Source organism: Vibrio crassostreae (genome assembly GCF_041439375.1).
GTDB lineage: Bacteria > Pseudomonadota > Gammaproteobacteria > Enterobacterales > Vibrionaceae > Vibrio > Vibrio crassostreae_D.
In genome coordinates, this window is sequence record NZ_JBGONY010000047.1 from 1 (window position 1) to 40,664 (window position 40,664).

Annotated in this window: 36 protein-coding genes and 3 pseudogenes; 21 read left to right on the forward strand and 18 right to left on the reverse strand. The window is 43.8% G+C overall.

The genetic code is table 11. The features are described from left to right. Nucleotides 1-437 precede the first annotated feature (437 nt). The 5 genes from ACED45_RS17495 to ACED45_RS17515 all read left to right on the forward strand — a co-directional run bounded on the left by ACED45_RS17495 (nt 438) and on the right by ACED45_RS17515 (nt 3,646). On the forward strand, nt 438-1,685 hold the full coding sequence (locus tag ACED45_RS17495) for a RidA family protein (RefSeq protein ID WP_371714596.1): 1,248 nt from the start codon (nt 438-440) through the stop codon (nt 1,683-1,685). 224 nt (nt 1,686-1,909) lie between these two features. After that, nucleotides 1,910-2,266, forward strand: a complete 357-nt coding sequence (locus ACED45_RS17500; protein ID WP_285953594.1) for a hypothetical protein — start codon at nt 1,910-1,912, stop codon at nt 2,264-2,266. A gap of 93 nt (nt 2,267-2,359) precedes the next feature. Beyond that, on the forward strand, nt 2,360-2,509 hold the full coding sequence (locus ACED45_RS17505) for a hypothetical protein (protein WP_371714597.1): 150 nt from the start codon (nt 2,360-2,362) through the stop codon (nt 2,507-2,509). A 119-nt stretch (nt 2,510-2,628) separates the two neighbouring features. After that, nucleotides 2,629-3,093: an acyltransferase gene (locus tag ACED45_RS17510; RefSeq protein ID WP_371714598.1), complete on the forward strand. Its 465-nt coding sequence runs from the start codon at nt 2,629-2,631 to the stop codon at nt 3,091-3,093. 76 nt (nt 3,094-3,169) lie between these two features. Beyond that, on the forward strand, nt 3,170-3,646 hold the full coding sequence (locus ACED45_RS17515) for a GNAT family N-acetyltransferase (RefSeq protein ID WP_371714599.1): 477 nt from the start codon (nt 3,170-3,172) through the stop codon (nt 3,644-3,646). Nucleotides 3,647-3,750: 104 nt separating this feature from the next. Here ACED45_RS17515 and ACED45_RS17520 read toward each other — a convergent pair whose 3' ends face one another. Further along, nucleotides 3,751-4,197, reverse strand: a complete 447-nt coding sequence (locus ACED45_RS17520; RefSeq protein ID WP_017064470.1) for a DUF417 family protein — start codon at nt 4,195-4,197, stop codon at nt 3,751-3,753. A 281-nt stretch (nt 4,198-4,478) separates the two neighbouring features. Here ACED45_RS17520 and ACED45_RS17525 point away from each other — a divergent pair, with 281 nt between their 5' ends. Continuing rightward, nucleotides 4,479-4,841 carry a RidA family protein gene (locus ACED45_RS17525; RefSeq protein ID WP_017062654.1) on the forward strand — a complete coding sequence of 121 codons (363 nt, stop codon included), beginning with the start codon at nt 4,479-4,481 and terminating at the stop codon, nt 4,839-4,841. A 128-nt stretch (nt 4,842-4,969) separates the two neighbouring features. On the opposite strand, the gene ACED45_RS17530 is transcribed toward ACED45_RS17525, so the two are convergent. Continuing rightward, a complete protein-coding gene (locus ACED45_RS17530) occupies nt 4,970-6,556 on the reverse strand; it encodes a BCCT family transporter (protein ID WP_017062653.1) in 1,587 nt (528 codons plus the stop codon). A 476-nt stretch (nt 6,557-7,032) separates the two neighbouring features. Here ACED45_RS17530 and ACED45_RS17535 point away from each other — a divergent pair, with 476 nt between their 5' ends. Continuing rightward, entirely contained in the window at nt 7,033-10,200 is a 3,168-nt protein-coding gene (locus tag ACED45_RS17535; protein WP_371714600.1) for a chitinase C-terminal domain-containing protein, read from the forward strand. Nucleotides 10,201-10,456: 256 nt separating this feature from the next. On the opposite strand, the gene ACED45_RS17540 is transcribed toward ACED45_RS17535, so the two are convergent. Next, a complete protein-coding gene (locus ACED45_RS17540) occupies nt 10,457-10,711 on the reverse strand; it encodes a YgjV family protein (RefSeq protein WP_010430226.1) in 255 nt (84 codons plus the stop codon). 268 nt (nt 10,712-10,979) lie between these two features. Between ACED45_RS17540 and ACED45_RS17545 the strand changes: the two genes are divergently transcribed. The 3 genes from ACED45_RS17545 (at nt 10,980) to ACED45_RS17555 (ending at nt 13,398) form a co-directional block, all read left to right on the forward strand. Then, complete coding sequence (locus ACED45_RS17545) at nt 10,980-11,567, forward strand: DUF4136 domain-containing protein (RefSeq protein ID WP_371714601.1); 588 nt, start codon at nt 10,980-10,982, stop codon at nt 11,565-11,567. A gap of 178 nt (nt 11,568-11,745) precedes the next feature. Continuing rightward, nucleotides 11,746-12,930, forward strand: a complete 1,185-nt coding sequence (locus ACED45_RS17550; RefSeq protein WP_371714602.1) for a serine hydrolase — start codon at nt 11,746-11,748, stop codon at nt 12,928-12,930. 174 nt (nt 12,931-13,104) lie between these two features. Beyond that, the gene (locus tag ACED45_RS17555; protein ID WP_371714603.1) at nt 13,105-13,398 is read left to right on the forward strand and encodes a YkgJ family cysteine cluster protein; all 294 of its coding nucleotides are present in this window, start codon (nt 13,105-13,107) and stop codon (nt 13,396-13,398) included. Between the two features lie 251 nt (nt 13,399-13,649). Here ACED45_RS17555 and ACED45_RS17560 read toward each other — a convergent pair whose 3' ends face one another. The 6 genes from ACED45_RS17560 to ACED45_RS17585 all read right to left on the reverse strand — a co-directional run bounded on the left by ACED45_RS17560 (nt 13,650) and on the right by ACED45_RS17585 (nt 19,232). Beyond that, on the reverse strand, nt 13,650-15,326 hold the full coding sequence (locus tag ACED45_RS17560; RefSeq protein WP_371714604.1) for a pseudouridine synthase: 1,677 nt from the start codon (nt 15,324-15,326) through the stop codon (nt 13,650-13,652). A 151-nt stretch (nt 15,327-15,477) separates the two neighbouring features. Then, on the reverse strand, nt 15,478-16,098 hold the full coding sequence (locus ACED45_RS17565; RefSeq protein WP_371714605.1) for a glutathione S-transferase family protein: 621 nt from the start codon (nt 16,096-16,098) through the stop codon (nt 15,478-15,480). Nucleotides 16,099-16,135: 37 nt separating this feature from the next. After that, nucleotides 16,136-17,167 carry an NADP-dependent oxidoreductase gene (locus ACED45_RS17570; protein WP_371714606.1) on the reverse strand — a complete coding sequence of 344 codons (1,032 nt, stop codon included), beginning with the start codon at nt 17,165-17,167 and terminating at the stop codon, nt 16,136-16,138. 140 nt (nt 17,168-17,307) lie between these two features. Continuing rightward, nucleotides 17,308-17,901, reverse strand: a complete 594-nt coding sequence (locus ACED45_RS17575) for a TetR/AcrR family transcriptional regulator (RefSeq protein WP_327784890.1) — start codon at nt 17,899-17,901, stop codon at nt 17,308-17,310. Nucleotides 17,902-18,056: 155 nt separating this feature from the next. Continuing rightward, entirely contained in the window at nt 18,057-18,530 is a 474-nt protein-coding gene (locus tag ACED45_RS17580; protein WP_371714607.1) for an FKBP-type peptidyl-prolyl cis-trans isomerase, read from the reverse strand. A gap of 75 nt (nt 18,531-18,605) precedes the next feature. Beyond that, nucleotides 18,606-19,232 carry a thioredoxin domain-containing protein gene (locus ACED45_RS17585; RefSeq protein ID WP_371714608.1) on the reverse strand — a complete coding sequence of 209 codons (627 nt, stop codon included), beginning with the start codon at nt 19,230-19,232 and terminating at the stop codon, nt 18,606-18,608. 270 nt (nt 19,233-19,502) lie between these two features. Here ACED45_RS17585 and ACED45_RS17590 point away from each other — a divergent pair, with 270 nt between their 5' ends. Continuing rightward, nucleotides 19,503-20,138 (forward strand): OmpA family protein, encoded by a 636-nt coding sequence (locus ACED45_RS17590; RefSeq protein ID WP_371714609.1) that lies wholly within the window; start codon nt 19,503-19,505, stop codon nt 20,136-20,138. Nucleotides 20,139-20,245: 107 nt separating this feature from the next. Here ACED45_RS17590 and ACED45_RS17595 read toward each other — a convergent pair whose 3' ends face one another. After that, the gene (locus ACED45_RS17595; RefSeq protein WP_371714610.1) at nt 20,246-20,605 is read right to left on the reverse strand and encodes a glutaredoxin family protein; all 360 of its coding nucleotides are present in this window, start codon (nt 20,603-20,605) and stop codon (nt 20,246-20,248) included. 89 nt (nt 20,606-20,694) lie between these two features. Beyond that, nucleotides 20,695-22,287, reverse strand: a complete 1,593-nt coding sequence (norR, locus tag ACED45_RS17600) for a nitric oxide reductase transcriptional regulator NorR (RefSeq protein WP_146490738.1) — start codon at nt 22,285-22,287, stop codon at nt 20,695-20,697. 370 nt (nt 22,288-22,657) lie between these two features. On the opposite strand from norR, the gene hmpA reads away from it, so the two are divergent. Next, on the forward strand, nt 22,658-23,854 hold the full coding sequence (gene hmpA / locus ACED45_RS17605) for an NO-inducible flavohemoprotein (protein ID WP_371714611.1): 1,197 nt from the start codon (nt 22,658-22,660) through the stop codon (nt 23,852-23,854). Nucleotides 23,855-23,990: 136 nt separating this feature from the next. On the opposite strand, the gene ACED45_RS17610 is transcribed toward hmpA, so the two are convergent. Together ACED45_RS17610 and clcA are read right to left on the reverse strand one after the other, a co-directional pair. Then, the gene (locus ACED45_RS17610) at nt 23,991-24,938 is read right to left on the reverse strand and encodes a TDT family transporter (RefSeq protein ID WP_371714612.1); all 948 of its coding nucleotides are present in this window, start codon (nt 24,936-24,938) and stop codon (nt 23,991-23,993) included. A gap of 366 nt (nt 24,939-25,304) precedes the next feature. Continuing rightward, nucleotides 25,305-26,711, reverse strand: a complete 1,407-nt coding sequence (gene clcA / locus ACED45_RS17615) for a H(+)/Cl(-) exchange transporter ClcA (RefSeq protein ID WP_371714613.1) — start codon at nt 26,709-26,711, stop codon at nt 25,305-25,307. 714 nt (nt 26,712-27,425) lie between these two features. On the opposite strand from clcA, the gene ACED45_RS17620 reads away from it, so the two are divergent. The 3 genes from ACED45_RS17620 (at nt 27,426) to ACED45_RS17630 (ending at nt 30,635) form a co-directional block, all read left to right on the forward strand. Continuing rightward, nucleotides 27,426-28,409, forward strand: coding sequence for a CobW family GTP-binding protein (locus ACED45_RS17620; RefSeq protein ID WP_285953580.1), 984 nt, complete (start codon nt 27,426-27,428; stop codon nt 28,407-28,409). A gap of 181 nt (nt 28,410-28,590) precedes the next feature. Then, on the forward strand, nt 28,591-29,877 hold the full coding sequence (locus tag ACED45_RS17625) for a DEAD/DEAH box helicase (RefSeq protein WP_371714614.1): 1,287 nt from the start codon (nt 28,591-28,593) through the stop codon (nt 29,875-29,877). A 137-nt stretch (nt 29,878-30,014) separates the two neighbouring features. Next, entirely contained in the window at nt 30,015-30,635 is a 621-nt protein-coding gene (locus ACED45_RS17630) for a LysE family translocator (RefSeq protein WP_146490734.1), read from the forward strand. 257 nt (nt 30,636-30,892) lie between these two features. On the opposite strand, the gene ACED45_RS17635 is transcribed toward ACED45_RS17630, so the two are convergent. Continuing rightward, a complete protein-coding gene (locus ACED45_RS17635) occupies nt 30,893-32,920 on the reverse strand; it encodes a PhoX family protein (RefSeq protein ID WP_371714616.1) in 2,028 nt (675 codons plus the stop codon). Between the two features lie 255 nt (nt 32,921-33,175). On the opposite strand from ACED45_RS17635, the gene ACED45_RS17640 reads away from it, so the two are divergent. The 3 genes and pseudogenes from ACED45_RS17640 to ACED45_RS17650 all read left to right on the forward strand — a co-directional run. Then, nucleotides 33,176-33,517, forward strand: a complete 342-nt coding sequence (locus ACED45_RS17640) for a YggL family protein (RefSeq protein ID WP_371707436.1) — start codon at nt 33,176-33,178, stop codon at nt 33,515-33,517. A gap of 387 nt (nt 33,518-33,904) precedes the next feature. Next, nucleotides 33,905-34,498 (forward strand): annotated as a pseudogene (locus tag ACED45_RS17645) (spondin domain-containing protein); the annotation flags it as partial. Between the two features lie 2 nt (nt 34,499-34,500). Then, nucleotides 34,501-35,685 (forward strand): annotated as a pseudogene (locus ACED45_RS17650) (sensor histidine kinase); the annotation flags it as partial. 65 nt (nt 35,686-35,750) lie between these two features. Here ACED45_RS17650 and ACED45_RS17655 read toward each other — a convergent pair. Then, the gene (locus ACED45_RS17655; RefSeq protein ID WP_008219313.1) at nt 35,751-36,215 is read right to left on the reverse strand and encodes a hypothetical protein; all 465 of its coding nucleotides are present in this window, start codon (nt 36,213-36,215) and stop codon (nt 35,751-35,753) included. A gap of 146 nt (nt 36,216-36,361) precedes the next feature. Next, a complete protein-coding gene (locus ACED45_RS17660) occupies nt 36,362-37,291 on the reverse strand; it encodes a DMT family transporter (protein WP_371714617.1) in 930 nt (309 codons plus the stop codon). A gap of 149 nt (nt 37,292-37,440) precedes the next feature. On the opposite strand from ACED45_RS17660, the gene ACED45_RS17665 reads away from it, so the two are divergent. Then, entirely contained in the window at nt 37,441-37,899 is a 459-nt protein-coding gene (locus ACED45_RS17665; protein ID WP_371714618.1) for an Lrp/AsnC family transcriptional regulator, read from the forward strand. Nucleotides 37,900-38,069: 170 nt separating this feature from the next. Here ACED45_RS17665 and ACED45_RS17670 read toward each other — a convergent pair whose 3' ends face one another. Further along, nucleotides 38,070-38,312, reverse strand: coding sequence for a hypothetical protein (locus ACED45_RS17670; RefSeq protein ID WP_146490726.1), 243 nt, complete (start codon nt 38,310-38,312; stop codon nt 38,070-38,072). Between the two features lie 268 nt (nt 38,313-38,580). Further along, on the reverse strand, nt 38,581-39,156 hold the full coding sequence (locus tag ACED45_RS17675; RefSeq protein WP_371714620.1) for a hypothetical protein: 576 nt from the start codon (nt 39,154-39,156) through the stop codon (nt 38,581-38,583). A gap of 96 nt (nt 39,157-39,252) precedes the next feature. Here ACED45_RS17675 and ACED45_RS17680 point away from each other — a divergent pair, with 96 nt between their 5' ends. Together ACED45_RS17680 and ACED45_RS17685 are read left to right on the forward strand one after the other, a co-directional pair. Continuing rightward, on the forward strand, nt 39,253-39,930 hold the full coding sequence (locus ACED45_RS17680) for a hypothetical protein (RefSeq protein WP_371714621.1): 678 nt from the start codon (nt 39,253-39,255) through the stop codon (nt 39,928-39,930). Between the two features lie 530 nt (nt 39,931-40,460). Further along, nucleotides 40,461-40,574, forward strand: a pseudogene (locus tag ACED45_RS17685) (acetoacetyl-CoA reductase); the annotation flags it as partial. Nucleotides 40,575-40,664 lie beyond the last annotated feature (90 nt).

Sequence of the window (40,664 nt, forward strand, 5' to 3'; positions counted from 1 at the left end):
AGATGATCTGATCGTAGCTTTAAGCATTAGTTCCCTGATTTAGGAAACAAAGCCTAGTTTATGCACAAATCTAAGAGTGTGTTCTTCACAATTCATCTAGTAAGTGATTTTTCAGGGCTTTAATGTGAACAACCTATCAAATGTTTTCTAAATTTTAAAAGTTATCTATATCTTTATCTGAGTGGGTATTCATGATTGTTGAATATATCAAAAGATAAAGGGGACTTATTACTCGGTTCACCATCTTATTTGCGGATAATTAGGCGTTTGATGACTAATTATTCTATAACTCACTGATTTATAGTCAGGTAATACTCTGATGGATATCACGTTTACCCTAAAACAATTCACTTAACATGGCGCTACTTTAATCATTCTTCCCAATACGATTGTTAAATATAAATACGTATATATTTATTATTAAAAGGATAATTCCGATGAGTAGCGATATCATTAAAATTTCAAGAAATACTGAAAGTGCACCAATAAACTCTGTATCTACACAAACGGTCGCTTTTTCTCATTATAATAATTTTTCAGCTCAATTACCTGTTGAACCTAAAACAGGTGAAGTCGTGATTGGCGATATTAAAGACCAAGCAGCACAATGCTTAAATAATATTAAAGCCATTGTTGAAAGCATCGACCATGTTATGGATGATGTCGTGAAGATTAATGTTTTCGTTAAGAATATTTCTGATATCGATGCTATTGATGAAGTCTACAAAAGCTTCTTCCACAACACTCTTCCTACGCGTACAGTCGTGGGCGTAACTGCGCTACCGCATAGTGACGCTTTAGTTCAAATGGATGCTCTGATTTCAAACGGTGAAGGCACTAAACCACAAGCACCTTGCGCGCTAGTTAAGGTATCAAGAAATACGGATAATGCGCCTCAAAGTACTGTATCGACTCAGACAGCGGCTTTCTCTCACTACAACAATCTTTCAGCTCAGTTACCGATAGATGTAACCACAGGTGAGTTGGTTGATGGTGGTATCGAGGCGCAAACAGCACAATGTCTATCAAACATTAAAGCTATTCTAGAAAGCATCGGTCATGTAATGAATGATGTGGTTAAAACGACTATCTACCTAAAAAATATCGCAGATGCGGAAGCGGTAAATGAAGTATGTGCTAAATTCTTCCCAAGCTATGTCCCTGCTCGTACAGTTGTTAACGCAACTGAATTACCAATGGGTGCTTTAATTCAAATCGATACGTCCGTTTCACATGGCGACGGTACACCGCCGCAATTACCAGAAGATACGCGCCTACTGGTTATTGAAGCTAATAATACTGTTGCTGCACCATTCATGCCTTATTCGCACACCGTTGCTTTCTCTCACTATAACCATATTTCAGGCCAACTACCTGTAGATCCGAAAATCAATGCAGTGATTGCTGGTGGTATAAAAGAGCAAACTGAACAGTGTCTTAAGAATATTAAGGCGATCATTGAAAGTGTTGACCATAGCATGGACGATACGGTGAAAATTAATATTCAACTTAAAGATATTTCAGATATTGATGCGGTGAACGAGGTCTACACTACGTTCTTTAATGCTGACTTACCGGCAAGAACGGTGGTGGGGGTTTCAGAGATTCCTATGAATGCACTGATTCAAATTGATGCTGTCGTTTCTAACTGCGAAGGCACACCTCCACAAGACGTTGTTGCTTAATTCACTGAACCCAATTCGATAATCTCGATCTAATGTCGGCTTTAGCTTCTGAACAAGGAGCTAGAGCCGATTCTCTGATTAACGAACCCATCTCAAGACGTAACTCCTTCGTTAAGCCTCACTACATAACTTACTCTAAACAAGCTTCTGCCCGACATATGGTGTTTATTGATGTGAAGTGTTTTAATATGAAAAACAGACGCTTAACGTAAGAAAACCAGTTTATGCAATTTCGAGTTATTTTAATGTTGTGCTTAGCTATGATGGGGTGTTCATCCAATCAAAAGTTAACTCCCGACCCAACAACCATCACGCTATTTTATGGTGATACATCCATCTCCGCGGGTGTTTTAGAAGATAAAACATTTAATTCTGTACTCGCGGATAGGGTTGAAAGTGTTACTTTTTCAGGCTTAATACGAAAGCAATACTCTGGCTACTTGGTCGATCTGCTCGTGATTCGAGAAACGAAAGAGCCACGCTCAACTCGACAATTAAACACTTCACTTCATATGGAAACTGGAGAATTAGTGGACGTGGGCGGCGTGAATAACGATGTTTTTAGGGTAATCCTCGAGTAACAAAACTAAAGTGTTCAATTAATCTGAATTTTTGCTTTACCTCAACCTTACTTCAAGTCTTAAGCTTCTCTACTCATTGAAAAGGAGCTTATTATGCAAAATAACTACGTAAAAGAACTTGCCGCCAAAACTTATCAAGAAGACCTTCAGATAGAGTACGTAAAATCTAAAGCTCGCCCATTTCATGCGCCTAGCTTTATAGGTGGGGTACTGCTGTCAGTCGTGTTGGTTGGACTGTTTTAGTTATCAGGCTCATGGAATCTTTGATCCACTACCAACTCTCTTTCTTACAATTTGCTTGTACTTAATTGCTTACGGCACAATTGCTTAGGTTGATATATGGTGTTGATGTTAGAGGAAGTATGGCAAGCCCAAGAGTATTAAAAGCACAGATTACTGATATTACCTGTGGTGAGAATGTCACTATCATCGAGCCAAGCAACGTTTATGGCTGTGAGCTTAAAGATGATGTATTCATTGGCCCCTTTGTTGAGATTCAAAAGAACTCGGTGATAGGCGCGAGAAGTAAGATTCAATCTCATACTTTTATTTGCGAGTATGTGACTATTGGCAGTGACTGCTTTGTTGGTCACGGAGTCATGTTTGCCAACGACTTATTCAAAGAGGGCAAACCAGATCCCAATCCTGAAAGCTGGGGTCGTACCTGGATAGCTGACAACGTCACGATTGGTTCTAACGCCACGGTTCTGTCTGTGAGCATTTGTGAAGGTGCAGTAATCGGCGCGGGCAGTGTGGTCACCAAAGACATCACTGAGAAAGGTATTTATACAGGCAACCCTGCTAAGAAGTTAAGAGACTTACCTTAGTTTCGAGAAGACAAAGTTACCGTTTATGATTCATAATATATGGCATCAATAGTGATTGTTAGAAAGAGAGTTGTTTATGAACATTGTGACAGTCTATAGCGGTAATCAACAGGTATACGCGAATTTGTATCAGGGGTATGCGGCCGAGTTTTCAAAGATCATTGGAGATAAACCAGACGAGTACGGTTTGTTTGAGATCTACCCGACGCTTGGTGATAGCGTTACGGGTTACTTACTCTACATTGATGGAGTTCCTGCCGCGTTAACCGCCATTGAAACCAAAGCGCCAAACGAGTTTGAGATTTGCGACTTCTATGTAGTGCCTTATTTTCGAAAAAATAAAGTAGGAAAACAGTTTATTTCTGAACTGTTTGAACATCTAAAGGGCAGTTGGGAAATCAAGCAAGTACTAGGTGCAGAGCATGCTGTTAAGTTCTGGAGAGAGGTTGTTAACGACTATACCTCAGGTAACTACGTCGAAGATCAATACCACGACGAAAAATGGGGATTGGTAACGAGACAATGCTTTAATCACGATGGTATTGCCAAGTAAAACCTTATACATCAGAAGCTGGCAGCGTCCTTCTAGCCAGCTTCGAGTCTTTTTATTTAAAGGTTTAAGGTTACTTCTAGGTTTGGCCACTTCTAGATTTACGGTTACTTCTGAGGTTTGTTATGTTCGATTACGCTAATCGCGATAGCCAAAAACAGGATATCTTTCACTAGGAAGAAGTTAGTGACTAAGATGCCATCCGATACTTTCCAAGCGTTTGGCGTTGTAACCAGGAAGCTAAGTGTCACAACAAAGATAGCCGATGCAGCAATGCCTGAGTAGAAAGCTACTGTCGGCTTCTTAAATCCAACGATCAATCCAATCGCGACGATGATCTCCGCGCCACCCACCATGTTAGACACAGCTTGTACTGAGAACAGATTGTAAAGCCAGTTCATTGCAGGATGATTCGCGATTAGCGGTTCAATGAGCATCGCTTCAGTTGGCGTAAACTTATAAATTCCAATCCAAGCGAGCACTAATGCTACTCCAACCACTCCAAGGTTATATCCCACATTACTCTGTTTTAAATCATAGGTTTGAACATGCATAAAAGTACTCCATTTAATAAAATCCTTGAATATGACCGCAAGAGTTCAGATTAAATTTCGCATTGAGAATAATAATTAATATATTTATCTAGAGATTTGACACGTGGCGACTTATTGTCTCGATAGGGGCTTAAAGGCTAGTGATGTTGAGAACCAAAGCAATGGGGAAGCGATAGTGCTGTTCAAAAGGTACCGCGAGTTTTCCAATTTTTGTTTTCAATATTCGCGATTTGGATTAGATTACGCTGATGTTCACCCTAATTATAAGAAGAGTATAACCAGTGAAAATTCATAGAATTAACCCGACCAAACGTTGGTCTGATGTAACTGTTTTTAACGGTATTGCAAGCTTTGTGGAAGTGGCAGAGACGGATACAACAGCAGGAATTAAGAGTCAGGTTCAGCAAATCTTCGAACAAGCCGAAGAAATGATGAGTTTGGTAGACAGCGACAAATCTCGCGTATTGTCAGTGACTATTTATCTCACGGATTTCGCTAACTTTGATGCACTCAATGAAGTTTGGGAAGCGTGGTTCCCTGAAGGCTGCGCGCCAAGCCGTGCATGCGTGAAAGCAGAACTTGCTAATCCTGAGCTACTGGTTGAGATGTCGTTTATGGTTGCTGCGGGTGAAAAGTTTCAATAAGCCGAACTATCGATTGAAATAAGCTTCGTAGATAGAAGTAACGAACAGATAAAACAAAGCCACTCAGGTGAATCACTTGAGTGGCTTTTTAGTGTTCTACGCTACCCGAAACTAAATCGGGTCAGGTATTAAGCGATACCTTGATCTCTTGCCATCTGCTTCGCGATCTTCGGCGCGTGCCATAGACACGGGAGCAAGATAAACGATACCGGAACCGCTGTGATTACAATGAACGACTGTAGAGCGGAGATGCCGCCTGAACCCATCGAGATAAGTGTGATCGCTACCGCACCCATGATGATACCCCAGAAGGTACGTACCGCTGCGTTTGGCTCTGTCGTACCCGTCATTACCACACTGATTGTGTAAGTCATTGAGTCACCTGTTGTCACGATGAACGTGGTCGTCAGGATCAGGAACAGAATTGCAATCAAAGTCGGGAACGGCAGTTGAGCGGTAATGGCCAGTAGCACAGCAGGAAGGTTAAAGCCTTCGAATGCACTAGAGATCACTCCTGGGTTCTCTAATTCAAACGCTAAACCGCTACCACCAACGATGCTGAACCAGAAACACGTTACAAGCGGTGCAACGATGCTGATAGAAACGATCATTTGGCGAATAGTACGGCCACGTGAGATGCGAGCAATGAAGATAGCCATCATTGGGCCATAACCTAAGAACCAACCCCAGAAGAATACCGTCCAACCACCTAGCCACGCTGTATCTTGGCGGTATAGCGCCATTGGGATGAAGTTATCAACCATTTCGCCCATACCTTGCAGGTAGCCATCAACGATGAAGCTCGTTGGGCCAACAAGAAGGATGTAGCCGATTAGACACACAGACAAGATGATGTTGTAACGGCTTACCAGTTGGATACCTTTGTTCACGCCGCTCAAAGCAGAAAGCGTGTACATTGCGATAGCAAAGATAATAACGACACTTTGTGTAGCAAAGCTGTCGGAAATACCAAACAGTTCGCTTAGCGCGTAGCTGATTTGTAGGCCAAGGAAGCCGATAGGGCCGATAGTACCTGCGGCTACAGCCACGATGCTGCATGCGTCGACTACGTTACCAACCCAGCTGTTAATCGCTTTGTCGCCAAGTACTGGGTAAAGCAGAGTGCGAGGCTTAAGAGGAAGGCCTTTGTCGTAATGCAAGTGCATTAACACGATGGAAGACAAACCACCTAAGATTGCCCATGCAAGGAAACCCCAGTGCATGAAAGATTGTGATAGAGCATTGAACGCCATCGCTTGAGGATCTGCGTTGCCATACAGTGGCGGAGCTGAAACAAAGTGAGCAATAGGCTCTGCGGCTGCCCAGAACACCCCACCGCCGGCTAGCAGCGTACATAGGACGATAGACATCCATTTAAAGGTGGTCATTTCAGGTAGGGCAAGCGTTCCTAAGCGAACGTGGCCAGTGCGACCTAGTGCAAGCACTAAACCGATAATGAAGTTGAGAAGTAGTAGGACTTGCCAGAAAGCACCGAACCATTTAGTTGAATAACTAAAGCCGATGTTTACAAGTTCGGACAACACGGAGGTGTTGGTGAAGGCTAGGATGACAAAGAGGGTTAAAAAACTGCCACTAAGCCAAAAGACTGGGTTTCCGAGTTCCAGCTTTTCACCCAAAGATTGAGCTTTATTGAAATCGATAGAAGTAGATTCTGCGTTGATGTTTTCGTTGGCGACTTGCGTCAAGTTGGACATTATTTCTTCGCTATATTTGGCTCTTTCAAGCCTATGTATTTCTCCCACACTTGCATTGGAAATGTGAGGTTCGTCAAAAAAATCCGCGATACTACCACAATTGTTAAGGAAAAGTGGGCAAATTTAGAAAAGAAATCAGTTCTACGGCGAAATCAATCCCTTTTGGTTAGTTTTAAAACGAAATTTCAGAACGAACAAATAAAGCAGATATGAATAGAGTTTTGTAATTAAGGATACGAATTAGGCGATATTTTTTAGCGTACCGAAATAAATTTAATATTAGTTGTTCGTGCAAAATAAGTGTCGACTCATTGCATGCTATAAACAAATTAATGCGAGTCATTTTATAAATATCGAATATTTTAGGTGTTAAATTGGCACTGTTACCTACAGTTGTTTTGCGAAGAGATTTAAGTGATGAGAAATATGACACTTAAATTAAGCATCTTGAAACAATAACTTAAGGGACAGCTAACATGCACCTAAACCAAGGAAGAGTGGCCAAGAAGGTTTTTACACTCAGTACTCTCACCGCGTCATGCTTAATGGCGTTCAACAGCTACGCGGCTGTGGATTGTTCAACGTTAGAAGCGTGGGATTCCGCCACGGTGTACACCGGTGGTGATCAGGTTTCACATGACGGCAGCGCGTACTCAGCGAATTACTGGAATCAAAATAACAACCCGAGCCAATTTGAGGGTGACTATGCACAATGGAAAAAGATTGATGTGTGTAGTGGTGGCGGAGGTGGCGGTACGCCAAATGAAGTACCAACGGCTTCATTAACGGCACCCTCTGCTTCTGACGTGATTACTGAAGGCGATAATGTTGTATTGAGTGCAACAGCACTAGATTCTGATGGCAGTGTGGCTTCGGTTGAGTTCTTTGTTGATGGCGCATCTGTTGCGGTAGTCACAGCGGCACCTTTCGAAGCGACTTGGGCTGCAACGTCGGGTAATCATCAGGTTTCTGTTGTTGCAACGGATAATGAAGGCGCAGCAAGTGTTGCAAGTGCGGTTTCTGTTTCTGTTGATTCAGCACAACCAGGGAATGAAGCACCGACAGTTTCAGTTGCACTTTCAGTGACATCTGTTGATGTTGGTGGTGTAGTCACACTGACAGCAGCGGCAGCAGATAGCGATGGCACGGTTGATAAGGTTGATTTCTACGTAGCGGGTGCTCTTGTGGGCACTGCTGCAACGAGCCCTTACACGTTAGATTACACAACAACTCAAGCGGGTTCTTTAGCGGTTTACGCGAAAGCAACAGACGACCAAGGTGCGACTGCAGATTCTGCGTTGGCATCTTTGACCGTGAACGGCGCTCCAACAGTGAGCACATGTCGCCCTGATGGCTTATATCAAACTCAAGGTGTCGATGTTCCTTACTGTACAATTTACGATGATGAAGGCCGTGAGAAAATGGGCGCAGACCATCCCCGTCGTGTCATTGGTTACTTCACAAGTTGGCGTGCAGGGGATGACCCACAAGCTGCTTACCTAGTAAATGATATTCCTTGGGAACAGCTCACACACATTAACTACGCTTTCGTGAGCATCGGTTCAGATGGCAAAGTAAACGTCGGTGATGTAAACGATCCAAATAACGCAGCGGTTGGTAAAGAGTGGCCGGGTGTGGAAGTTGATCCGGCATTAGGCTTCAAAGGTCACTTCGGTGCATTAGCGACAGCGAAGAAAAAACACGGCGTGAAAACGTTAATCTCAATCGGTGGTTGGGCTGAAACAGGTGGTCACTTCGCGACTGATGGCAGCCGCGTGGCTGATGGTGGTTTCTACACCATGACGACCAATGCTGATGGTTCTATCAACCATCAAGGTATCGAAACATTCGCGACTTCAGCGGTCGAAATGCTGCGTAAGTACCAGTTCGATGGTCTAGATATCGATTACGAATACCCAACCTCAATGGCAGGCGCTGGTAACCCATACGACAAAGATTTCATGGAACCACGTCGTCAGTACCTATGGGCTTCGTACCAAGTGTTGATGAAAGTGCTACGTGAGAAGCTCGATGCTGCGTCTGCGCAAGATGGCAATCACTACATGTTAACGATCGCAGCGCCTTCTTCTGGCTACCTATTGCGCGGTATGGAAACATTTGATGTAACCAAGTATCTCGATTACGTGAACATCATGTCTTACGATCTTCACGGTGCGTGGAACGATCACGTTGGTCATAACGCTGCCTTGTTTGATACAGGTAAAGATTCTGAGTTAGCACAGTGGAATGTTTACGACACGGCGGCTTACGGCGGTATCGGTTATTTGAACACGGATTGGGCTTACCATTACTTCCGTGGCTCAATGCCAGCAGGTCGTATTAACATCGGTGTGCCTTACTACACGCGTGGTTGGCAAGGTGTAACTGGTGGCGAAAATGGTCTTTGGGGGCGAGCTGCGCTACCAAATCAATCTGAATGTGCGGCGGGTACAGGCGAAGGCGAGAAGAACAACTGTGGTCATGGCGCTATTGGTATCGACAACATGTGGCACGATACCGATCCGAAAGGCAACGAGATGGGTGCGGGTTCAAACCCAATGTGGCACGCGAAGAACCTAGAAAAAGGAATTTGGGGCTCATATGCAGAAGCTTACAAGCTTGATCCTATGAATGATCCTTCAGATGTTCTAACGGGAACTTACACGCGTAACTACGACAGTGTGGCAGTTGCCCCTTGGCTGTGGAATGCAGAGAAGGGCGTATTCCTTTCAACGGAAGATAAACAGTCTATCGACGTGAAAGCTGACTACGTTATCGACAAAGAGATCGGTGGCATCATGTTCTGGGAACTTGCAGGGGATTACAACTGTTATGTACTCGATGCGAATGGCAACCGAACGTCTATCGATACGACTGAACAAGCGTGTAATAGTGGTAACGGTGAGTTCCATATGGGTAACACCATGACTAAAGCTATCTACGATAAGTTTAAGTCTGCGACGCCATACGGAAACAAAGTAGCGACGGGTGCTACTCCAACAGAAGCATTAGATATCGCGGTATCGGTTGGTGGCTTCAAAGTCGGCGACCAAAACTACCCAATCAATCCTAAGATCACGTTCACAAACAACACTGGTCAAGCACTTCCGGGGGGAACTGAGTTCCAATTCGATATCCCAGTATCAGCACCTGATAACGCGAAAGATCAATCGGGCGGCGGTTTGTCTGTGATTGCTTCGGGTCATACTCGTACGGATAACATCGGCGGATTAGACGGTACTATGCACCGCGTAGCGTTCACGTTACCTGCATGGGAAGATCTTCCTGCTGGTGGTGTGTATGAGCTAGATATGGTGTATTACTTACCAATTTCAGGCCCTGCAAACTATGCGGTGAGTGTGAATGGCGTCGACTATGCCTTTAGCTTTGAGCAACCGGATCTACCATTAGGTGATATCAGTTCTGGTGGTGGTAACCCTGGCGATGGTGGTACAAACCCTGGTACGTGTGATACTGCAGGTTTAACTGTTTACCCAGATCTACCTCAGAAAGATTGGGCAGGTAATCCAAGCCATGCAAACACGGGTGACCAAGTCGTTCACAACGGTAGTATTTACCAAGCTAACTGGTGGACAAGTTCTGAGCCGGGCAGTGACGGTAGCTGGACCAAAGTGTGTTCATAGTATTGATTTGTTGATAGAGGTGAGAGCTTTCTATCCCCACCTCCTTAAACAAACCACTTAACGTAGAGTCAAACGCCGAACTCAATCCTGTTCGGCGTTTTTTATTCATGGTCTTACTATGTTTTACGCCCGCTATGTCCGAACGGTGAAAAAGTAGAAGGTAGTGAGCGTGTAGAGGAATAACAGATATAAAAAAGCCCAAATAGATCGCTTTATTTGGGCTTTTTCAGAATTATTTGAAATGCTAATCGCTAATTTAAGCTTTCGCTGCTTTCATCGCTTCCGTTTTTTTTTCCTTTTGCATTTTTGCAAGAAAGTAGATGTTTACACAAGCGATGAAACCGTTGGTCGCGACAACTGGCCATGCGTCAATCATAACGCCGTATGCTGTAAAGAGTGTACAGCCAATAAAGTTAAGGACACGCAGACGAACGATATCTTTCATTGTTAATGAAATTGCGACCATAATAGACGCAGCGTAACCTAAAATTTCAACCATATTGAATTCCATTGTTTGACCCTCTTAAATTTGCCGATACTTTGTCGGTACCAATTCTTCTCTTCATGAGATGATTGAGGAAGCTCCGTGCCTCGAATGGTCTGGTTTTGTTTAACGGGGTAAACTATACCAACTCTGTTTTTGTGATAAAACCCCAAAAATGGACAGAAGTGAAGGTTAGCGATTACGCAAACGTTTAATGACCTTTCTATTAACATAATTACTATTTATGTTGGAGGTTGAATTGATAGTTATTCTTATATGGGTAAGGGAGTCACGAATGATAAAACGATCCATCTGTGCAACAAAAAGCATAAAAAAAGTAGCACTGTTGGCTTTGATGGCTATTGGGCTGACCGCATGTACTACGCAAGAAATACCACCCACGCATAATTATGGTGTGGTCACTAGCGGTGATTTTGATTTCATGAAACACGGCGTGCTGACGTATTCATGGCATCCTGAGTCAGAACAGGTTTACCTTTCTCAAAAATACGATGAAACCGTGGTTACTGATCTGGTGCGTGACGCGATTCAAGAACAGCTCTCTAGTAAAGGTTATCAGTTAAAACAGGATGGTGTCGGCGATGTTGTTGTAGGCTTTGGATTAGCGGAAGAATCGGAACTGAACGATGAGTCTATCTTCGATGCGATTAAGCTATCTACTGGTGTGCCATTTTACGATGGTGAAGGTAAAGTAGCGGAGAAAGGGTCTTTGTACATTGACTTTTTCGTTCCTGAATCTGAAGTCGTATTGTGGCAAGCTCTAGCTCAGTCTGGTATCCAGCCTGACTTAGAGCCAAGCGAAAGCAAACAGCGCATTACTGGCTTTATAGATATGCTATTTAGACGTATGCCCGAACGCTAGAATTAAGCGATGTACACATTCATTGAATCAATATTTTCTGTTGAAAAAATGGTCAGATCGCAGATTCTGCTTTTTTATTTGTAACGAACGGTACAAATACGTAAAGCAACGTAAAGTTCGCGCTTCTTTTGCTAGCATTTGTCTATACTGCACAAAACGTTAACTTAGGTTTGATTCAATGAAACTGTTCTCCAAATACTCTCTCCCTCTATTAAGTATATTCATTGTAAGTAACGCAACGATGGTCAGTAATGCAGCTATCGCAGCACCTTCTATTGTACCAAGCCCGCCTAGCCTAGGCGCAAAAGGCTATGTGTTAATTGATTTTAATTCTGGTGATGTGCTGGTAGAAAAAAACGCACACACTAAGTTAAACCCAGCGAGTCTGACCAAGTTGATGACCAGCTATGTGGCCGGACAAGAGATGAAGCGAGGCAACATCTCTGCTGACGATCAAGTACGAATCAGCGAAAATGCGTGGGCGAAGAACTTCCCTGACTCTTCAAAAATGTTTATCGAAGTAAACACTGATGTAGCCATGATGGACCTTTATCGAGGTTTGATTATTCAATCAGGTAACGATGCAAGCGTTGCGATTGCAGAACACGTTGCAGGTTCACAAGATGCATTCGTCGATCTTATGAACTCTTGGGCTACATCTCTAAAGCTAGAAAATACCCATTTTGCCAATGCACATGGTTTAGACGCTGATGATCTCTATTCGACTCCTTATGATATTGCGCTACTCGGTCGTGCCATTATTCGTGATTTACCGGATGTGTATGGTTTATACAGCGAGCGTTCTTTCAGTTATAACGGCATTACACAACACAACCGTAATGGCTTGTTGCGTGATAGAAGCTTAACGGTTGATGGTATGAAAACGGGCTACACATCTGGCGCAGGCTACAGTTTAGCGAGTTCAGCGACACAAGGTGAGATGAGACTTATCGCGGTTGTGATGGGCGCATCAAGTGTTAAGAGCCGTGAGTCAGACAGCAAGCAGTTGTTGAGCTATGGTTTCCGTTTCTTCGATACACTAAACCCGCACCAAGGCGGCGATCAAGTGGCTGAAGAGAAGGTGTGGTTTGGTGATCAAGACACATTGAAGTTAGGTGTTGCAGAAGACACGTTTATTACGCTGCCTAAGTCAGACAGTAAAAAGCTGACTGCATCTATCGAGCTTAACTCTGAACTGAAAGCCCCAATTGCAGAAGGTCAAACGTTAGGGGTGGTTCATTACACCGTTGATGGTGAAGATGTGCAAACCCAGCCGTTAATTGCGCTGGAAGCGGTTGAACAGGGCGGTTTGTTCAAACGTTTAATGGACTATGTTAAGTTGTTCTTCGCGAGCCTATTCTAAATAGAGCTTGTGGCGATAAGTCGCAATGAAAAGTAGAAATATATGGGCGTTGTGAGTGAATCACAGCGCCCATTGTTATTTTTACATCAATGAAAACACCGCTTCGTACCATCTTTATTAGCCGTAGCGGGCGGTTTCGATTACTATACGCAAAATTTAGCAGTGTAGTCACTTATGACGATAGAGATAAAGAACGTAACCGAGCCCGAAGTAACATGTGCCAATTGTCAGGCATGCTGTTGTCGTTTAGAGGTTATGGTCATCACAGATACCGGCGTTCCTGAAGAGCATATTGCGTATGACGAGTGGGGCGGCGAAACCATGTTGAGATTAGACGACGGTTGGTGTTCTGCGGTAGATAGAGAAACACTGATGTGTACTATTTACGAAAACCGACCTTGGATCTGCCGTGAGTTCGAAATGGGCTCTTACGAGTGTGTGGAACAACGCACTGATGTTATGGGTTAGGCCTCTGCAACATTGAAGTTAGTAACGAAAGTACGCTACCGGCCTGTGATAAGCACATAAAAAAATTAAACTTCAGGGTTCTATATCTCAAGCAGATTTAGAACCCTGACGCGTTTAATGAGATAAAAAATATAACGAAACAAGAACTTAAGCGAAATGAGAGCTTTAGCGAGAAAAAGTTTTAATGGGACAAAAATTTTAGCGCGGTAATAGTTTCATCGCTGTAATAGTTTTAGCACGATAAGAACAGCTTAAAACTCAGAGGGCACTTCGAACTCCATCCATTCACCTGTTGTCGGGTGAATCAACTTTAGGTAGCCAGCGTGCAGGTGTAAGCGCTCGCGTTTGTATCCGTATAAGTCGTCACCACGAATTGGTACGCCAAGTCCTTGTGGGTGAGCGCAGTGTATGCGTAGCTGGTGGGTACGGCCTGTTTTTGGATACAAGTGCACCTTGGTTTTTCCGTTATTGGTGCTGACTGCTTGCCAGTGCGTTTCTGCGTTGCGCCCATGTTCATGACAAACGAGCTGTCTTGGTCTGTCGGTGATGTCGCCACGCAAAGGCAGGCTGATATCGCCAGATTCACCCGTTATTTCACCATCTAACAAAGCGGTGTAGCGCTTCTCGACGGTTCTATCGATGAACTGTTTTTGAATGTGTTTGTTTGACTCGGCCGTGAGCGCCAAGATCAACAAGCCAGATGTCGACATGTCCAATCTATGGATGATCAAAGGACCAGTAGCGTCCGGGTAACGCGCTTTTATGCGAGTATAAACAGAATCTTCGATAAACTTACCTGGAACCGACAAGAACTCCTCTGGTTTATTCACCACCACGATATCTTCGTCTTCATAAACAATATCAAACGACTTACCCACCGCAGGGTTTACGATAAGCGGGTTATCTTCTAGCTCTATGTAACTTAGCTGGTGTTCGAGGATCTCAAAGCTTTTACTCTGGCAAACAGGGTAGAGGTTTGCGTGTTGTCGAATGATATCTGTAGTTGGTAATCCCCACCAAAATTCAGACAATGCTAACGGCTTAAGCCCATGCTCAAAGGCGAAGTTAAGCAACTTAGGTAGGCAGCAGTCACCAGAGCCTTCAAGCGCGTCTTTGCCATCGAGTAACTCGAGTAAATTCTTAGGTTGCTTGGCTTGATTGATAAAGCGATAGTGAGAGAGACGTTGAGTTTCCAACTGTTCTGAAACTGCCTGGTGATCTTGCTTACGGTTTTTCAGTTCGTTTTCAATCAAATCAACGTGTGATTGACGTTCTGCGATCTTCTGTTTCCATTCAATACGAAGCGCTTTTAGGTCACGTTTCTCTTGGCTACTTTGATTGCCCAGTTGTTTGAGCAAATTCGCCGCTGACTCTAGATTCCCTAATGCTTTTTCTTGATTGGCTTGTTCTCTGAGTTCGTTACGTTGGGCTTTGTTCGCGGTCATTGCTAACTGAAAGGTTTTGATAGATTGTGCTGATTCGATTTTTAACCCTTCAAGTTCAGCCAATAATGTGTCTAGGTTGTGCGATTGTTGTAGCTTCTTAATGTCGTCCGCGAGTTGTAACTGGCGAGCGAGGTTGGCACTGTTTTGAGATTGAAACTGTTTTGAATCGAAGGCTGGTGGAACAAAGTGAATGTTGTTTAACTGAGAGACCAAAGCCGGATCTAACAGCAAGCCTGAAAACGCAGAAAGGTAACCTAACTCTTGTGTGGTTGGATTCTGAACAAGAAGCACAGCGTAGAGATTACCTAGCGAGTTTTCATTCACACCACAGTCGATAAGTGATTGCTGAAGCTGCAGCATAGCTAATTCACACGTAGGGTGCGGGGTATAGTAATACGGAAACGTAAAGCGAGTCGGTAGCGCTAAATCTACATTCGTGTTTGCTAGGTGCAGAGGTGTGTATTGAGCGAGGTTTGTTGGCATTAAGATCAAACTCTATGGCTGTTCAGTTAGAGTTCGGTATTGTTGTCGAAATGAAGACAAATGAGAAGCCAAAGCAGAAGATAAATCGGCTTTGGCTTCATTTAGTTGCTTGTGCTTATCCTAAGCGCGTCCGAGCTTGATTGAAACTCGATCAGTTCGAGTGTTCTAGCTCTACTTGCTCTGCTTTTTGGTAAGCAGGGTGGTCAGCCAAAAGCTTACCGTATTTAGCAATGTTAGGGTAAAGCGCAGTTGCACCAAAGTTACCAACGATTTCTACGATGAACGACATCATAAAGTCTGCACCTGTTAGTGTGTCTGCAACCAAGTAGGTTTTACCTTCAAGTGCATTATTCACGTAAGTTAAGATCTTTTGGTTTTCATCGTCAGCGTAGCCGCCAAGGAAATTAGTCTCGCAACCGTCTTTCATCACAAAGATTTTAAGCAGCATCGGCAAAATACCTGAACTCTCAGCAAAATGTAGCCACTGTGAATATTCTACGTAGTCTGCGGTGCCGCGTGTAGGTGCGAACTTACCCTGACCGTATTTGTCAATTAGGTACTCCGTGATCGCACCAGATTCAGTGATCACGATGCCATCATCTTCAATGACAGGAGATTTACCCAATGGGTGAACGGACTTAAGCTCTAGTGGCGCAAGAAAAGTGACACTGTCTCGTTGGTATGGTTTGATCTGGTAATCTACCCCAAGCTCTTCCAACAGCCAGATGATGCGCTTTGAGCGTGATTTATTCAGGTGATGCAAAGTAATCATGATTCTACCTAGTTAACTAGCGGGTTCAGTTTTGAATTTATTTAGCTTCGTTTGTTTTGATAACAAGCTTACCGAAGTTTTGGCCTTCTAATAGACCCATGAATGCTTGTGGCGCCTCGTCTAGACCTTCAATTAGGTGCTCACGATAGTGCATCTTGCCTTGAGACAACCATTCGGTCATTTGAACAGCAAACTCGTTATAACGGTGCGCGTAGTCATCAAAGATAATAAAGCCTTGCATCTTAATACGCTTGACCAGCAGCGTACCCATCAGGCTAGATATGCGATCCGGGCCTTCAGGCAGTGATGTCGCATTGTATTGAGAGATAAGGCCACATACAGGAATACGAGCACCGGTGTTAAGCAATGGCATTATGGCATCGAAAACCTTGCCGCCAACGTTTTCAAAATAAACGTCGATGCCGTTGTCACACGCTTTAGCCAATTGCTCCGCGAAGTCGTCAGCTTTGTGGTCGATGCATTCATCAAAGCCAAGAATCTCTTTCGCGTACTGACACTTCTCTTGACCGCCTGCAACGCCGATAACACGACAGCCTTTTAGTTTGCCGATTTGTCCAACGGTTGCGCCTACAGCACCTGTTGCTGCTGCAACGACTAGCGTGTCGCCTTCTTTAGGTTGGCCGATATCAAGCAAGCCCATGTAAGCAGTAAAACCAGGCATACCCATGATGCCAAGCGCGTAAGAAGGGTGCGTTGGTTCTTTACCTAGTTTGATTAGGCCTTCACCGTTAGACACACCAAGATCTTGCCAACCTGTGTAAGCCAGAACCCATTCGCCAATTTCGTAATCAGCGTGGTTTGATTCTTCAACCTGACATACGGTTGCGCCAACCATTACTTCATCAACCGCAACGGGATCTGCGTAGGATTTAGCATCGCTCATACGACCACGCATGTATGGGTCTAGAGAAAGGTAAACTGAGCGAAGTAACATCTCGCCGTCTTTGATACTTGGTGCAGCTACTGTCTCTAAACGGAAGTTGTCTTGAGTCGGTGCGCCAACTGGGCGAGAAGCCAATACGATGCGGCGATTGTCTTGTTGAGTCATTGGATATCCTTAATTTATGTTTTACATATTTAGAATTAGACCAGTCGTCTAGTCTTGTTGTCTAAAAATCCCGCCGTCATCAAATTGATAAGAGGGCGGGTGATTTGTTTTAAGTTAAAGCCAATCAAACGCGCTGCGCGTTATTGGCTTTCACCTTTTAAAATTCGTTCAGTAAGGCTTAAAGCCGTCTGTAAGCTATGGGAGCTCTGGCTTAGTTTGCTTAATAAGCTTGCACCTAACCACATAGAGTATAGGTTCTGAGCTGCTTCTTGGCTGTCTTCAACCTTTATAGAGCCATCTGCAATACCGCCGACAATGCACTGTTCGATGGTATTCGTCACTTTCTCAGCACCTTTTAACAGCGCTTGGCGCATAGGATCAGAGAGATCAGAAACTTCCGCGCTGAGTTTAACGACTAAGCATTTATGAGCATTACAGGTACCGTTTTCGGTCTTCGCCCATAGCGAGAAATAGCTCAAGATTCGCTGATAATGATTACCTTCACCGTGTACTAAAATAGCTTCAATCTTAGTGATGTAGTTTTCAAAATAGTGCTGAATCAATGCCTCACCAAATTGCTCTTTAGATTTAAAGTAGTGGTAAAACGATCCTTTCGGCACGTCCGCTTCTTTAAGCAATTGCGATAGGCCAACGCCGTTAAAGCCGTTGTTTACTATTAGTTGATAGCCAACATCTAAAACATGTAGGCGTGTGTCATTCGTTTTTTCGTTCATGGGCGGTACTATAAGTTAAATTAGACCAGTCGTCTAGTTAGCGGTTTTCTAAGTTATATGCGGTCTTTGCGAAAGTGGTCAAAGTGCTTTTAAATGTTCAGATATAAAAAAGCCCCAACATAGCGCGTATGTTGGGGCTTAATCAGTCACTTCGATTATTTGATAGAGATGAGTTCTACATCAAAAATCAGAGTCGATGATGGTGGGATAGGGCCTGAACCGCCTTTACCGTAAGCTAGAGTGCTTGGAATGAATAGACGAACTTTTTGGCCTTCAACCATGTAAGTCAAACCTTCTTGCCAGCCTTTGATTACTTGCTTAAGGGCAAATGAGATTGGCTCGCCACGCTCAACAGAGCTGTCGAAAACAGTGCCATCGATCAGCGTACCATGGTAGTGAACCGTTACTTTGCTGTTCTTAGTTGGGTGTTCTGTGCCTGTACCTTCTTCAAGAACAAGGTATTGAAGACCGCTTTCAGTCGTAATCACGCCTTCTTTAGTGCCGTTTTCAATTAGAAATTGCTGGCCTTGTTCGAAGTTTTCTCCGCCAGACTTATGATTCGTCCAAGTACGGTAAATCATGAAACCCGCCAAAAGAAAGACAATGATCGGGATGACAAATTTAGACATAGTAAAACCTATTTATATTGAGTGCTGAATTTCGTAGTTAATGCAGAATGTGTTAATCCGCTAGCAAAGCAGCGATTATGGTTGAGTCAAAAGGTAGTTGATCGTTTTTGCGATACCAGCAACGTCTTGGTGACCTGCTGTTAGTACTTGGTATTTACCGTTGATGATAAAGGTTGGTACTGAGTTGATCTGACCTTTTACTGAGATCTCTTCTGCTTTTTTAACGTAGTCGAAAAGAGCGACTGGTTGTTCTTTGTTCAGCTGGTATGGGCTAATCAAACCACGAGAAGTAAACGCTGTCTCTAGTGCTTGTTGACGCTGCTCTGGTGTTGCATCTGCACCCATTTGAACGGCACCAAATAGGTCGTCCATAAACGCGTGGTCAGGCGTCGCATCAAGCTGCATCACTGCTGTGTAGTAGATCATTGCGCTGATTTGAGCGCTTTCGTTGAACGTCACGTGCATCTTGCCAATAGTTTGGTCTGTTAGAGATTCAATCTCTGGAATAGCACTTTCCATTTGACGGCAGTGACCACAGTTAAGAGAGAAGATTTCAGTGATCGGAGACAAGTTAAATTCTGTTAGAGCAGTTGGAAGCGCTTCGTATTGAACGCCTTTTTGTGGCTCGTCTGTTTCACTACAACCCGCGATAATAAGTACGGCAGCGAGTGCTGTGATGAATTTAGTAAATGGTTTAAACATAATGTTTGCTCTAGCGTTGAGAAGTCGTGAGATTCTAACTATTTAGTACGAATTGGAAAACAATTATAAGGTAAATAAATGCAAACAGTTGGAACTAGCGGGTGAAGGAAGGCTAGTTGACGGTTAACTGTGATCAACAGCACTTTTTTTTGTCTGGTTTCTTTTGGTATAAAGTTTTCGTCTAAAGTTTTTCCCTCGGTGCCGATATAGACATTAGTGAATGGTTTATATGCATGAGTGGTTGGTGAAGTAATGAGATATTTAGCGATAATGTTAAGCATAGCTTTGGTAGGGTGTGAAACGACATTACCAACGGGCATGTTGGGCGATGATATGCTAGAAACTGCACCGCAAACCGATTACGACTTGATGCATCCTGAATGGGGTGTGGTTCAAACGACTCATGTAGCAAGCAATCGTGGATACTCGATTCAGAGCAGCACCCATCAACAAAGCACCATCACTACCAACTACGGACGTGGCGTATCGACTAACGATCCACTGGAAGTCTTTCTAAGACAAAACCGCATCGATTTTGAAGTATTGCCGGGTAACCATGTGATGGTAAAGCTTGAGCAGCACGTGAACTTTAAAACAGGTTCTGCTTTCCCTGAACCAGCTTATAACCAATGGCTAGATACGTTGGGCAGCTACCTTGCTCAGCGCCAAGATATTGATGTGGTGATTGAAGGTCACACCGATAATACGGGCACAGATCGAATCAACGATCCGCTATCAGAGCAGCGTGCAAAAGAAGTGAAGACTCGATTAGAGAGTAACTACGTGTCAAGCCGCTCCATTTATACACGAGGCTTTGGCGAGTATGTACCAGCTTGTACGAACGCCTCTGCGCAAGGCAAGGCGTGTAACCGCCGTGTGGAATTGATGCTGATTGTCGCCAAATAGCCTCTGGCGTTTTTGCTCCAAACTAGACGAATTCACAAATAACAGACATAAAAAATCCCTCACATTCGAGGGATTTTTTATGTCTGGCTTTCGCTTAGCTTGTGAGCTTATGCGAATTGTTTTTCCAAGTAAGCAACGATGTCTGAAGACTCGTACATCCACTCAGTTTTGCCGTCTTTTTCAATACGTAGACAAGGCACTTTCACACGACCGCCGCCAGCTTCAAGTTCTGCACGGTGTTGCTCGTTGTTTTTTGCATCACGAAGTTCAAATTGAACCGATTGACGTTTCATCGCGCGGCGCACTTTCACACAAAATGGGCATGCTTCGAATTGGTATAACGTGTGCGTTTTTGCTTGCTCATTCACTTTGCTTTGCTCTTCTTGAGAACGCTTCATACCACGTGGGCTGAAAACAAAGTTCAATAACAAGATGACACGACCTAAGAACCAACGGATAAACTTCATAACTCTCTCTACATATTTAAAATTAGCGTTACAATTTGCAGCATTATATACACAAGTTTTGTCAGATGCTCGCAACAAACCGCTAATATCTATTTTGTCCGTTCGATCGTGTGAGACTTAGCCACATTTAGCCCTAAACGCTTAGACAGTCGAGTCAGGTTTGCTCGGTCTGTTTTCAGAACACGGCCTGCTTGTGCCCAGTTAAAATTGGCATCTTCCAATACCTCAGTAATGATACTGCGTTGAAAATCATCCGTTGCACCACGTAACCCTGCAGAGAGGTCGATCGTTGGTGTTGATAATGGCGTGTTCTTCACCTGTGTAGTCGCAATCGGCTGATCTTGGTCGAGTGGACCACAATCTTCTTTAGTGATTGTCACGAGGTTTTTATTGGTGCTACGCGCCAATGCTTTCAATGCTGAACGACTGATCACGTGCTCAAGTTCACGAACGTTACCTGGCCAACCATAACGGTTTAGGAAAGAAAGAACGTCAGAGCGGAACTTAACTTGGTTGATACCAAGCTTACGACGCGCTTGTTCTAAGAAGAAACCAGCCAATAGGCTGATGTCGTCACCACGATCTTTCAGTGCAGGCACCGCGATAGGGTACACACTCAGTCGATGGTATAAATCGGCTCTGAATCGACCGTCTTCAACTTCTTGCTTTAAGTCTCGGTTGGTTGCAGCCAGAACACGAACATCAATGGTTTGGATATTGTCTTGGCCAACAGGTTGGATTTCGTTGTTTTGCAGCGCACGCAGTAACTTACTTTGCGCAGCTAAGGGTAATTCACCAATTTCATCTAAGAACAGTGTGCCACCATCGGCTAGAGCAAACTTACCTAAGCGGTTTTTGTCTGCGCCAGTAAACGCACCACGAACGTGACCAAACAATTCACTTTCTACTAAGTTTTCAGGAATTGCAGCACAGTTTACGTAGACGAGTGGGTTACGTTTACGCTGCGATTGGTGGTGCAGGGTACGAGCAACGAGCTCTTTACCAACACCAGTATCCCCATGAATCAAGATATTAAATTCAGACGGTGCGACAACCGCGATGTCGTTCTTGAGCGCGACCATGGTATCACTGTTACCAATCAACTCGCCGCCATCACGCTCCCACGCTTCAACGTTTAACTCTTCTAATAGCTGCTTAGACTGTTTGGCTTGATGTTCAAGCTGAGAAAAGGTCAATGCCATCTGCATGCTTGAAGCCGCAATCGCTGCTAGTACTTCAAGGTTACGTGCTGGAATATTAGCGAAGACATCAGGTTTTAGGCTGTCTAGGGTTAGCACTCCTAATAATTTGTCACCAAACAGCAGAGGTAAACCCATGCAGGCGTGCATTGGCAGATCGCCATCATGATCGATCAGCAGACCATCAAAAGGATCAGGGAGTGAACTATCAGAATCGAAACGAACAGGAGAGCGAGATGCACATATCTCCGCAAAACGTGGGTGCTCTGAAATGATGAAACGACGACCGAACGTGTCTCGACTGAGCCCTTGCATTGCGATAGGTACTAGTGTGTCACCTTGAAGGCTTAAAAGCGCGACACAATCACACGTAATGGTTTTACGGATGGCATCGATAAGGCGATTAAAACGATCTTGATCGTTCACACCACTTGCAAGGCCAATGGTCATTTCCATGAGGGTAGATGCGGAGATATCTTGCATAAAAAACTCTAACTCTGTGTGTTTATATACATAATAGAGTCTTATTGACCTAAAAAAAAGGTCTTTTTGACATTTTTATAAGATGGATTTTGAGATTAAAACCAGTAATGACGGGGATTGATAAACTTGGCATCGATTGTGCAAAAGAGTCATCGAAGCCCGATTATAACTCTGATTAAAAAGAGTATTCTTGATCTCAATCAATCAGGTGGCATTAATCAGGTTTTGCGATTTTTTGAAACGAAAACGAGTCAAAATAACTCAGTTTCTAAAAATAACTAAGGCTTCAGAAAATCGATAAGTCATTCTTAATTTTTCAAGTAGTCAAAATGACATATAGGTCATAAGACTCAGTGTTCGGAGTAAATTCATGCTTAACAACGCACATATCGAAATCATCAAATCTACTATCCCGCTACTTGAGAGCGCAGGCCCGGCTTTAACTCAGCACTTTTATCAACGTATGTTCACGCATAACCCTGAGTTGAAAGATATCTTCAATATGACTCACCAAAGAACAGGTCGCCAAGGCGTAGCACTGTTTGAAGCTATCGCGGCTTATGCAAAGAACATTGAAAACCTAGCAGCGCTAACAACCGCGGTTGAACGCATTGCCCAGAAACACACAAGTTTTAACATTCAACCAGAGCATTACCAAATTGTTGGTTTACACCTGATTGAAACTTTACGCGAATTGGCTACAGAAGCTTTTACTCCAGAAGTGGAGGAAGCGTGGACAGCTGCTTACCTTTTCTTGGCTCAAGTATTCATCGATCGTGAAGCTGAACTTTACCTACAGCGTAAGCAAGCTGTTGGTGGTTGGGAAGCGGCGCGTACATTCGTGATTGCAGACAAGATTGAAGAATCAGCATTGGTAACAAGCTTCATTCTACAGCCAAAAGACGGCGGCGAAGTTCTAGACTATACGCCAGGTCAATACATTGGTATCGAAGTGAAACCTGAAGGGGCTCAATACAGCGAGATTCGTCAATACTCACTGTCTGATAAGCCAAACGGTAAGCAATACCGCATTTCTGTTAAACGTGAAGGCAATGGTCAAGAAACACAAGGCGTTGTATCTAACCACCTACACGATACGGTTGCTGTTGGTGATGAAGTTAACCTATACGCACCAGCCGGTGACTTCATGTATCAAGAGCGCAGCAAGCCAGTAACGCTTATCTCTGCAGGTGTTGGTGTAACACCAATGCAGTCTATGCTTGAATTTCTAAACACGGAAGATAAAAACGAGCCAGTACTTTACCTGCACGCTTGTGAGAACGTAGGTCAACACTCTTTCACAACTCGTGTTAAAGATATCGTTGCCGACAAAGGTTGGGAAGCGAAAACGTGGTACATGAATAAAGATGAATCTGCATGTGAAAATACGCATCAAGGTCAAATAGATCTAGCGTCTATCTCTGATACTAAAGGTTTTGAAGAGAGCGACTTCTACATCTGTGGCCCTGTTGGCTTCATGAAAAACATCGTAGAGCAGCTAGATGCATTGAAAGTTGACCGTTCACGCGTTCACTATGAAGTATTTGGCCCTCACGCAAATTTCTAAGTTCTCCCGGCAGTTGTATTAGCACTCGCCTGAACGACTAAAAACCTTGCCTATTCAAAAGGCCTCACAGTGTGAGGCCTTTCTTGTTTGGAGGAGCGCTGAATCGAGAGGTTCTAGAAAAGATGGGTTGAGTTGATTATGAGCGCTTCGTCTTTTTTGACATGTAGTGAGTATCAAAAAACTCAGGCCAGTACATTTTCACGTATCCACCTGCAACCCAAATTACTAGGATGGTCGCGATGGTTAGCTCGAAGAAACCAAACTTGTGCAGCCAATACCATTGCGGGTATTCCGCGCCGAAAAACGTAGTTAGACGATGCATGGCAATAGCGCTGATCACGGAAGGGAAAGTGACGGCAGCAATCGAAGGTTGGAATTTCAGACGCATCAATCGTATGTAACACAAGTAGATCAATAGTGTCATGGTGATAGCAATGCCAGCCAACGCGCCTGTAAGAATCGGGTCTGGGTCGTCGAAGTTAACCAAGTAAGCCGCTAAAGACAGGTTCACAGGTGCTGCCATGATGGCTAAGGTTGGTCTTGCTCGGCGTGGCAGGTTTCCTTCGAATACCAAGCGGTACAACACCACTGGCAGCATTAGGAAATAGATACCGATACAAGTGGCCGCAAGTGTTTCTGAAAAAACGGTGTGCCCAAATTGTGAACCTGCTAAGGAACTGCTGATTAACCCCACCGGATACAGAAACCAACTCGGTACAATGTTCGACATTTTGAAGTTGATGATCTGGAAACTAAAGAACAACACCATCATGGTAAAATGCAATAACAACGCGCAGAACCAGACTGGGTAAGCAATGACTGGAGAGATTTCGGCTAAATAGTCGCATAGAATCAATAACGCCATGCTCATTGGTGCCATCAAGCTTCCACTAAGCGGATGACGAATGTCATTGATGAAAGTATTAAAGCTGGTGAGATAACGAAGTAAAACGGGTAGCAATAACAGTGCGCCAAATGCAGCAAGGTAAGGGCGAATGATCTCACCAACCCCTGGCAGATATAATGCCCAAGCTTGTCCTAGTCCAATAACGCCAAGTGCCAAAGACGCCTGAGATGGCGGCACATTTTTTACTTGGGTTAACCTTCTCCAGTTCAACGCCTTTCTCCAACTAGTTATTTATAGAATATGAGTTATATAGAATGTGAGCTGTTTATATAATATGAGTCAATTATAGAATTTTTGCTCTAGAGTGAGCGCTCAGCTGTGTCCTCAATAGATGTTAAGGACACTCAAATAATTTTGAGTGGATGATAGCAAGTTTAACGTTTGCTTTTTTGATTTTGATACGAAATCGGGACATTAAGCACGAGGAAAGTGTGCTTTATTTTTTGAGTGATTTATAAATACCGAGCTTGGTTTGCTCATGTATCAGTGGAACTTAACGAGTTACGTTTAAGTCCCACATTTGAACTACCGTTCTCAATGTCGTTAACGTACTTCCTCTTGCTGAGGGAGGTCTTGCTGTCTTAGCTTCTCGTTTTTCAGCGTACGGTTAAGCAGCTGACTGTAAATTGGCTGTCCACCTAACATTTGAGCAATGATTACCGCACCTAAGCAGGTGATGATCAACGGCAGGATCAGGTAGTAGTTATTAGTCATTTCAATAACCAACAGAATACCAGTGATAGGCGCTCGCACGGTGGCGGCAAATAAGGCTCCCATGCCAGCAATTGCAAACATACCCGGCTCAATATTCAGTTCAGGAAAGAATGCCGCCGCGATAAGCCCAAACGCGTAACCAAAGAGCGTTCCTAGAGCAAGCATTGGTGCAAAGATACCACCCGGTGCACCAGAGCCGAAACAAAGCAGGGTAGTGATCACTCGGCCTAAGAAGATTAACAGCAGCACGTTTGCGCTGTAGTTGCCATTAGTGATGTTCGGGATGATACCAATACCACCGCCAGTCAACTCCGGTATATAGAGCAGCAATAAGCCAAAGCAACCGCCCAGCAGGGAACCTGTCATTAAGTAGCGTTTACGGTCATTCTTGTGTATTGCCACAAACAGGTCTTGCGAAAGTGTAATCAACTTATTGAAAATCACACCAAACAGGCCGAACAACACGCCTAACAACAAGAATAACCACAGAGCATCCAGTTCAGGCGGTTGGTATTGAGGCATTGTGATAACGGCAGACTGTCCGTTGATTGATCGAAAAACGATGTTGGCTGAAACCGCGGAGATGATGACGGCTTTGATCGATATGAGTGAGTAGCGAAACTGTGGTCTCATCTCCTCGACTACAAACATGATGCCAGCCAGTGGTGCATTGAATGCGGCGGCTAAACCACCTGCGGCACCCGAAGCTAATAGTGAGTGGCGAGTGTCGTCATCTTTGACTCGAAAGATATCGGTGACCATGCGACCAATACTGCCGCCCATTTGAACGGTTGGTCCTTCTCGACCTAAAACCATCCCAGAACCTAATGCGCCCATACCGCCAAAGAATTTTACTGGCAATACTCTCCACCATCGAACAGGGCGCATACCGTCCATCGCCCCTTCAATTTCAGGGATGCCTGAGCCTGCAGCCTCTGGAGCAAAGCGATGAACGAGGAAGTAACCAATAAAGGCAAATGCAGCACTAATAAGGAAAGCGGCGAGCCAAAGGGGTAAATAGCTGCCGATTTCATCTTTAAGCCAATCGGTACGAGTTTCTGTGATGAAATGAACCGCGACTTCGAAATAGGTACCCACCACGCCAGCAAGTACACCTACAATACAAGAAAGAAAGAGAACTGAAGCTGGGGTCTTATCCCTTGAGAGAAATTGATTCATAGCATCCCTTGGCATTTTGGCTAGCAGGGACTGCTTAATTTTCTCTCTTCTGGTCATTGAGATAAGGCTCCTGAATAGGTTGAGGCGGGCTTGCCGTAAATTATACGCTTCCTCTGCATATCCTATAGCAACAAAGATGGAAAGTTGAATTTCATTTATGGAATGTGCGTGTTACATAAATGGAATCTATGGGCAATAGTGGAATCGCCGTCACAATTTTGATCGTTTCTCTGGTGGCGGCTTGAATATCCCCAAAAATGAACCATAGTTAAATCGTAAAGCAACATAACGAACCGCAAGGAGAAGTGAGGTTTTACACACAATTTGGATGGATTCAGAAACAAAGTTTTAGTTCCTCGTTAAATGTTCAGGTCGATATTTAAGGCTTCCTGATTCGCGAACTCACGATTGAGTAACGAGGGTGAGGCGTACTGAGTAAGTACGCCTTTAGTCTGTCTGGAGCATCCCATTTCCGCATTCTGCCTCTACTGCCTATCTCTTCAGATTATTTTCGCGCTAACCTTTATTAACGAATCTCAGTGTAATACCAATCGTAGTAAATAATTGGTCACCCTAGCTGGTTAAAATGCTCGATAACTGCGTTATGATTTTTTATTGTAGAATAACTACTTATCAAAAAATCACGCCTTGTTCTCAAGCCTTTTTCCTGCGCTATTTCTGAACACTTACTTACTGTGATTGGTATAAACAATCGATTGGGGTCAACTTTTTAGTGATTGAGTATATACTCCCTTAAAAAGGAGAACTGATATGACTAAAAAAGTTCCTACAAATATTATTACGGGTTTCTTGGGTGTTGGTAAAACGACAGCCATTTTGAACCTGTTAAAAAATAAACCTGAAAATGAAAACTGGGCTGTTCTGGTTAATGAGTTCGGGGAAATTGGTATTGATGGTGCATTGATGACAGATCAAGGCGCTTTGATTAAAGAAGTACCGGGTGGCTGCATGTGTTGTACAGCAGGCGTTCCTATGTCGGTGGGCATTAATGCCTTACTTCGCCAAAAGCCAGATCGTTTATTGATTGAGCCAACAGGGCTTGGTCACCCTAAACAAGTGATTGCAACGTTAACTTCAGAGCAATACACACCTTATGTTGATTTAAAAGCGACGCTTGGTTTGGTAGACCCACGAAATCTATCTAATGAAAAGTACACGTCGAATCAGAATTTCAATGATCAACTAAACAGTGCAGATGTGATTCTTGGTACTAAGGTAGACCTTGTTCATGCTGAAGATATCGATGTGTTTAATGATTGGGTGACTGATCAAACGCCAGCAAAAGTCTTCCATAAGCTAATCCATGACGGCGAAGTGCCACTGGAAGTGTTGGACATTGAAAGAGTGTATGGCAGTGCTTCATCTCATATTGAAGCGCACCATCACGATCACGCTGAACAAGAACCTCAATTCCAACTTCCTCCCGGTGAAGCTTTCATCCGTAAAGAGAATAAAGGACAGGGTTATTTTAGTTGTGGATGGCTGTTTGGTGCAGAGCATAAGTTCGACTTTGATGCACTATTCTCAATGTTGTCTGATTTGACGGCTGAACGTGTAAAAGCCGTGGTGAATACAGACCAAGGTTGCTACGCGTTTAACGTGGCGAATCAAGTCGTGTCAGTCAATGAAATCACACTAGATGGCTTTGAATCTCGACTGGAAGTGATCGACTCACAGCTAATGCCATGGGGCGATCTCGAACAGATTCTGCTCAAGCTGTGTGGCATCAAATAGGGTTTAATCTCTGTTTGAACTGAATAATCGGGTGTTTACTTCGTCGATGGCGTGGTAAACACCGGATTAAATGAGAAAGTTTGCGTTATATCACGATAAATGTGAGATAAATCACTCTAATTACTTTATAGTGCTCGGCTGAAATAAGAATGTAGGCTGTCTGCTTAAGGAACCCGTAACAATGTCATTTTCCTCTCAAGGTTTTGCTCCTGAATTAGTCAAAGCGTTGACTGAGTGTGGTTATGAAAAACTCACTCCAATTCAACAAAAAGCGATTCCAATGGCTCGTAAAGGCCATGATATTTTTGCTACTGCTCAAACCGGTACGGGTAAAACAGCGGCATTCTCATTGCCTGTTATTCAGCACCTACTGAACAGCGGTAAAAAAGCATCTCGAGGAACGGCTCGCGGGCTTATTCTGGCTCCAACTCGTGAGCTTGCTGCGCAGATCGCTCAAAACATCAAAGACTACGTTAAATACACTGAACTAAGCGTTTCAGCGGTTTACGGTGGTAACAAGATGTCTTCACAGGTTCGTCAATTAGAGCTGGGTGTGGATATTCTGGTTGCGACTCCGGGCCGTTTAGAAGAGCACTTAGAAGCGGGTAACGTGTCTATTGCTAACCTAGAGTTCCTAGTGTTTGATGAAGCTGACCGTATCCTAGATATGGGTTTCATCAATGCTGTTCGTAAGATCATGCTGGATGTAGAAACATCGCCACAAATCATGATGTTCTCGGCGACAACATCGACTCAGTTGAATCAACTGTCAGTAGATATTTTACGTAAACCAAAACGTATTAGTGTTGAGCGTGAAAACTCAACGGCTGCTACTGTCGGCCACGTGGTTTACCCAGTGGATCAAGAACGTAAAACAGAACTGCTTTCTGAACTGATTGGTCGTAAAAACTGGCGCCAAGTGCTTGTTTTTGTGAACTACAAAGAAACAGCGAACGGTGTAGTTAAAGAGCTTAAGCTAGATGGCATTAAAGCAGTATTGTGTCACGGTGATAAAGCGCAAAGTGCTCGTCGTCGTGCTCTAGACGATTTTAAAGAAGGTAAAGCGCGTGTAATGGTAGCAACAGACGTTGCGGCTCGTGGTCTTGATATCGAAGACTTACCACACGTAATCAACTACGACATGCCTTTCCTAGCAGAAGACTATGTTCACCGTATTGGACGTACTGGTCGTGCAGGTAAGCAAGGTCATGCTGTCTCTTTCGTTAACCGCGAAGAAGAGTTAACCGTGGTTCAGGTTGAGAAATTGATTCAACAACGTATTCGTCGTGTTGAACAACCAGGTTACGAACCGAAGAAGCGCGACGCTTACATTGAAAAGCTGAACACCAAGTCGGCTTACAAAAACCGCCAAGGTCGTAAGAACAACGCGAACGAAGAGCCTCAAGATCAAGCGAGTGCAGAACGTCGTTTGACTATGATGAAGCGAATTAAAAACCGTCGTAAGTAAAATTACGGTTGGTAATGAAAAAGAGCCACTGTATTGTGGCTCTTTTTCGTTGTGTCGCTAAATACAAGGTCGCTCCTTACAAAGACAGTTCAACAAGCTAAAACACTCAAATAAAAATAAATCGATAAGGTAATAATATGGATAGCGCGCTACTTTGGGCTTTTATTCCCACGTTTTTCTTTGTGTCAATCACACCTGGCATGTGTATGACCTTGGCGTTAACGTTGGGCATGAGCATCGGTTACAAGCGTACATTATGGATGATGATCGGTGAACTGGCTGGCGTCGCGGTAGTTTCAGTGGCCGCAGTATTGGGTATAGCTTCGATCATGCTGAATTACCCATGGTTATTTACAGGCTTCAAGTTTGTGGGCGCAGGGTACTTGTTCTATTTAGGCGTTCAGATGTGGCGTTCAAGAGGCAAACTGGCGATCAGTACTGATAATCAAGAAGCTCAAGTGAACAATGATTGGGACTTGGTGGTTCAAGGCTTCGTGACTGCAATTGCGAACCCGAAGGGGTGGGCATTTATGATCTCTCTGCTTCCTCCTTTTATCAACAGCAGTAAAGATTTAGCGCCTCAACTGATGATTTTGGTGTCTATTATCTTGGCTTCTGAATTTGTTTGTATGACTCTGTACGCGACAGGCGGTAAGAGCCTTAAACACATGCTCGGCAAGGCTGACAATGTGAAGTTGATGAACCGTATTGCCGGCACGCTAATGATGGGCGTGGGTGTGTGGTTGTTCGTGAGTTAATTCTGCTTTAACGACGACGGGTAGAGAGATCCTCGACTCAGTCGTTCCTCCTTCTCGAGGATGACGCGTGCTTGGGATGATGAGTACTTAGGATTACGGTGAGTTTTGAAAATTCGGATTCTTACTTAAACCAAAGAATGAATAGAATATAAAAAGAGCGATAGGGCAATTAGCCTTATCGCTCTTTTTGATTTTACTTAGCTAGCGAACAGAAACTAGATAGCAGTAAGATTGCTGACCTTAGCTAGATTTGCTTATTAAACCGCGATTTCACCACCGTCTTCACGGCGAATGACAACTGTCGATGCTCTCGGGCGAACATTGCCTTGAGTTTGAGCCGTTGCATCTTCAGACGATGGCCAGTTTGCTGGGTGTTGAATGTTCACGAACAGTGATTTGAAGTCTGGGCTGATAGTAAAGCCAGTCACTTCACAACCGTTTGGACCAACAAAGAAGCGCTTAAGTTGTGCTTGGTTGTTAGCATCGATCACCGCGCTGTTGCCTTTATCATCCGTTAACTGAGACGGAACCACAGCCAGCATTTGGTCGTTGGTGTAGCCCGTTACTTCGTCTGCGCCGTTATCAGTTTGAATCCACAGGATGCCACGAGCATCAAACGCTAAGCCGTCAGGACTAGCGAATTGGTTCATGTCTGTTAGACCAGAGCGGTTGATAGATTTGTCTTCCACGGCTGGAGAGCCGAATACAAAGATATCCCAATCAAATTCGCCTGCCGTTTTGCCTTCGTCCCAACGGATAACATGACCAAACTTATTGTTTACGCGAGGGTTCGCTGAATTGGCTTCTTTACGCTTGTTGTTATTAGTTAGCGTTAGGTAAGCGGTACCTGTCATTGGGTCAACAGAGCACCATTCAGGACGGTCCATAGGGGTTGCGCCTACAAGGTCGGCTGCACCTGCGGTATTAACGATAAGTGCTGCTTGAGAGTCAAACGTATCACCTAGCTTGCCACCGTTGGTGGTTTTGCTGTTTAGTGTTAGCGGTAACCATGTGCCCGAACCATCATCGTTGAACTTAGCTACGTAAAGCGTGCCTTTGTCCATGTATTTGTCGCCCGCACTTAGTCGGTTGCTTGGCTCAGCGTCACGCGGGTCCCATTTCGCTTCAGAAACAAATTTGTATAGGTATTCGAAACGAGAATCGTGGCCAGAGTAGAATACGATCGGCTCGCCTTCGGTTAGCTTACCAAACGTACAACCTTCATGACGGAAACAACCCAGAGCAGATCGCTTCTTAGCACGTGAGTTTGCTGTGTATGGGTCGATCTCAACAATGTAGCCGTGACCGTGTGCTTCGTTACGGTAATCGTCCATTGGAGAATCAGCGGTTGGTGTCACGTCAAAACGTGCAAACTCATCCAAGCGTTCTTGTTTGTCACCAGAAAGCGTGTCCCAACCGTAGCGAGTTTTGTCCGTCGCGATGCCGATACGTTCTTGAGCCGGTGTAGTTGCACCTTTATTGACAAAGTAACCCGGCCAGTTCTCTTCACAAGTTAGGTAAGTGCCCCAAGGTGTGTAGCCGTTGCCACAGTTATTTAATGTGCCGCGAGCTTGGCTGCCGTCTTGTGAGAATCTGGTTTTGGTAAACTCACTGTGAGCGACAGGGCCAGATAGATCCATGACTGTCGCGCCTGTGTAGCGGCGGTTAAGCGGATCGTCGTCGACCATTACCCATTGGTTGCCTTCAAGCTTAACGCGAACAACACTCACGCCGTGTGCGTTAATCTCTTTGCGTACTTCATCAATGTTAGGACGAGCGCCTTCATTGTATGTCGGGCCGTTAGCGTGCAGGGCTTTTTGGTCAATGTATTCGTGGTTGATCACCAACAAACCATCATTGCTGTTGCCATCAAGCGGGAAGAAGTGCATGCCATCGTGGTGCATTCCCAGTGCATTAGCTTGGTCTTGTGCGTTGTTTGTACCGTCTTTTAACCAAGCATTACCTTGCTTGTTAAGTGGCGTGCCCCAAGGAGCGAGCACTTGTGCTGTGTAGCCTTTCGGTACGACAACACTGTCAGTCAATGAGCCTTTAACCGATTCAAACGCTAGAGTCGCGGCGCTTTTCTGCGCGCCTTTTGCTTGCATTGTTGCGGCGTTAGCTGTGCTGTGACCCGCTAAACCAAACGCGCCAAAAGCGGTCATTGCACTGATGCCTAATCCGCCTTTTAACACGTTTCTTCTTGAAAGGTTTGCATCTAGAACTTCTTCGAAGGGTTTGTTTTTACTCTTGTTAAAACGAGTGCTATCAAATGTTTCCTTGCTCATTGCGACTGCTTCCTATTGGCTGGCTTTATTATTCGTTATTTATGACTTACCCGCGTACTAATGAATTGGTTAATAACTTGGGTAAAGTGTGTGACCAATCGTGAAGCAGTTAAGTGACAGATTTTTATAGTTTTTATTAAGCTTTTGTTTCTGTAGCACGATTTTTGCCATAACACTTCTCATGCAAGACAAAACACTTGGGGATTGGGTTAGAACTGTGTATAAATGCTTAATCAAATGAAAAGAGAGACAGTTATGAAATTAGATAAAATCGAAAACAAAAATCGTCGCCTACGCAAAAAGCTATACCTAGGTGAATTCGCGATTCTGGGTTTTGAAGTAAGCTGCAAGACATCGATTGCTGATTTTGACCAATACGATGTGTTCATCGATGAATTTATCGATTTTATCGACAGCATCGGCCTGTGCTTTGGTGGCGGTGGTTTAGAGCTGTTCGAAGGTTTCTTATGTTCTATTGAGCGCTACCGTTCAGTGACAGAAGCAGAGCAACTGCAAGTAGCGCAGTGGCTTGAAGCTCGCGCAGAAGTAAGCAAAGTAGAAGTAAGCGAACTTGTTGACGCAAACTACGCATTCTAAATTGGTGTTGTTCGGCGAACTCAGTTGGAAGCGAATAGAGCTTTCCTGAGATAAGCTTTATACATCAGTGAAAGGCCCAGTCGGTATATCGATTGGGCCTTTTTGCGTTTGGTCTGCGCTATTCTTGAACCATGATTTCTTGTGTAACTCTCATTTCTAGAACGAGAGTTTCTATTTATATACCAGTCTCTTAGATCTATATCTCTGGATAGTAAGAAGTTTGAATAAACTTGTGAGAGTTTTATGAGAATTCAATGAAGTTGCTGATAGATTTGATCGCCATTCTTAGAGTCAACACCACCACAGTTCGTTCTGGCAAAGGTAACGGTATATCGCTGTTATTCGTTTTGTTGGCAACGATAGGACTCGATAAAGGATGGAATCAAAATGAACAAACGTACTCAAATCAGCTTAGTGATCAGCTCGGCTATGTTGACCCTCGGAGCGGCTCAGGTTCAGGCTGCAGAGCTTGAGGTGACCGTTACCAACGCAACGAAAGGGATCTACTTTACGCCTATCTTGGCAGCCGCTCATGACTCCAGCTTGTTCATGTTTAGAACGGGTGAGAGTGCTTCTGCGGAATTGGAATCGATGGCCGAAGGTGGTGATATTTCAGGTCTATCGAGTTTGATTGCTAACGCGGGTGGTGTGGTGGTTGAAAACCCAGCTAGCGGAATTCTTAACCCGGGCGTCGCAACTACGTTTGATATCGACACTGGTGATTTAGCTTACTTGTCATTGGGTGCAATGCTGCTGCCAACCAACGACGGTTTTGTTGGCTTAGACCGTTGGAAAATCCCAACTCAAGCGGGCATCTACAAAGCGACCCTCAATGGCTATGACGCAGGCACAGAAGCCAATGATGAGCTAGCGGGCAGCATGCCAAACCCGCCATTTATTACCTTTGGTGCTGGTGGTACCGGAGTTGAAACTGCAGTGTCAAACGCTAAGGTTCATATTCATCCGGGTAACATCGGTGATCCAAAGCCCTTAAATCCATATTTCATACCTTGATGTTGATTGGTCCCGATTTCGACATTTATTTTCTCGACAGCCAAGGAAATATCACGACGCACGCTGCGCCAGAAGGCACTGTGTTGGCAAGCCAGATAGACTTAGCACCCATTAGACAATTTTTAAATGACGAGCCTTATCCGATTCTTGGCGAAGACCCTATCAATCCTGATTCTCGTAAGGTGTTTTCCGTTGCTGCGATTGAAGAGTTGGGTTCAACAGTTGGGTATCTGTATGTGTTGATTGGCAGTAATCGCCATACCGTGATTGCTAATTCGCAAGTCGACACACCTTATATGGCGCTAGCAGGACTTATGCTGATCTCTATCTTAGGTTTTGCGATTGGGGCTTACCTGCTCGTGAAGCGCAGCCTCTTAAACCCTATCGAAGAAGTTACAAACAAACTGCAGCAGCAAGCAGAACAAGATTTCCGTCTTGACCCCAACTTCATTCATCAAGTACCGGAGTTGGTGCCGATTGCACGCTCTTATCAGTTGATGGCGAAACACATTCAACAGCAATTCTTACAGCTTGAATATCAGTCATCACATCGCAGACAAAGCTTATTGCAGCTCAGTCATGATTTGAAAACGCCATTGTCGAGCGTGTTGGGTTATCTAGAAACGTGGAAGATTCAAAACCCGCAATCAGACCCATTAATTGACGTTGCTTACCGCAATGGCAATAAGTTGTCTGAACAGCTCCATTCACTGCTCGACAGTGCCAAACATGACAATTCTGTTCCTACCTATCAATACGTGTCGATAGATTTGAATGGGTTACTGAGTGAGTGCTTAGAAACGATTCAAAGTCAGTACCGCCATAAAGATGTCGAACTTAAGGTGGATATGCCTGATGGAGTAAAAGCGGCTGGTGACAGTGACTTGCTTGAAAGGTTGATTTTGAACTTGTTAGACAATGCGTTGAGGCATAGCCCAAGTGGAACAGCTGTTTCACTGAGTGTTGATTTTGAACCGGATTCGAAGCGGGTGAGAGTCGTGATTCACAATGAGGTGGAGCAGGAAGCACCGAATGGTTCATTGGGCATAGGAACCAAGATCGCTCAGTCGATACTGATGTTGCATCACAGTGTGCTAGAAACAACAAAGGCAGAGAACTCATTTCAGCAAAGCTTTTACTTGCCTTCGATATAGTTCTTTCTGCCTTTGGTATTCGCTGGGCTGTTTTTGAATTGCAGCCAGCTAAAGATTAAGCAAGGTTACGCGTCTTTCTTCTCTTCGTTGCCTTCATTTACTTTTGCGTAGAAGTGAAGCAACTCAGTTAACTCTTTAACCCAACCGAATGCATCTTTAGGTGCGTTCTTTAAGATCTTCTCTACTTTTTCGCAGTGCACTTCGATTGCGATTGCTTCTTCAAGGTTGAAAGAGATTGAGTAGAAGTGCCAAAGCAGTAGGCGAGTCATGCGCTCGATGTTTTGTTGTGAGTTATCCGACTCAGAAAACGCTAGGTTTACTTCGCCAAGCGCAATAGCCGTCATTCGCAGCATCGCATCGAATTTTGCCGACTGCATGCGCTCTTCGCTGGTTACTTCTTCTTGTTCGAACGTGAACAATTCTGTCATTGCGTCTTCAGGAACAAGGCGATGGATCATTCTTAAACTAAATTCTTCTAGTTCATGACGAGGCATGGTGATTAAACAATTTAAGGTGTAGTCGCGTTGCATGGTGTTCTCTTGAATCAGCAAAAAGGTCGGACAGTTTAATGGAGAAGCGAGCTTAGAAAAAGCAGATTTTAGATAAGCCTACCTTTGCAGGCTTATCTGGATGCCGCATACCTGAAAACTAGCGAAAATGGTGAATATAAAAAGCGCTACGCTTTACTATGGCTTGGCGGCTGATATTGCATGGATTGGTCGTTTCTCATGAAGATATTGCTCGCGACTAAACTACCAATGCAAATAGAACCAAGGGCAAGCCAAGTCATTGCATCTGGTACTTCGTTAAACAGTGGAATTGCCAATAGTGTTGCAACGGCAGGTGTCGCGCTTCCAAACGCAGCAGAACGTTCTGCCCCTAAGGTATTAACCGCATATAGGTAAGTGAATGCCGCTACTAAACCCGCTCCAACACCTTGTACCATTGAATGAATGGCTAGCTCTGCGAAAGGCCATTGAGCGAAAGGGGTATCCATTAAATGGCTAGGGAGCTTTCCGGTGAGGATAAGCAGCACTAACAACAAAGTAGAGCAGAGAGAAATAAACCCTGCACTGACCAAAGCATCTAGGTTGGCGACACGGGCAGAGATAGTGAAGGTTGCCCACATCAAGCTCCCGCACAGGAACAGTAAGTGACCTTTGGTGTATTCAAAATTGAAGCTAGTCAAACTGCTCCCCAAGAACAGCACAATACCAAGTAGCACCAAAGCTAGGCCAACGATTCGGTGGCGGCTAAGTGGTTGCTTGAAAAAAAACACCGCAATCCCAGTAACAAACAGAGGTAGTGTTCCGGGCACTAAAGCACTGCCGTGAGAAACAGGTACAAACTGCATGGCTGTACCTGCAACCAGCAGATAAGGCAGGCCACTACCGACAAACATACCTGCTAAGTAACGGTTAGGTACTGCTGTAATGGCACCACGCGCTTTCCACACCAAAGGTAATAGTATCAAAGCAGGAATAAGGAAACGTGTGAGTGCGATATCTGCAGGTGTTAAATCTGAATTCGCGCCGCCTTTAAGAGAAAGGAAAAAGCTCGCCCAGATCAGCAGAGTGACGGTAATTGATAGATAGCCAAGGTTCATAATAAACAATGAAAGTGAATGATGACTAATTATGGAGGAGAGCTCGTGCCTCAAGTTGGCAAGTTTCGTTCTAACTTGACCTATCATTGAGGATTTCTGCTAACATTCTTTCAATTGTTAACGAATTGAACTAATGAATGGCTTTCACTATGGACAGAATTGATAGACATCTTCTCGAGTTGCTGCAAAAGGACGGTAGATTGACCACAGCAGAGTTAGCTGATGAAGTCGGCTTATCCCCGTCACCTTGTGCTAGACGTATCAAAAGGCTTGAAGAAAAAGGCATTATCGACGGTTACCGCGTGAGCTTATCTCGAGAGAATGTGGGTGTGGCGATGAGTGTGTTTGTCGAAGTGAGCCTAAACAACCACCAAGAAGTGTCGATCGATAAGTTCGAAGGTGCCATTGTCGAGATGGAGGAGGTGATCAGCTGCCATGTCGTTTCTGGCGCTTATGATTATCTGTTAGAAGTCGTTAGCCCGAACCTGATGGCCTATGAAGCGTTTACCAGAAAGCTTCAGCGTCTCTCTAACGTTAAAGACATCCATACTCATCTAGCGATAAGACAAGTGAAAGGCAATGCGCCGCTTCCTGTTTACACCGACTAAGCAGAGGGAAAGTGTGAGTGTTATCGAGTATAGTGAGCTGAAAACGAAATGGTTTGATCTTTGGATAACAATGCGAAGGTGACAAAAGATCTTCCACAAAATGACAAAATCACGGCAATAAAAAACGGAGCACCTCGTGAAAGGTACTCCGTATATGATAGGTGCAAAACTTAGTGATACTTAAAGTGAGAGATTGAACAATCCCCAGTTTGTGCATTAATTCTGAATGAAAAAGCATGTGAATGGTAATCCACACCATCATTCCAAATTGTTTCTCCAAATATCTTACATAGCTCTAGCTCACTTACTGAACCGAACTCTTCCATGTGTTTAGCTACAGATAAAAGTTTACCTCTTATCTCTGCAGTCCATTCCGTGTTACTCAAGCAGTTGAAAGCCATAGTCTTTTGCATATTACCTAGCCAAAATGTTTCTTGTTATTAAGTTATATGAAGATTCATGATAACAATTTTCTGGCGTTTGTAAATCTATTTTGTGATGAATATCTCACATACTCGCTTGCATTGGTCGGAAATTGAACTTCATTGTTGATAGTTAGCACATTAGTTTTACAACTTATTGATAAAGCTTTGATTAGCGAGCTCTTAGAATATTATGAACTGGGTAGAACATATTTATCGGAAAAGTCCAGTCGAACAGTGAGGTGATCTAATGGTTTCTTCAGTTTGATACATCGCTTACCGGTTGGTTTGTGTGGCGTGCTTCATCAAGCATCGTAGCTTCTGTACGGTATATTGTAGACAGCTGCCGAAATTTGTCACTGAGTGTATAGAGATCTCGAGAGAGTGATTGTGAGCTTTGTACGTGCACCTGCGCACTTTCTGTTTGTCTCGGTAGTTTTGCTCTAGCACAATGTTTAGCGACGGCTTGCCAAGAATGTGCGAGAGACTCAGCCCCATCTAACTCGGTAGACACAACGTATGCCTGTTTTAATAGAACCTCAGAGACATTGTAAGCGGTATTCATATGACTATTGAGCTGTACATTAAACCTTTGTTCGTATTTTGCCCAAAGCTTAATGATCTGCTTTTTGGTGAAATGTTTGGATAACAGCGTTTGTGACTTGTAGGTTGAGAGAACTTGGTTGAATTCTTTGGTGTATTGGTTGTAACGTCCTTCAAATGAGAGCTGGCGATCCAACAGTATTTGCCAGTTTTCACTGCTACATTGGTTTGCTAGCACGACATTAGTACTCAAAGGTACACACACAATGATAACCTTCACCCAAAAACTCATGACTTTCCTCTACTTACCGCGTTCTCTATATAGAGTATAGATGAGCAGCAGCATGAGTTGATGTACACTTGAACCATACCTAAAACGGAAGAGCTGGTGGATTTGATGAAAAAAGCGCTGATCGCTTTACTTGTGTTGTTAATATTGGGAGGAGGAGCTGCGTATTACTTCTTGATCATGAATAAAGACCCAATTCCACCAGAGAAAATAGAAGAGCCAGCTGTAGAAGTTACTCAGCAGTCAGAATCTGACCTTGCACCCATAATGGATCTTCAGCCTGAACCAGAACAGACGGAATTTTACGTTTTGGATAGAAAGCTTGAAGTGGTAGAACAGCCTGAAATTGATGGGTTGATAACAGATTATCTCTACAAAGGTGAAAAGATCGAAGTGTTAGAGAAACAAGGCGAATGGGCTCGTATCTCTGATTATATTGTTCTCAAAGAAGGTGGCCCGCAGACAGCTGAATGGGTGTCTATGTCAGGTCTATCTAATGATGAAGTGATTATCTCAGAAAAAGAAAGCAAAGAGATATTAGATTCCTATTTGGTTAAGTCTGATGACCTCAAGATTCATCAAGAGAAATTCCGTAATTCGGTGGCTAAACTGCTCTCTGAAGGGGAGTGTGTCCCAAGTGATTTTGAAGAACTCGGCGGGTGGGTGAAATCGGTTAAGTACAGCAATCGAGATGTTTATTTTATTTATTGTGGTGGGTTGTCCCTTGAAAATAAAATTTATCTTGATGTAAATACAAATGAAATATTTATGAGGTAGAACCCCACGCTCTATTTATTAATAATGTTTACTTAAGCCCACTCATAGATTGAGTGGGCTTTTTTTGCCTATTCATAATGTTCAGCTTTCCAATCCAGAATGTTAATTATATTGAGTTTTATATGGAATGATAAGGAACTATTTATTAATGGCTAATAAGAGATTTATTATTATTACCATGATCAATCGTTTCAAAATCTCACTTTGCATTCTTCTTGAAACAAGCTAGGAAATATGGGTTTATCTCTTGTTAACAATGACTTATCTACTTGGTGATAAAGTTGAAAGTAAATAAATCTTTTTGATATCAGTATCTTGCATTAATTTACATGTTCGCAACATTTCATTGATTTTGAGAGGGAAGTCAAGTTTTTAATCATAAGATATAAATATTTTCCATTTGTAATAATATTTTTTGATTTTGAGTTGTAGGGTTTAATTAAAGCAAAACGTAAAGTTTAATTATCAACTAAGACATTATCTTATTAACATCATTGTTATTTAATTGCTTGTAAGGGATGGAACCATTAATGAAAAAGCTTGCTTTAATTACAGGGTCAAAAGGCGGTATCGGCTCAGCAATTTCCTCTAAATTAGTTGCAGACGGTTATCGTGTCATCGCGACTTATTTTACAGGAAACTACGGCTTTGTTGCGTAATTAAATTTAAAGATAGAACTACCCCGTTTCGCGTATTTCTTAATCAATACGACAAGTTTCAGGCATACCTAACCC

Bases quoted from the DNA above. Each gene is read 5' to 3' on its own strand.
- ACED45_RS17590 (WP_371714609.1), top strand. From the start codon at position 19,503: ATGTTAAGCATAGCTTTGGTAGGGTGTGAAACGACATTACCAACGGGC.
- ACED45_RS17570 (WP_371714606.1), bottom strand. From the start codon at position 17,167: ATGACTCAACAAGACAATCGCCGCATCGTATTGGCTTCTCGCCCAGTT.
- ACED45_RS17670 (WP_146490726.1), bottom strand. From the start codon at position 38,312: ATGCAAAAGACTATGGCTTTCAACTGCTTGAGTAACACGGAATGGACT.
- ACED45_RS17655 (WP_008219313.1), bottom strand. From the start codon at position 36,215: ATGCAACGCGACTACACCTTAAATTGTTTAATCACCATGCCTCGTCAT.
- ACED45_RS17630 (WP_146490734.1), top strand. From the start codon at position 30,015: ATGGATAGCGCGCTACTTTGGGCTTTTATTCCCACGTTTTTCTTTGTG.
- norR (WP_146490738.1), bottom strand. From the start codon at position 22,287: ATGCAAGATATCTCCGCATCTACCCTCATGGAAATGACCATTGGCCTT.
- ACED45_RS17530 (WP_017062653.1), bottom strand. From the start codon at position 6,556: ATGTCCAACTTGACGCAAGTCGCCAACGAAAACATCAACGCAGAATCT.
- ACED45_RS17675 (WP_371714620.1), bottom strand. From the start codon at position 39,156: ATGAGTTTTTGGGTGAAGGTTATCATTGTGTGTGTACCTTTGAGTACT.
- ACED45_RS17565 (WP_371714605.1), bottom strand. From the start codon at position 16,098: ATGATTACTTTGCATCACCTGAATAAATCACGCTCAAAGCGCATCATC.
- ACED45_RS17510 (WP_371714598.1), top strand. From the start codon at position 2,629: ATGGCAAGCCCAAGAGTATTAAAAGCACAGATTACTGATATTACCTGT.
- ACED45_RS17520 (WP_017064470.1), bottom strand. From the start codon at position 4,197: ATGCATGTTCAAACCTATGATTTAAAACAGAGTAATGTGGGATATAAC.
- ACED45_RS17575 (WP_327784890.1), bottom strand. From the start codon at position 17,901: ATGAACGAAAAAACGAATGACACACGCCTACATGTTTTAGATGTTGGC.
- ACED45_RS17495 (WP_371714596.1), top strand. From the start codon at position 438: ATGAGTAGCGATATCATTAAAATTTCAAGAAATACTGAAAGTGCACCA.
- ACED45_RS17665 (WP_371714618.1), top strand. From the start codon at position 37,441: ATGGACAGAATTGATAGACATCTTCTCGAGTTGCTGCAAAAGGACGGT.
- ACED45_RS17625 (WP_371714614.1), top strand. From the start codon at position 28,591: ATGTCATTTTCCTCTCAAGGTTTTGCTCCTGAATTAGTCAAAGCGTTG.
- ACED45_RS17620 (WP_285953580.1), top strand. From the start codon at position 27,426: ATGACTAAAAAAGTTCCTACAAATATTATTACGGGTTTCTTGGGTGTT.
- ACED45_RS17560 (WP_371714604.1), bottom strand. From the start codon at position 15,326: ATGCCAACAAACCTCGCTCAATACACACCTCTGCACCTAGCAAACACG.
- ACED45_RS17585 (WP_371714608.1), bottom strand. From the start codon at position 19,232: ATGTTTAAACCATTTACTAAATTCATCACAGCACTCGCTGCCGTACTT.
- ACED45_RS17640 (WP_371707436.1), top strand. From the start codon at position 33,176: ATGAAATTAGATAAAATCGAAAACAAAAATCGTCGCCTACGCAAAAAG.
- ACED45_RS17555 (WP_371714603.1), top strand. From the start codon at position 13,105: ATGACGATAGAGATAAAGAACGTAACCGAGCCCGAAGTAACATGTGCC.
- clcA (WP_371714613.1), bottom strand. From the start codon at position 26,711: ATGACCAGAAGAGAGAAAATTAAGCAGTCCCTGCTAGCCAAAATGCCA.
- ACED45_RS17500 (WP_285953594.1), top strand. From the start codon at position 1,910: ATGCAATTTCGAGTTATTTTAATGTTGTGCTTAGCTATGATGGGGTGT.
- ACED45_RS17580 (WP_371714607.1), bottom strand. From the start codon at position 18,530: ATGTCTAAATTTGTCATCCCGATCATTGTCTTTCTTTTGGCGGGTTTC.
- hmpA (WP_371714611.1), top strand. From the start codon at position 22,658: ATGCTTAACAACGCACATATCGAAATCATCAAATCTACTATCCCGCTA.
- ACED45_RS17515 (WP_371714599.1), top strand. From the start codon at position 3,170: ATGAACATTGTGACAGTCTATAGCGGTAATCAACAGGTATACGCGAAT.
- ACED45_RS17540 (WP_010430226.1), bottom strand. From the start codon at position 10,711: ATGGAATTCAATATGGTTGAAATTTTAGGTTACGCTGCGTCTATTATG.
- ACED45_RS17550 (WP_371714602.1), top strand. From the start codon at position 11,746: ATGAAACTGTTCTCCAAATACTCTCTCCCTCTATTAAGTATATTCATT.
- ACED45_RS17635 (WP_371714616.1), bottom strand. From the start codon at position 32,920: ATGAGCAAGGAAACATTTGATAGCACTCGTTTTAACAAGAGTAAAAAC.
- ACED45_RS17545 (WP_371714601.1), top strand. From the start codon at position 10,980: ATGATAAAACGATCCATCTGTGCAACAAAAAGCATAAAAAAAGTAGCA.
- ACED45_RS17660 (WP_371714617.1), bottom strand. From the start codon at position 37,291: ATGAACCTTGGCTATCTATCAATTACCGTCACTCTGCTGATCTGGGCG.
- ACED45_RS17505 (WP_371714597.1), top strand. From the start codon at position 2,360: ATGCAAAATAACTACGTAAAAGAACTTGCCGCCAAAACTTATCAAGAA.
- ACED45_RS17535 (WP_371714600.1), top strand. From the start codon at position 7,033: ATGCACCTAAACCAAGGAAGAGTGGCCAAGAAGGTTTTTACACTCAGT.
- ACED45_RS17595 (WP_371714610.1), bottom strand. From the start codon at position 20,605: ATGAAGTTTATCCGTTGGTTCTTAGGTCGTGTCATCTTGTTATTGAAC.